Source organism: Actinoplanes sp. NPDC024001, from assembly GCF_040638955.1.
Lineage (GTDB): Bacteria > Actinomycetota > Actinomycetes > Mycobacteriales > Micromonosporaceae > Actinoplanes.
In genome coordinates, this window is record NZ_JBEZZB010000076.1 from 1 (window position 1) to 47,622 (window position 47,622).

At 70.5% G+C, this 47,622-nt stretch carries 50 protein-coding genes; 24 read left to right on the forward strand and 26 right to left on the reverse strand.

All coding sequences use genetic code 11. The features are described 5' to 3' along the window. Together AB0F81_RS27405 and AB0F81_RS27410 are read right to left on the reverse strand one after the other, a co-directional pair. Positions 1-964, reverse strand: a 964-nt coding sequence (locus AB0F81_RS27405; protein WP_360201721.1) for an alpha/beta fold hydrolase, incomplete at its 3' end; no start/stop codon positions are given. A 199-nt stretch (positions 965-1,163) separates the two neighbouring features. Beyond that, positions 1,164-2,387 (reverse strand): cysteine desulfurase-like protein, encoded by a 1,224-nt coding sequence (locus AB0F81_RS27410; RefSeq protein ID WP_360201723.1) that lies wholly within the window; start codon positions 2,385-2,387, stop codon positions 1,164-1,166. 37 nt (positions 2,388-2,424) lie between these two features. Here AB0F81_RS27410 and AB0F81_RS27415 point away from each other — a divergent pair, with 37 nt between their 5' ends. After that, complete coding sequence (locus AB0F81_RS27415) at positions 2,425-2,859, forward strand: OsmC family protein (protein WP_360201725.1); 435 nt, start codon at positions 2,425-2,427, stop codon at positions 2,857-2,859. 71 nt (positions 2,860-2,930) lie between these two features. Then, complete coding sequence (locus tag AB0F81_RS27420; protein WP_360201727.1) at positions 2,931-4,145, forward strand: WD40 repeat domain-containing protein; 1,215 nt, start codon at positions 2,931-2,933, stop codon at positions 4,143-4,145. 179 nt (positions 4,146-4,324) lie between these two features. Here the strand turns inward: AB0F81_RS27420 and AB0F81_RS27425 are convergent, their stop codons facing one another. Continuing rightward, positions 4,325-4,762: a hypothetical protein gene (locus AB0F81_RS27425; RefSeq protein WP_360201728.1), complete on the reverse strand. Its 438-nt coding sequence runs from the start codon at positions 4,760-4,762 to the stop codon at positions 4,325-4,327. Positions 4,763-4,833: 71 nt separating this feature from the next. Between AB0F81_RS27425 and coaD the strand changes: the two genes are divergently transcribed. Next, the gene (gene coaD / locus AB0F81_RS27430; protein WP_360201729.1) at positions 4,834-5,271 is read left to right on the forward strand and encodes a pantetheine-phosphate adenylyltransferase; all 438 of its coding nucleotides are present in this window, start codon (positions 4,834-4,836) and stop codon (positions 5,269-5,271) included. Here the strand turns inward: coaD and AB0F81_RS27435 are convergent. Together AB0F81_RS27435 and AB0F81_RS27440 are read right to left on the reverse strand one after the other, a co-directional pair. Then, the gene (locus AB0F81_RS27435) at positions 5,268-6,056 is read right to left on the reverse strand and encodes a GNAT family N-acetyltransferase (protein ID WP_360201731.1); all 789 of its coding nucleotides are present in this window, start codon (positions 6,054-6,056) and stop codon (positions 5,268-5,270) included. The two genes, coaD and AB0F81_RS27435, sit on opposite strands and share 4 nt — an antisense overlap. A gap of 16 nt (positions 6,057-6,072) precedes the next feature. Beyond that, entirely contained in the window at positions 6,073-6,402 is a 330-nt protein-coding gene (locus tag AB0F81_RS27440; RefSeq protein ID WP_360201733.1) for a hypothetical protein, read from the reverse strand. Between the two features lie 151 nt (positions 6,403-6,553). Here AB0F81_RS27440 and AB0F81_RS27445 point away from each other — a divergent pair, with 151 nt between their 5' ends. Next, positions 6,554-8,128 (forward strand): RICIN domain-containing protein, encoded by a 1,575-nt coding sequence (locus tag AB0F81_RS27445; protein WP_360201734.1) that lies wholly within the window; start codon positions 6,554-6,556, stop codon positions 8,126-8,128. On the opposite strand, the gene AB0F81_RS27450 is transcribed toward AB0F81_RS27445, so the two are convergent. The 3 genes from AB0F81_RS27450 to AB0F81_RS27460 all read right to left on the reverse strand — a co-directional run bounded on the left by AB0F81_RS27450 (position 8,116) and on the right by AB0F81_RS27460 (position 12,007). Beyond that, positions 8,116-8,817, reverse strand: coding sequence for a DUF998 domain-containing protein (locus tag AB0F81_RS27450; protein WP_360201736.1), 702 nt, complete (start codon positions 8,815-8,817; stop codon positions 8,116-8,118). The two genes, AB0F81_RS27445 and AB0F81_RS27450, sit on opposite strands and share 13 nt — an antisense overlap. Positions 8,818-8,883: 66 nt before the next feature. After that, entirely contained in the window at positions 8,884-9,357 is a 474-nt protein-coding gene (locus tag AB0F81_RS27455) for a GNAT family N-acetyltransferase (RefSeq protein WP_360201737.1), read from the reverse strand. Between the two features lie 28 nt (positions 9,358-9,385). Continuing rightward, complete coding sequence (locus tag AB0F81_RS27460) at positions 9,386-12,007, reverse strand: LuxR C-terminal-related transcriptional regulator (protein ID WP_360201739.1); 2,622 nt, start codon at positions 12,005-12,007, stop codon at positions 9,386-9,388. Between the two features lie 344 nt (positions 12,008-12,351). On the opposite strand from AB0F81_RS27460, the gene AB0F81_RS27465 reads away from it, so the two are divergent. After that, entirely contained in the window at positions 12,352-13,500 is a 1,149-nt protein-coding gene (locus tag AB0F81_RS27465; RefSeq protein WP_360201741.1) for an MFS transporter, read from the forward strand. Here AB0F81_RS27465 and AB0F81_RS27470 read toward each other — a convergent pair. Then, positions 13,484-14,419 (reverse strand): NADP-dependent oxidoreductase, encoded by a 936-nt coding sequence (locus AB0F81_RS27470; protein WP_360201742.1) that lies wholly within the window; start codon positions 14,417-14,419, stop codon positions 13,484-13,486. The two genes, AB0F81_RS27465 and AB0F81_RS27470, sit on opposite strands and share 17 nt — an antisense overlap. Positions 14,420-14,672: 253 nt before the next feature. After that, positions 14,673-18,359 (reverse strand): hypothetical protein, encoded by a 3,687-nt coding sequence (locus tag AB0F81_RS27475; RefSeq protein ID WP_360201744.1) that lies wholly within the window; start codon positions 18,357-18,359, stop codon positions 14,673-14,675. 281 nt (positions 18,360-18,640) lie between these two features. Between AB0F81_RS27475 and AB0F81_RS27480 the strand changes: the two genes are divergently transcribed. Both AB0F81_RS27480 and AB0F81_RS27485 read left to right on the forward strand, forming a co-directional pair. Further along, complete coding sequence (locus AB0F81_RS27480) at positions 18,641-18,931, forward strand: hypothetical protein (RefSeq protein WP_360201746.1); 291 nt, start codon at positions 18,641-18,643, stop codon at positions 18,929-18,931. Positions 18,932-19,008: 77 nt separating this feature from the next. Next, positions 19,009-19,524: an ester cyclase gene (locus AB0F81_RS27485; protein WP_360201748.1), complete on the forward strand. Its 516-nt coding sequence runs from the start codon at positions 19,009-19,011 to the stop codon at positions 19,522-19,524. A 9-nt stretch (positions 19,525-19,533) separates the two neighbouring features. Here AB0F81_RS27485 and AB0F81_RS27490 read toward each other — a convergent pair whose 3' ends face one another. Beyond that, positions 19,534-20,817: a serine hydrolase domain-containing protein gene (locus AB0F81_RS27490; RefSeq protein WP_360201749.1), complete on the reverse strand. Its 1,284-nt coding sequence runs from the start codon at positions 20,815-20,817 to the stop codon at positions 19,534-19,536. 96 nt (positions 20,818-20,913) lie between these two features. Between AB0F81_RS27490 and AB0F81_RS27495 the strand changes: the two genes are divergently transcribed. Then, positions 20,914-22,539, forward strand: a complete 1,626-nt coding sequence (locus AB0F81_RS27495; protein ID WP_360201751.1) for a DUF885 domain-containing protein — start codon at positions 20,914-20,916, stop codon at positions 22,537-22,539. Here the strand turns inward: AB0F81_RS27495 and AB0F81_RS27500 are convergent. Then, the gene (locus tag AB0F81_RS27500) at positions 22,488-23,273 is read right to left on the reverse strand and encodes a GNAT family N-acetyltransferase (protein WP_360201752.1); all 786 of its coding nucleotides are present in this window, start codon (positions 23,271-23,273) and stop codon (positions 22,488-22,490) included. The genes AB0F81_RS27495 and AB0F81_RS27500 overlap by 52 nt on opposite strands. Positions 23,274-23,505: 232 nt before the next feature. On the opposite strand from AB0F81_RS27500, the gene AB0F81_RS27505 reads away from it, so the two are divergent. Together AB0F81_RS27505 and AB0F81_RS27510 are read left to right on the forward strand one after the other, a co-directional pair. Further along, on the forward strand, positions 23,506-24,348 hold the full coding sequence (locus AB0F81_RS27505) for an EamA family transporter (RefSeq protein ID WP_360201754.1): 843 nt from the start codon (positions 23,506-23,508) through the stop codon (positions 24,346-24,348). Between the two features lie 24 nt (positions 24,349-24,372). Then, positions 24,373-24,792: an ester cyclase gene (locus AB0F81_RS27510; RefSeq protein ID WP_360201756.1), complete on the forward strand. Its 420-nt coding sequence runs from the start codon at positions 24,373-24,375 to the stop codon at positions 24,790-24,792. Between the two features lie 42 nt (positions 24,793-24,834). On the opposite strand, the gene AB0F81_RS27515 is transcribed toward AB0F81_RS27510, so the two are convergent. Further along, a complete protein-coding gene (locus AB0F81_RS27515) occupies positions 24,835-25,413 on the reverse strand; it encodes a TetR family transcriptional regulator C-terminal domain-containing protein (protein ID WP_360201758.1) in 579 nt (192 codons plus the stop codon). Between the two features lie 79 nt (positions 25,414-25,492). Between AB0F81_RS27515 and AB0F81_RS27520 the strand changes: the two genes are divergently transcribed. The 5 genes from AB0F81_RS27520 (at position 25,493) to AB0F81_RS27540 (ending at position 30,136) form a co-directional block, all read left to right on the forward strand. After that, on the forward strand, positions 25,493-25,771 hold the full coding sequence (locus tag AB0F81_RS27520) for a multidrug efflux SMR transporter (protein ID WP_360201759.1): 279 nt from the start codon (positions 25,493-25,495) through the stop codon (positions 25,769-25,771). A 34-nt stretch (positions 25,772-25,805) separates the two neighbouring features. Continuing rightward, complete coding sequence (locus AB0F81_RS27525; RefSeq protein WP_360201761.1) at positions 25,806-26,174, forward strand: multidrug efflux SMR transporter; 369 nt, start codon at positions 25,806-25,808, stop codon at positions 26,172-26,174. Positions 26,175-27,567: 1,393 nt separating this feature from the next. Next, complete coding sequence (locus AB0F81_RS27530; protein WP_360201762.1) at positions 27,568-27,846, forward strand: hypothetical protein; 279 nt, start codon at positions 27,568-27,570, stop codon at positions 27,844-27,846. A 1,345-nt stretch (positions 27,847-29,191) separates the two neighbouring features. After that, a complete protein-coding gene (locus tag AB0F81_RS27535) occupies positions 29,192-29,641 on the forward strand; it encodes a hypothetical protein (RefSeq protein WP_360201764.1) in 450 nt (149 codons plus the stop codon). A gap of 189 nt (positions 29,642-29,830) precedes the next feature. Next, positions 29,831-30,136, forward strand: coding sequence for a hypothetical protein (locus AB0F81_RS27540; protein ID WP_360201765.1), 306 nt, complete (start codon positions 29,831-29,833; stop codon positions 30,134-30,136). Positions 30,137-30,186: 50 nt separating this feature from the next. On the opposite strand, the gene AB0F81_RS27545 is transcribed toward AB0F81_RS27540, so the two are convergent. Continuing rightward, on the reverse strand, positions 30,187-31,077 hold the full coding sequence (locus AB0F81_RS27545) for a hypothetical protein (RefSeq protein WP_360201767.1): 891 nt from the start codon (positions 31,075-31,077) through the stop codon (positions 30,187-30,189). 159 nt (positions 31,078-31,236) lie between these two features. Here AB0F81_RS27545 and AB0F81_RS27550 point away from each other — a divergent pair, with 159 nt between their 5' ends. Further along, complete coding sequence (locus AB0F81_RS27550) at positions 31,237-31,389, forward strand: hypothetical protein (RefSeq protein WP_360201769.1); 153 nt, start codon at positions 31,237-31,239, stop codon at positions 31,387-31,389. A gap of 100 nt (positions 31,390-31,489) precedes the next feature. Here AB0F81_RS27550 and AB0F81_RS27555 read toward each other — a convergent pair whose 3' ends face one another. After that, positions 31,490-32,443 carry a serine hydrolase domain-containing protein gene (locus AB0F81_RS27555; protein ID WP_360201770.1) on the reverse strand — a complete coding sequence of 318 codons (954 nt, stop codon included), beginning with the start codon at positions 32,441-32,443 and terminating at the stop codon, positions 31,490-31,492. A 31-nt stretch (positions 32,444-32,474) separates the two neighbouring features. On the opposite strand from AB0F81_RS27555, the gene AB0F81_RS27560 reads away from it, so the two are divergent. Then, positions 32,475-33,329, forward strand: coding sequence for a DUF4253 domain-containing protein (locus tag AB0F81_RS27560; RefSeq protein WP_360201772.1), 855 nt, complete (start codon positions 32,475-32,477; stop codon positions 33,327-33,329). A gap of 15 nt (positions 33,330-33,344) precedes the next feature. Here the strand turns inward: AB0F81_RS27560 and AB0F81_RS27565 are convergent, their stop codons facing one another. The 3 genes from AB0F81_RS27565 to AB0F81_RS27575 form a co-directional block, all read right to left on the reverse strand. After that, complete coding sequence (locus AB0F81_RS27565; protein ID WP_360201774.1) at positions 33,345-33,710, reverse strand: VOC family protein; 366 nt, start codon at positions 33,708-33,710, stop codon at positions 33,345-33,347. 86 nt (positions 33,711-33,796) lie between these two features. Further along, the gene (locus tag AB0F81_RS27570; protein ID WP_360201776.1) at positions 33,797-34,528 is read right to left on the reverse strand and encodes a phosphotransferase; all 732 of its coding nucleotides are present in this window, start codon (positions 34,526-34,528) and stop codon (positions 33,797-33,799) included. A gap of 21 nt (positions 34,529-34,549) precedes the next feature. Next, positions 34,550-35,203, reverse strand: coding sequence for a Crp/Fnr family transcriptional regulator (locus AB0F81_RS27575; RefSeq protein WP_360201778.1), 654 nt, complete (start codon positions 35,201-35,203; stop codon positions 34,550-34,552). 49 nt (positions 35,204-35,252) lie between these two features. Between AB0F81_RS27575 and AB0F81_RS27580 the strand changes: the two genes are divergently transcribed. The 3 genes from AB0F81_RS27580 (at position 35,253) to AB0F81_RS27590 (ending at position 38,608) form a co-directional block, all read left to right on the forward strand. Continuing rightward, the gene (locus AB0F81_RS27580) at positions 35,253-35,513 is read left to right on the forward strand and encodes a YciI family protein (protein ID WP_360201780.1); all 261 of its coding nucleotides are present in this window, start codon (positions 35,253-35,255) and stop codon (positions 35,511-35,513) included. A gap of 69 nt (positions 35,514-35,582) precedes the next feature. Then, entirely contained in the window at positions 35,583-36,125 is a 543-nt protein-coding gene (locus AB0F81_RS27585) for an STAS domain-containing protein (RefSeq protein ID WP_360201781.1), read from the forward strand. Between the two features lie 233 nt (positions 36,126-36,358). Further along, positions 36,359-38,608 (forward strand): LuxR C-terminal-related transcriptional regulator, encoded by a 2,250-nt coding sequence (locus AB0F81_RS27590; RefSeq protein WP_360201782.1) that lies wholly within the window; start codon positions 36,359-36,361, stop codon positions 38,606-38,608. A gap of 122 nt (positions 38,609-38,730) precedes the next feature. Here the strand turns inward: AB0F81_RS27590 and AB0F81_RS27595 are convergent, their stop codons facing one another. From AB0F81_RS27595 to AB0F81_RS27605, 3 genes are read right to left on the reverse strand one after another with little or no spacing between them, the layout of a single operon-like run. Continuing rightward, positions 38,731-39,195: a hypothetical protein gene (locus AB0F81_RS27595; protein WP_360201802.1), complete on the reverse strand. Its 465-nt coding sequence runs from the start codon at positions 39,193-39,195 to the stop codon at positions 38,731-38,733. Further along, positions 39,196-39,882, reverse strand: a complete 687-nt coding sequence (locus AB0F81_RS27600; protein ID WP_360201784.1) for a hypothetical protein — start codon at positions 39,880-39,882, stop codon at positions 39,196-39,198. A gap of 46 nt (positions 39,883-39,928) precedes the next feature. Next, positions 39,929-40,816: a hypothetical protein gene (locus AB0F81_RS27605; protein WP_360201785.1), complete on the reverse strand. Its 888-nt coding sequence runs from the start codon at positions 40,814-40,816 to the stop codon at positions 39,929-39,931. 109 nt (positions 40,817-40,925) lie between these two features. On the opposite strand from AB0F81_RS27605, the gene AB0F81_RS27610 reads away from it, so the two are divergent. Further along, the gene (locus AB0F81_RS27610) at positions 40,926-41,636 is read left to right on the forward strand and encodes a GDSL-type esterase/lipase family protein (RefSeq protein WP_360201787.1); all 711 of its coding nucleotides are present in this window, start codon (positions 40,926-40,928) and stop codon (positions 41,634-41,636) included. A 38-nt stretch (positions 41,637-41,674) separates the two neighbouring features. Next, positions 41,675-42,265 (forward strand): DUF6461 domain-containing protein, encoded by a 591-nt coding sequence (locus AB0F81_RS27615; RefSeq protein ID WP_360201789.1) that lies wholly within the window; start codon positions 41,675-41,677, stop codon positions 42,263-42,265. A 47-nt stretch (positions 42,266-42,312) separates the two neighbouring features. Here AB0F81_RS27615 and AB0F81_RS27620 read toward each other — a convergent pair whose 3' ends face one another. Further along, positions 42,313-42,660 carry a hypothetical protein gene (locus AB0F81_RS27620; RefSeq protein WP_360201791.1) on the reverse strand — a complete coding sequence of 116 codons (348 nt, stop codon included), beginning with the start codon at positions 42,658-42,660 and terminating at the stop codon, positions 42,313-42,315. Positions 42,661-42,767: 107 nt separating this feature from the next. Between AB0F81_RS27620 and AB0F81_RS27625 the strand changes: the two genes are divergently transcribed. Beyond that, on the forward strand, positions 42,768-43,730 hold the full coding sequence (locus tag AB0F81_RS27625) for a pyridoxal-phosphate dependent enzyme (RefSeq protein WP_360201793.1): 963 nt from the start codon (positions 42,768-42,770) through the stop codon (positions 43,728-43,730). A gap of 51 nt (positions 43,731-43,781) precedes the next feature. Here AB0F81_RS27625 and AB0F81_RS27630 read toward each other — a convergent pair whose 3' ends face one another. From AB0F81_RS27630 to AB0F81_RS27645, 4 genes are all read right to left on the reverse strand, one after another. Further along, a complete protein-coding gene (locus AB0F81_RS27630) occupies positions 43,782-44,102 on the reverse strand; it encodes an antibiotic biosynthesis monooxygenase (RefSeq protein ID WP_360201795.1) in 321 nt (106 codons plus the stop codon). A 53-nt stretch (positions 44,103-44,155) separates the two neighbouring features. Continuing rightward, positions 44,156-44,776, reverse strand: coding sequence for a hypothetical protein (locus AB0F81_RS27635; protein WP_360201796.1), 621 nt, complete (start codon positions 44,774-44,776; stop codon positions 44,156-44,158). An 88-nt stretch (positions 44,777-44,864) separates the two neighbouring features. Beyond that, positions 44,865-46,481, reverse strand: a complete 1,617-nt coding sequence (locus AB0F81_RS27640; RefSeq protein ID WP_360201797.1) for a cellulase family glycosylhydrolase — start codon at positions 46,479-46,481, stop codon at positions 44,865-44,867. A 175-nt stretch (positions 46,482-46,656) separates the two neighbouring features. After that, positions 46,657-47,133 carry a GyrI-like domain-containing protein gene (locus AB0F81_RS27645; RefSeq protein WP_360201799.1) on the reverse strand — a complete coding sequence of 159 codons (477 nt, stop codon included), beginning with the start codon at positions 47,131-47,133 and terminating at the stop codon, positions 46,657-46,659. Between the two features lie 138 nt (positions 47,134-47,271). Here AB0F81_RS27645 and AB0F81_RS27650 point away from each other — a divergent pair. Further along, a partial coding sequence (locus AB0F81_RS27650) for a hypothetical protein (RefSeq protein ID WP_360201801.1) occupies positions 47,272-47,622 on the forward strand: 351 nt, incomplete at its 3' end.

Here is a 47,622-nt window from a genome sequence, read left to right on the forward strand (position 1 = left end):
CGGCGATCGCCAGCGGCAGGGCGGTCGTGGGCAGGAACCGGGCCGCCACCGCCCCGGCCACCGCGGCCACCGCCGTCACCGCGACGACCCGGGCCGTCCCCGCCCGCGGTAGCCGCTCCGGCCGGGCGAACCGCGGCCAGGGGTCGTTGCCCGGGCCGGCGAGCACGGCCGCGAGCGGATGGAAACCGAGCAGGAACGCCAGCACCAGCAGAGCCGCGCCGATCAGGCGCCGGCCGGGGAACGGGATCGCGCCGTCGTCGCGCGGCCCGCCGAACGCGCTGTCGAGCCACGCCACCGTCTCGCGGTGGGTCTCGGGGGAGTACAGGACGGAGATGTGCTCCACCCCGGGGACGACGCGCACGGCACGGTCGGCGCGGTCGGCGGCGGCGCTGGTGGCGGCCGCGTGGAAATCGGGGAACTCCAGAGCGCCCACCACGGTGAGCAACCGGGCGGGACCATCGCCGGAGGCGACACCCGCGTCCGGCAGCGAGATCGCCACGGTGGCGGTCACGTCGGGGCGGGCGGCGGCGTAGCGGGTGACGGCGCCGGCGCCCATCGAGTGCCCGACCAGCGCGATGCGGGAGGCGTCGACGTCCGGCAGCGAGCGCAGGTGCGCCACCGCCACGTCCAGGTCACGCTGCAGCGCCGCGGTGGAGCCCGGCGTGCCCGCGGCCTCGTCCGGCAACGGTCGCGGGTTGGCGCCGTGGCCGGTGAAGTCCAGCAGGACGACCACATAACCGCGGGCCGCCAGGGAGTCGCCGAACGAGGCCATCAGCTTCGCGGACCCGGAGAAGCCGTGCGCGACGACCACACCCGGGTGCGGCCCGTCCGCCGGCGGATGCACCTCCTCGAGTGGCACCCCGGCCGAGGTGACGTGCTCACGGCGCAGGTCGGGACCGGCCGCCAGGAGCAGCCAGCCACCACTGAGCACGAGGACGAGCAGGAGGAACAGCGTACGTCTCACGAACTCTCCCGTGGCTGATCCGGCGGCAGCCGGATCTTAACGAGCTAGCGATAGAAGCGGCGGCCGCGATCGTCTGCGGGCCGGTGATGTCGAGCCGCAGCACCGTGGCGCCGGTGACGAGAGCTGTTGCTCCGGAGGCCTGCATGCCGGAAACGGTAAAACCTGACGCTGACGTCAGAGGCAAGTGCTGTGGTGGCAGTCACGCCGGTCCGGGCGGCGTCGTGCTGAGGAAGGAGGTGAGACCGTCGAGGAACCGGTCCACCTCGTCGGCGGTGTTGTAGGGCGCCAGGCCGACCCGCAGGGCGGGGTCGGTCAACCGCAGGGCGGTGAACGGCTCGTAGGCGTAGAAGGACCCGGCGGGCGCCAGGACGTCGCGCGCGGCCAGGTGCAGCTGGGCCTGGCGGGCATCGCGGCCCTCCAGGCTCATCAGCAGCGTCGGGGTGCGGTCGGCCGCCTGGGAGTGCAGGGTGACGGTGTCACCGAGCGCCCGCAGACCGTCCTCCAGCCTCGCGCGCAGCGTCTTCTCGTGCTCATGCAGGGAACTCAGCGAGTGCGCCAGCCGCTCGCGGCGGCCGGGCTGCGGACCCGGATCCATCGCGGCGAGGAAGTCGACGGCGGCGGTGGCGCCCGCCAGCATCTCGTAGGGCAGGGTGCCGAACTCGAAGCGCTCCGGCACGGCGTTGGAGGAGGGGAGCAGCTTGTCCGGCTGGAGGGTCTCCAGCAGCTCCGGCGCGGCCGCGAGCACCCCGCAGTGCGGTCCGAGGAACTTGTAGGGCGAGCAGACGAACAGGTCCGCGCCCATCGCGGGCACGTCCACCAGCTCGTGCGCGGCGTAGTGCACGCCGTCCACGTACACCAGGGCGCCGCACTCGTGCGCCAGGTCGGCGATCCGGCGCACCGGCGGCTTGGTGCCCAGCACGTTCGACGCGGCGGTGACCGCCACCAGGCGGGTGCGAGCGGAGAGCACCCCCGCGTACGAATCAAGGTCCAGCTCGGTGGTCTTGCTGTCGATTTCGATCCACCGCACGGTGACGCCGGCCCGCTCGGCCGCCTGGATCCACGGGCGCACGTTGCAGTCGTGATCCAGGCGGCTGAGCACGATCTCGTCGCCGGGCCGCCAGCTCTTGGCCAGGTGGCGGGAGAAGTCGTAGGTCAGCTGGGTCGCGCTGCGGCCGTGGACGACGCCGGCGGCGGGCACGTTGAGCAGGTCGGCGTAGGCGGCCCGGAACCCGGTGACGGCGCGTTCCGCGTTGAGCTCGGAGGCGCTGACCGAACCCCGGTTGGAGAGCGGGCCGGTCAGCGTCGCGGCGATGGCTTCGGCAACCGGGCGCGGGGTCTGCGTCCCACCGGGGCCGTCGAAGAAGGCGAGGCCGTGATCGAGGGAGGGGAAGTGCGCCCGCAGGGCGGTCAGGTCGATGGCCATGAGCGCCAGACTAGGCCAGGCCGATAGGTTGATCATCATGAGCGATGACAACCTCCGTTCGGTGGCGATGGACCGCACCGGCACCGGTCAGTACGTCCTGCGCAACGCGCGCGGCGGGCAGATCACGCTGGGCTCGGGCGAGGACGACAGCTTCACCCCGGTGGAGCTGCTGCTGGCCGCGATCGGCGGCTGCACCGCCGTCGACGTCGACCTGGTCACCAGCCGGCGCGCCGAACCCACCGGGTTCACCGTCCGGGTCAGCGGCGAGAAGATCCGCGACGAGACCGGTGGCAACCGGATGCGCAACATCGTGGCCGAGTTCGCCGTCACCTTCCCGGAGGGCGCGGACGGCGACCGGGCGCGCGAGGCGCTGCCCCGGATCCTCCAGATGTCGCACGACCGGCTGTGCACCGTCTCCCGCACCGTCGAACTGGGCACCGCGGTGACCGTCGTGCAGGCGGAGGACCGGTAGAGGGCAACTCGGCAGGATGAACGGCCGCCGACCGGCCGAATACTGGAGATCAGGGTCGCTACGGTGCCCGTGTGACTACCGAGAGAGATCGTAAAGGCGCGTACAGTGACTCTCCGTTCGGCGTCCTGCGGCGCCGGGCCGGCCGCACCGTCGCCGTGGCCATGATCGGACTGCTGGCACCGACCGGCGTCACCACCGCCGCCCATGCCGACCCGCAACCCGCGCTCGGCGCGTTCGGCCAGGCCACGGCCGGTGCCGGCACCCGCAGCGTCCTGCCCGGCATGTCCGGGATCATCATGCTGCGCCCCGACGGGAAGGTGTTCGCCACCGCCAGCCACGGGACGGTCAAGCAGTGGAACACGGCGACCGGCCGCCGCATCGGAGCAACGCTCGACGCCGACGCCGGCACCATCAACTCCATCGGGTACAGCCCCGACGGCAAGCTGCTCGCCATCGCCGGCGACCGTGAAGTGGCGCTCTGGGACCCCGAGACCGGGCAGCGGTCCGGGCCGGCGTTCACCGGCCATGTCGGGCCGGTGCGCTCGGTGACCTTCAGCCCCGACGGGGACCTGGTCGCCACCGCCGGCGACGACGGCACGGTCCGGCTGTGGAATCCCGCCACCGGGAAGCTGGTGCGCACCCTGACCGGTCACCCCGGCGCCGTCCGGTCGGTCGTGTTCAGCCCGGACGGTGACCTGCTCGCCACCGCCGGCGCCGGCGACGACAACACCGTACGGGTGTGGCGGACCAGCACCGGCCGGCCGGTCGGTGAGGCGCTGACCGTGAGCCCCGGCCCGGTGCACGCGATGAGTTTCAGCCCCAACGGCAAGCTGCTGGCCGCTTCCGGCGGCGGCAATCTGGTACGGCTGTGGAACGCGGCCACCGGCGAACCCGCGGGTTCCCCGCTGACCAGCAGCACCGCGCCGGTGTTCGCCCTGACCTTCAGCTCCGACGGCAAGCTGCTGGCGACCTCGTCGGGTGGCGACAACACCGTCCAGCTGTGGGACACGGCGTCCCGCGAGCCGGCCACCGCGTCGCTGACGGGTCACACCGGGCCGGTGCGGGCCATGCGGTTCAGCCCGCACGGAAACCTGCTGGCCACCGGCAGCGACGACGGAACCGTCCGGCTGTGGGACACGACAACCGGAACCCTCGAAGGCGCGCCGCTGACCGGGCACGACGGCGCGGTGTGGGCGCTGCGGATCAGCCCGAACGGCAAACGCCTGATCACCGCCGGCGCCGACAACCAGGTTCGCCTGTGGCGTCTCTCCGGCCTGGACGACTGAGCTACACGGATTCAGCCGCCGGGCGCCTCACACACGAGGCGCCCGGCGCGCGGCCGTGAGATGAAGGCTCAGCTGCGAGGCCGGCCCACAGCTGTTGGGCGCGTTCCAGGAGAGGACCGTCGATCATGGTCTTCGCCGGCCGGTGTTGATGGACGCCGAGAGTGGCAATCCGTTGACGGTCAACCCCTGTCCCAGTCACGTAGTTCGAGGTCGATCTCACGTTGATCGGCGACTCGCTCATGCTCATCGGCGCCTCTCTCCCGCAGATCAGCGAGCCGTTCCCGCTCCTCAGCGACTGCCTCGCGTTCGTCCACGGCCACTTCCCGCTCGTCGGCGGCTTCCTCCCGACGGTCGGCGCTTTGCTCGCGCTCGTCGACGGACTGCTGACGCTCGTTGAGGAACTGTTCTCGTTTCACCGCGAGGGTGGCGCGGTTGCGCGCTGCCGCATCGCGGAGGTCAGCCTCGGTGCACCGCTGCTCCAGTTCAACCTCGCGCTGTTCGGCCAGGGAGTCGCGGCGATCGGCGGCCTGCTCACGGTCGCGCACGAGCTCCTCTCGCTCCTCGATGCCTCGTTCCCGGGCGGCGAGGTCGAAATGGCGATCGTCGTCGCGGTTCACGCGTCTCATTTTAGGACTGCGACGTGGTCGGAGTCTCCACAACAACCCGTGCGCGGCCCTACTCTGGCCCGATGCCTGATGCGCCCGACGGCGGTCCCGGCCCGGCCCGAGCGGTCTATCCCGGAACTTTCGACCCCTTCACCCCGGGCCACGTCGACGTCGTCGACCGGTCGCGCCGCATGTTCGACCACGTCACCGTGCTGGTCGCCGTCAACCACGGCAAACGACCGTCCCGGACAACCGCTGCGCGCGCGACGGAGATCCAGCGCTCGCTGCCGGCCGACTGGGCGAACGTCTCGGTAGCCGCCTGGCACGGCCTGACCGTGGACTACTGCCGTCACCACGGATGCCGTGTGATCATCCGCGGCGTCCGCAACTCGGCCGACTTCCCGCACGAATACGAACTCGCCGCCATCAACGAAACGCTCGGGGTGACGACATTGTGGCTGCCGGCCCGCCCGGAGCTGGCATCGATGTCGTCCACCGCCGTCCGGGCCCTGCGAACCTAGGCCGGCGGCGTCCACTGATAGTGCGTCGAGGTGGTGACCTCGTGGAAGCCACACCGCCGCAGGATCGGCGCGCTGGCCGCCGACGCGTCGACGTGCAGCAGCCGGAAGCCGCGGGCGACCGCCTCCCGCGCCCGGGCAGCGATCATGGCGCGGTAGAGCCCACGTCCCCGCCAGCCCGGCAGCGTCGCGCCGCCGAGCAGCGCGACGAACTCGGTGCCCGGTTCGCGCACCGCGATGGCGGTGCACACGACCCGCTCACCGGCCTGCGCGACCAGGATGGTGATCTGGTCCGGATCAGCCGCCACCCGGGCGCCGAGGTCGTCCGCGACCCAGGAGCAGTCGACCCCCAGCGCCGCACTCGAGAGGTCGGCGACCCGGCGCAGGTCCTCGGCCTCGCTCACCCGCCGCAGCACGACACCGTCGGGCAGCACCGGCTCGGCGGCCACCTGCTCGGCGAAGCCGAGCAGCACCGTTGACGGCTCCTCCGCAACGAAACCCGCACCGACCAGGCGCTCGGGCAGATCCGCAGGCAGGTCGTGGGCCCGAAGCTTCCACTCGACGCCCTCGCCACGGGCCCGGAAGTAGTCCCGCTGGCGGGCGATCAGCCGGTCGAGCTCGGCGCCGGTCATGCCGACGTCGCGCGGTGCCCGGATCCGTCCCACGTGCCCGCCCACGATCCGCAGAACCGGACCGTCACGCTCGTAGGTCATGCCGGCCGGGACAGCACCGGACGGCATGCGCATCTGCGCGTCGTAGGCAGCCAGCAGAGCAGCGGTATCGACCATGGTCACATGGTGCCCGTCAGGCGACCCGTGGCTCGCGCACCACCGGAAGCGCCGCCCGGTTCACGTCACCCGTCTGGTCCGGCGACGGCGCCGACGGCTCGGCGACCGTGTCCTCCGCCACGCTGCCGGTCTGGCCGCCCGGCGTCTCCACGTGCGACAACAGCGCGACGAGCCGGGCGACATCGCCGGCGGCGAGCTGGAAGGTGCCCCGGCACACGGTGTCCGCCCACAGCGACACCACGACCGCGCCCCGGCTCTCGTGGTAGCTGACCCGCATCCTTCGGTCACCGCCGCGCATGTCGGTGAAGAGATCACCCACCGCCGGCATCGGAAAGATCTCACCCATTCCCGCAGCTTCCCCAATCGCCGATCGCAAGTAAAGTGCACCCCGGCAACGCAGTGGTTCCATAATCAGCCATGACGGCCAACCGCTCCGTAGCCTCGCACCCGAGGACGGGGTGGACAAACGGTGGAGAGCCGTTGATAGCTTCTCGTGAATGAAGATTGACGATCATGGACTGCGGTGCCGTGCGCTGCGGCTGCTCCGCGCCGTCGGTGCCGGGCTCCTCGCGGTGGCGGCCCTGTGTGTCGCCCCGGCCGGCGCCGCCCACGCCTCGACCACCATCGCCGCGACGAGCACCAGCGGGTTCAACCTGAGCCTGCAGGCGGACAACAGCGCCACGATCGCCGCGACGCTCAACGCCAGCCGGGTCGCGCTCACGCCCGCCATGGCCGAGCGGCCGGGCAAGGCCGGGCTGTGCTGGCCCACCCCGTTCAACCCGGGCGTCGGCGCCAACGGCTACTGCTGGGACTCCGCCGACGACACCGGCAGCAACGGCTGGAGCCCGCAGGGCTTCTCGGTGCCGCACGACGCGGCCGGTGACGGCCGGTGGAACTCCGTGCGCTGGGAGGTCACCTCCTGGCACAACAGCAACGACACGCAGATTCGGTTGCGGTTCACCAACCGCAACACCAGCCCGCCGACGTACGCCGACGTCGCGCTCGTCGTCTTCTCCGGCTCGGGCGTCGTGCAGCGCGCCGGCCACGCCGACGGTGTGACCTGGTACGGCGACAAGCTCTACATCGTCAGCGGGCGGGTACTCGACATCGTCGACCTCGGCGACCTCACCGCGTACCCGAACGTCTTCGCCGGCTTCGACTACGTGCTGCCGGTGCGCTACACGTACCGGACCACCAGCTCGCCGTGCGTGCCGGCCACCGGCACCACGCCCTGCCTGAACGGGGTGAGCTTCGACCGGTCCCGCGGCGCGCTGCTCACCAACGAGTACTACAACGCCGACGTGGCCGGCGGCCGCCTGATCAGCTGGCCGCTCAACCTGTCCACCGGCCTGCCGGCCGGCACCGCCCAGGCCGCCTGGACCTCCCCGGTGCACAAGATGCAGGGCGTGACGTACGACGGCGCGTCGTTCTTCATCAGCGGCCTGTGCCCGTCCACCTACAACAACAGCTACCGCCAGCCGGCCTGTGTGCACAAGGGCGCGGCCGGCGAGGCGACGAGCGTGCTCACCCAGGTGCCCGACATGACGCAGAACCTGGACTGGGACGCGTCCACCGGCCGGGTCCGCGGCATCAACGAGGTCCACCAGTCGACGGAGTTCCTCCCGCAGCGGCTGGTGTTCGACTTCGCCCCGACCGCGCGGGCCATCACGGTCGGCCGGTTCCGCAACGTCAACAGCAACATGTGTGTGCTGCCGTACGCCGCCAGCCTCAACGACGGCGCGTACATCGTGCAGGCCGCCTGCGACGGCAAGTCCGCGCAGAACTGGTACTGGAACGGCGCGGAGATGCGCAGCTTCGTCAGCGACCGCTGCATGACCGTCGAGGGTGCCAGCAACGCCGCCGGCGTCCACATCATCCAGGCGGCCTGCACCAACAGCGCCTATCAGCGCTGGACCCGGGTCACCGGCAACGGCGGTGCGATGCTCGTCAACGAGGGCAGCGGCAAGTGCCTGGTGCCGTACGCCGGAAGCAAGTCCTCCGGCGCCAACATCATGCAGGGCAACTGCGACGCCACCAGCCGCGCGTACGCCTGGATCGGCTACACCCCCTGAGCCTGCTCCGGCAGACCCCGGTCGTCCGGGGTCTGCCGGGATCGGTCCCTGCGTGCTGTCAGGTACAGGAAACAGCCGGCGTAGCAGGCCCACACGGGCAGCGGGAACACGGCGACCCGTTCCATGCCGCCGACACCCAGGCCCAGCCCCTGCTGGGCGATGAACAGGACGCTGCCCGCGAGCCCCAGCGCGCCGAGCGTCAGCGTGACCGGCCGCATCCGGCCCGGCAGCGTGCCCTTGCGGGCGGTTCCCGCGGCCAGCAGGCCCGCGTTCGCGCCCAGGAAGACCAACAGCGCGCCGAGCACGTGCAGGTTCTCGTTGCTGTCGGCCGGGAACGCCCCGGCCAGGCCCAGGCCGGCCGATCCGCCCAGCAGCAGCCATCGGGCCCACCGGACCCCTCGTCCCGGTCCCCACATCCGCCAGGTCAGCACCAGCCCGGCGATCAGCAGGACCGACGTCAGTACGAAGGCCACGTTCATGGCGTCGTGCCAGGGCGAGCACACGTACCGTGGCCGGGTCGTGTCCCAGACGCCGCAGGTGACGTTGCCCAGATCGCTGATGTTGTTGGTCGCCCAGCTGAAAGCCGGGTCGTCCCAGGCGAGTCCGACGATGACGTTCGCGGCGAGGAACAGCGGGGCGGCGGCGGCCCAGCAGAGGGCGCCGATCGTGGCCGCAACAGAAGATCGCATAGGCCTCAGTAGATCAACGGTGAGGCCCGCGAAGCACTGCGGCAGAACCCCGTAAACGCGGTAAGGCTAACCCCACCTCACCATCGTGTCGGACCCTCCGTTGCGCCCGGCCACCGTGAAGCCCGCGCTCTCATAGAGGCGGCGGGCGGCGTTGCCGTCCTCGACACTGAGGCTCAGGCCCCGGATGCCGCGTTGCTCAGCGGCGCCGATGACGGCGGCCATCAGACGCGATCCCACGCCACGCCCCCGCGCTTGCGGGACGACGCCCAGCGTCAGCTCGGGAATGTCCGGCGCCACGAACCCGTATCCGGCCCGGTCGGCCGGCAGCGCCCGGCCCCACACCGCACCCACCGGCGCGTCGTCGATCAGGGCCACCAGGCCCAGGTCACCGTCGCCGGGAAACCCGTCGAGGTAGCGGCGCGCCATCTCGTCGCCGCGCAGCCAGTCGAGGGTGAACCGCTGCTCCGACCAGTTGTAGGCCTCCAGCAGGATCCGCTCCAGGAAGGGCAGGTCCCGGGCGTCCGCGTCGCGTATCTGCACCGGCCCAACCTATCCAGCGCCGACCAGGTCAGAGGATTCCGGCCTCGCGTGCGCGTGCCACGGCGTCGCTGCGCCGTTCGGCGCCCAGCTTCCGGTAGATGGATCTCAAGTGAGCCCGGACGGTGTTCACGGACACCCCGAGTTCGGCGGCGATCTGAGCCGCGGTCAACATGGTGGGCAGGTAACGCACGACCTCGGCTTCGCGCTCGCTGAGGTTCTCCGCGGCCAGCGCGGCTTCGGTCGGTCGGCCGGCCGGCCGCAGGCCGTCGATGATGTCGGCGCTGCTCGGGCCGAGCAGCCGCATCCGGTCGAAGAGGGCGGTCAATCGATTGCTGGACAGGGTGACGAAGGGCCGGCGGATTCCCTCGTCGACAGCCAGGCGAACGGCGCCGGCGAGGAGATCCACGGCTCGAGTCGCGTGACCGCGCGAGTCGGCCACCAGGGCGCCGACGATGCCGGCCTCGACGGTGGCGACGGTCTCCCCGGAAGTGGCCGGTTCGGCAGTGAGCAGTTGCTCGGCCCGGCGCGGATTGCCCTGGGCCAAGGCGGCCCGGGCGAGGCGGACGCGGTGCGCCAGACCGGGGAGTTCGTCGTCGGAAGTGCCCCGGTAGTGCTGCTCGGCCCGGTCGGGCTGCCCGCCGGCGAGGTCGACGTCAGCGTCGAGCAGCGTCAACCACTGGTCGAGGGCGGGAACGTACGTCCGTGTGTTGCGGTCGCGGCGCGCCTGGGCGAGGAAGGAACGTGCTCGGCCCAGCTGGCCGTTGGCGAGCGCCAGCCGCGCCTGGACGCCGAACATGACGAGCCGCTGAGCGGCCTCCGGCTCGCTCTCGTGAGCGCGGACACCGTGCTGCAGGACCTCCTGCGCGGCGACCGGGTCGACTCGCTCCAGGTGCACGAGGGCTTGCGCGAAATGCGCCGCGACGGCCTGCACGGTGTAGCGCCACGCGCGACGTTCGGCGAGGTCCCGGGCACTATAGGCGAGCCGGGCGGCCTCGCTGACCGAGCCGTGCAGCATCTCGAGCAGAGCCAGGTGGCCGGTGGCGTTGATCTGCGCCAGCTCGACGCCGATCGCCTCGGCGGCGGCGGCGGACGCGCGTAGGTCACGGGCGCCGCGGACCACGTCGCCGGTCCACATCAGGGCGAGACCCTTGCTGTTCAGCGCAATCGCACGGTACTGGGCCGCCGCGGCGCCGTCGAGGTACGGGGATCGGGCCAGCAGCGCGAGCTGTTCGGTCTCCACGTCGACGACAGCCGGCATGTCACCGAGTGCCCGGTCCCCGGCCACCTGCAGTGCCATGAGCAGGACCTCGGCCGGGTCACGGGTGGCGGCCGGCCGCTTGCGCAACAGCTGCCGGATGCGGGCGACGCGCGCCGGGATGGCGTCGTAGTCACCGATGTGGAACAGCAGGAGGGCGTCGCACACCATCAGTTCCGGCGTCGAGGTCAGTTGCTGCCGGGGCACCTGACGAAGAATCCTGACCAATGCCGCCCGCTGGGTGGAGAGGATCAACGGCCCGGCTTGCGCGGTGACCAGATGCCCGACATACGTCCAGTCCTCGCCGCGGACCGCGTGGCTCAGGGCCTCGATCACCGAGTTGTTCCTCGCGTACCAGCGGGCTGCCCGGTGGTGCAGGCCGGGCACCATCGCCGGCATCTCCAGGTGCAGCCGGTGCCGCAGCACGTCGCGGAGCAGGTGATGGTAGCGGAACCAGACGGGCTTGGGTCCCAGCCGCGTGACGAAGTCGTTGTCGAGCTCCAGGTCCTCGAGCATCCGCTGCCCGTCGCTCTCGCCGGTGATGGCGTTGACCAGCCCGGCGCACATCTGCTCGCTGATGCTGGTCTCCAGCAGGAACCGGCGTTGCCGCGGCGATCGCCCGGCCAGGACCTCGTCGGTCAGATAGCCGTCGACGCCACGAATGTCGCCGGTGAAGTCAGCGATCGATCGGCTGCCTGCCTCGCCGGCGAGGAACGTCGCGCCGAGGCGCAGGCCGGCAACCCAGCCGTCGGTCCGATCCAGCAGCATGGTCACGTCGCCGGAATCGAGATCGAGGCCGTGGTCGCTGAGCAGCGTCGTGGCCTCGTCGGTCGTGAAGGCCAGGTCGTCGGCGCGGACCTCGCCGACACGGTCGGCCGCCCGCAACCGGTGCAACGGCAGCTCGGGCTCGGTCCGGGTGATCACGACCAGCCGCAGCGACGGCAGCGGATGCCGAAGCAGGACGCCCACCTCGTCGAGGACCTGCCGGTCGTCGATGACATGGAAATCGTCGAGCACCAGCACGGTCGGGTCGGGGAGCCGGCTGATCCCAGCGATCATCCGCTGGGCGCGTTCCCGCTCGTCGCGGGGCACCGATCTCATCTCGACCAGCGGATTTTCCGCTGTCAGCGCACCGGCGCCGCTCAGCGCCGCCACCACGTACGCCCAGAACGTCTGCGGATCGTTGTCGTAGGTGTCCAGACTGAGCCAGGCCACCGAGGTGGCTCGGCTGTGCGTCCACGCCGAGACCAGGACGGTCTTGCCCCAGCCGGCGCCGGCACGGACGAGGGTCAACGGCTTGCGTGTGGTGCGGTCGAGCAGGTGAAGAAGGCGCGGGCGGTCGATGCCGCCACGCACCAGCAACGGCCGGGCGGTCTTGGCGACGACCAGGGGCATCGGGGAATCGGAATCCACGGGGGATTCGTCGGCGTGGTCATGGCTGTTCGTCACGACGTCCGGCATCGCGGCCACCACCTCACCCCGGTGTTGTGACCTTGACGGTCACATCTGCCGGCCCCCCGACCCGCGCCGTCATCGGCGTGGTCAGCCTGGCGTCAGCGAAGCATGAAAGGTGGCGGCCAGCAACCATCCACTATGTGATCTTCGCCCGCCGTTCTCGGCGATCCGGCCACCGGAATGGTGTTGATCCTGCGGCGGGCGCGGACAACGATGCCGGAGGGGGGAACGCCATGCGATCGGGTCGAACGCTGGACACACCAGCCGGGCAACGAGCTCGGTCGATGCTGGCCGTCGCCACCTTCGGGTACCTGCTGAGCGCGTGGGCGTGGGCGCTGCTGGCGCCGCTGGTGCCGCTGCTCCGCGACACTCTGGGGCTGACCGCTGTCCAACAGGCGATGATCGTGTCGATACCGGTGGTCGTCGGCTCCCTGGCGCGAGTCCCGGTCGGGGCGCTGACCGACCGGCTCGGTGCCCGCGTCACCTTCCTCCTGGTGACAGCGGCTACGGTGGCGGCCCTGCTGGTGCTGACGGTGGTCGTGGATCGCTCCGCCGCGGGCCTGCTGGCCGGCGCCGGCCTCCTCGGCGTCGCGGGCACGATGTTCGCCGTCGCCGTCCCGTTCGTCAGTGTCAGATTCGCCGGCGCACGCCGCGGACTGGCCCTCGGCGTGCTGGGCACGGGTCTGTGCGGAGGCGCGATCGGCGGGCTCACCACGGTCCGCCTGGTCGAGGCGTACGGCATCGCCGCCCCGTTCGTCGTGGCCTCCGTCGCGGTGGGCCTGTTCGGCGTGCTCGTCGTCATGACGGTGCGCGACGGCCCACGCCGCACGGCACCCGGCGAGAAACCGGACGGCCGGCTCGGGACCGCCCTGCGGTTGCCGATCACCCGACGAGGCGCTCTCTGGAACGCGGTCACGTCCGCGCTCTTCGTGACGTTCTCGACATACCTGCCCGTCTACCTGACGAACGCCTATGGTCTGCCGCTCGACCGCACGGGCTACGCGATGGCCGGGTTCATCGTCCTGGCCGTGCTCATGCGACCGGTCGGCGGATGGTTGGCGGATCGCCTCGAGCCCCGGCGGCCGCTGACCGCTGCCCTGGCCGTCCTCGCCGTCGCCGCCGGGGCGCAGGCGTACACGCCGCCGCTGCCGTTGGTGATGACCATTCTGCTGCCGGCGCTCGCCGTGGCGCTCGGCATCGCGAGCGGCGCCATTCTCGCCCAGGTCGCCGCCGTGGCACCACCCGCGATGATCGGCCGGGTGAGCGGGGTGGTCACCGGCGTGGCGGGCCTGGCCGGATTCGCCAGCCCGCTGCTGATGGCCTCCTCGCTCAACCGGAACGGCGGCTACGGTCCGGCTCTCGCCGTCCTCGCGGTGGCCGCTGCCGTCGCCGCGCTCAGCGCTTCGACAGGCGCCGTCAATGATCGACGGTGAGCACCACCTTGCCGCGTACGTGTCCCTGCTCCAGCAGGCGCTGCGCCTGCGCCGCCTCGGCCAGCGGGAACTCGCGGGCCACCTCCACGCGCAACCGGCCCGCGTCCGCCAGCGCGCCGAGCGACTCCAGCTGCGCGCCGTTCGGGCGCACGAAGACGTAGCGGCCGCCCTGCTCCTTGACCTGCGGATCGACAACGGACGCGTGGCGGGCCGCCGCACGCACCATCGCCGGGGACTGACTCAACGCCGTGCCGCCGACGAAGTCCAGTGCCGCGTCGACCCGGCCGTCGCCGCCCACCAGCTTCGCCAGCCGGTCCGGCAGGTCGTCGCCGTACTCGATCGGTTCGCAGCCGAGCCCGCGCAGGAAGTCGTGGTTGGCGCTGGAGGCCGTGCCGATCACGCGTGCCGCGCCCAGCGCCCGCGCCAGCTGCACCGCCAGGTGCCCGACCCCGCCGGCGGCGGCGTGCACCAGGACCACGTCGCCGGGCCCCACGTCGACCGCGGTCAGCGCCTGAAACGCGGTCAAGCCGGCCAGCGGCAGGCCGCCGGCCCGCACGAAATCCAGCGATGCGGGCTTGGCGGCCACCGCCGGCTCGGCCACACCGACCAACTCCGCGTACGTCCCGTGCTGCACCGAATCCTTCCGGGCGTACGCCATGACCTCGTCGCCCACCGCGAACCGGGTCACCGCCGGGCCGACCGCGTCCACCACGCCCGCCACGTCCCATCCCGGGATCAGCGGCGTGTGGTGCGGAAACGCCCCCTGCAGATAGCCCTGCCGGATCTTGTAGTCGACCGGGTTGATCCCGGCCGCCCGGACCCGGATCCGGACGACGTCCGGACCGACCGCCGGGTCCGGCAGGTCACGAAGGCGCAGCACGTCAGCGTCGCCGTATTCGTCCAGTGCGATAGCTTTCATGTCTGGCCCATTGCCCATCCGCAGCCCGGGTAATCTGCCCCGGCCGTCCTGCGGTGGGCGCGCCCGGCGCAGGCAGGGGCGCTCTTGGCCCTCGGCGAAGCCCGGACGTCGGTTGGGTTCCCGGCTCGCACCGGAATCCACCCCCGGACAGACCGGGGAGGCAGCTGCTTTGTCGAGCTGGATCCCTCGGATGCCGGACGCACCCGCGACAAAGGATAGAAGTCGTGCTCACGGACGTCCCGCGCCGTCACGGCTAAGGGCGTAGGTATTTCGCGCGTTCCTGCGGGGTGAAGTCACGGGTCATACGCTGCTGGGCCAGGGCGAGCACCTCGTCGACCGGCCCGCACACCTCACAGGGCGTGAACCGGATGGTCGCCCCGTACACCGTGATGAGCTGTCTGCCGTCGGCGCTGAAGGCGAGTTGCCGGGCGGTGCTGGGATGGTCGAACGTGAGGGGTTCACCCGTGCCGTCGGTGTTCCACAGGCGCACGACGTCGTCGGTGCCGACCGCGGCGATCAACCTGCGGTCCGGGCGGAAGCTGATCGCCGCGATGTCCCCGACGGTGCCGGTGAGCACGGCCGGGTCGTCGTCGCCGGCGACGGCCCAGACCCGGATCGTCTCGTCGTCTCCGGCGACGGCCAGCAGCTGCCCGTCCGGGCTGAACCGGATGTGACCAGCCGGCCCGCCCTGCCCGGGCAGCGTCCGCACGACCCGGTTGGCGACCGGGTCCCACAGCACGACGTCAGTCGATTCCGAAGAGATGGCGACCAGGCTGCCGTCCCGGTTGATCGCGATCGGCCCGACGCCGTCGATACGGGCGGCGGCCTGCAGTTCGCCGGCCCGCCACACCCGGATCTCGCCGTCGCCGCAGTCGACGGCGAGCACGTTGCCGTCGTCGCTGAGGGCGGTCTGGTTCCCGGTCATCATGTCGGCTCCGTGCGCGCAACTGAGCACTGCTGGTTTGTCGCCTGTCGCCGTCTGCCACCAGTGAATCTGCTCGCTGTCAGAGCTCGTGGCGGCGACGCCTCGACCGTCCGCGCTGAGGGTGAGGGACGGCACCTGGACCGGGGCGAGGCGCAGCGTTCTCGCCTTCTGCGGGGCGCGGGTAGGGAAGACGGAGATGGTGCCGGGTTCGCCGGCAACGGCGGTCACACCGCCGTCAGCGCTGAGCTGCGCCAGATTTTCGCCGGTCACGGGGATGGTGATCATGGTGGCGTTCGCCGCGGCGGTGGTGTCCCACACACGCACGGTGGTGTCGTCACTGCCGGAAACAAGCCTGCGGCCGTCTGAGCTGAATGCCAGCTGACGGACAGCACCGCGGTGGCCGCGCAGCGTCAGGCCGCGAGTGCGGTCGGTGGCATCCCAGATCCGGATGGTCCGCTCGTGACTGCCCGCAGCGAGGCGGCGGCCATCCGGGCTGAACGCCACGCTGGTGTACATGAACTCCGGGCCGCGGTAGATCTCCGGTCCGGTGCGCCCGTCGGTGGACCAGACCGTGACCTGCTCGTTGCCGCCGACAGCGATCCGGCGGCCGTCCGGACTGATCGCGACAGAGGTGGGAAAGGCCGGGCCCGGCTGCCGAAACACTGCGGGCGGCGTCGTCGCGGCAACGTTCCAGATCCGGACGGTGCCATCGTCCGAGACGACGGCGAGCCGCCCGTCCGGGCCGAAGGCGAGGTCGTGGGGAAGACCGGTCTGGGGCAGCGACGTCCGCGACCCCTTTCGCCGGGTGTCCCAGACGTAGACGCGCGCATCGGCGCCGATGGCGGCGACCCAGCGACCGTCCGGGCTGTAGTCCACATCCTGCAGGAGTGCGGGCGTCGGCAGATCCACCGACAGTGCGTTGTCCCCGTCCACCATGTGCCACACCTTGACCTGGCTGCGGCCGGTGCCCGGGTCGTAGGCCGCCACCGCCAGACTGCCGTCCGAGGCGACATCGACAAGTGGGCCGGAGAACGGCGCAGTAAGCGGCAGTGACCGGCCGTGCAGATCCCACAAGGTGATCACGCCATCGGTCTGCGCACTGACGACCCGGGAACCGTGAACCGCGATCGAGCTGATTCCCATGCCGTGCCCCTCCATGACGAACGTCGAGCGAGCGTCGGTCGCGGCCTGCCGCAACACCGACTCGGTCTCGCGGTCCGGATGGAGGCGGTACGCCCGTGAAGCGAGCAGCAGAGCCAGCTCGGGATCGGTCATCCGCGCGGCCCGCGCACCCGCCGCCAGCTCCCGCGCCACGGCACGATCGCGCTCGGCGGCGGCGACCCGCGCGGACACGACGGCGCCGACCGCGAGCACACAGACGACGGCCATCACAGCGGCGAGCCCGGCGAACAACCGGCGGGTGCGACGCTGACGCAGCCGACTCTCGCGGTCGCGCAACGCGCGGCCGGCCTGCAGAAACTCTCGTTCCGCGCTGGTCAGGTCAATGATTTTCGCGTCCGCCGCCTCCGTGCCGGCCGACAGCTGCAGCCCGCGATACAGAGCCCCCTCGTCACGGCCCAGCGACTCCCAGACGGCGGTCGCCTCGGTGAGCTGGCGGTGCAGCCGCAGCCCGGCGCGGCTCTCCTCGACCCAGCCGCTCAGCCGCGGCCAGGCCCGGATCAGCGCCTCGTGCGCGATCTCCACCGTGTCCCGGTCGGTGCTGACCAGCCGGGCCGCCGCGAACGCCTCGATCACGGCCGGCGCGGCTTCGATCGTGCCCAGCTCGGCACGGTCCAGGCGCCGGCGGGTGATCAGCCCGTCCGGCCCGACGTCGACCATCCTGATCAGCACCTGCCGGGCAACGTCGCGTTCGCGCTCCGACAGCCCGTCGAAGGTCTGCTCCGCGGTGTGCGCCACCGCACCGGCCACACCGCCGGCCGCAAGGTAGCCGGCCAGCGTCACCATCGCACCCTGCCGGCGCCGCCACGCCTCGCGCAGCGCGTGCGCCGCCAGCGGCAACGCGCCGGGGGAGTCGCTCATCTCCGCCACGATCGTCGCGACCAGCGCGCCCTCCACCCGGGCACCGCGCAGCTCGGCCGGTTTCGTCACCGCCTCGCGCAGCTCCGCCGGGCTCATCCCGCCGATCAGCACCTGCGCGTCCGTCAGGGCGGCCAGCAACGGCGGATGCTCGGCGAACCGGGCGTAGTGGTCGGCGCGCACGGCCAGCACCACCCGGGCCCGGCTGTCCGGCGTGTGGCACATCGCCAGCAGCGCCGCGATGAACCGCGCCCGCTCGGCCGGATCCGCGCAGGCCGCGAAGGTCTCCTCGAACTGATCCACCACGACCAGAAGATCACCGCACCGGGGGCCGTCGGGCAGGCCCTGCCGCACCAGCAGATGCGCCCGCTCCGGATCCTTGCGCAACTCGTCCAGCAGCCCACCGGCCGGCACCCCGGCGTGCCGCCCGAGGTGTACCGCCAGCTCAGCCATCGGGTGCGCGCCCGGCGTCAGCACCATCGCCGGCCCGGCGACGGCCGGGACCAGCCCGGCCCGCACCACCGACGACTTGCCGGCGCCCGACGGGCCGAACACCGCCAGGAACCGCCGCTGTTCGAGCCGGCGCACCAGCTCGTCGACCAGAGCGCTGCGACCGAAGAACAGCTCCGCGTCCTCCGGCTGGAACATCGCCAGACCCGGGTACGGCGACGGAAGGTGCCCGTTGTCCTCGCCCGGGCCCTCGGCGGGCGTCATCGTGAGGCGCTCGGTCTCCCGCCAGCGCTGCTCCCACTCGGCAAGATCACCGTCGCAGGCGGCCGCGTACGCGAGGGTCACCTCCAGCGTCGGCAGCCGCCGGCCCGACGCCGCCGCGGACAGCGTCGCCACCGAGTAGTTCACCCGCGCGGCCATCTGCCGGTATCCGGGCCTGCCCGCCTTCTCCCGCAGCCGGCGCAGCTCGGCTGCCAGCTGCTCGACCGGCCCACCCTGCCCGTCCAGGGGCCGTTCCGGCCTCGGCATCCCCGACCTCCCGCTGCGCCGCGACATCCATCGCCCATTGTCACTGCGTTGTCCAGCGTTGTTTGTCTGACCGCTGCGGGCAGGCCCCAGACAACCGGCGCGCCGCTAGAAACAGATCTCGTCAGCCAGGGGAGCCGCGGCGAAGAGATCGGGGGCGCCGCCGTCTTCGTCCGTGGCTGATTGCCGGCCGGCACCCCGCAACGACCGTTCGCACCTGTCGAGGGAAGGGCCTTGTCGATGCACACAGCAGTGAGACGGCTCCGCAGGACCGGAGGCACGCTTTGAGCTCCAGGCGTTACGTGGTGGCGTCGACGATCGTCGTACTGGTCCTGGGAGCGGACATCGTCGTCCGGCTGGCCGACAGCGACACCCCGGCAGGGGTGGTCGCACCCGCCGTCGCCGACCCGCCGGGCGTGCCGGCCCCGGACGGGCAGCGACCCGTCACCGGGACGCCGGATGACCGGCCGCTCCGGCCCGCGGACCCGGTGCCGCGGGGCGTCACCAGACAGCTGGAGGTCTTCTCGGGAGCGAGCACCGCGAGAACGACCAGGACGAGCCCGGTGCTGTCGTAACCGCGACGACGCGTTGAGCGCCGACCTGCCGGAATCGATACTGCTCAGGGGGCAGCAGACATCCCGGGGGAGGCAGCATGCCCAGCACCGACACCGACGCCTGCGTCCGCTCCATGATCATCATGGCCTCCGGCGACCTCGACGAGCTGGCCCGGGTCGTCCACCCGCAGGCGGTCAACCGGGAAGCCCGGAGCGAGCCACCGGCCTGCCGGGGCACGGGGCCGGCCGCGTTCGCGGCCACCGCACGCTGGCTGCGAGCCGCCTTCACCGACCTGACGTTCGACATCCACGAGGCGGTCGCCGACGGCGACCTGATCGCCGTGCACTGCACGATGTCCGGGCGCCAGGTCGGCCCGTTCGTGTCCTACGACGAGCACGGCGAGGTCGCCCAGGCGTTTCCGCCGACCGGCCGCCGGTTCGCGATCACCCACAGCCACTGGTTCCGGACGAGGGATGGGCAGGTCGTCGAGCACTGGGCCAACCGTGACGACCTGGGCCTGGCCACCCAGCTCGGCTGGATCCCGCCCACCCCGGCGTTCCTGTGGCGGATGGCCCGCGCGAGACGGCACGCCCGCCGGAACCCGGACACCTAGGCCGCCGGGCTACCCCTTGACCGCGGCGGCGGCCAGGCGCTGGAACTCGTCCCGGGCGCCGTTGAACAGGAAGTCGACGGTCTGGGTCAACGCGATCGCGGTCAGCTCCCGGTGCGGGTCGGTGAACCAGGTCGTGCCGTAACCACCGTCCCAGCCGTAGCGGCCCGGCCCGGAGACCTCGTCCGGGGTGACGCTGACCGACATGCCGTAACCCCAGCCGTGCCCGGCCAGCGGGAACGGGCCCGCGTCGGCGATCTGCTGGGCGGTCAGATGGTTGGTGGTCAGCAGCCGGACCGACTCGGCGGACAGCAGCCGCCGGCCACGGTGCACGCCGTCGTTGAGCAGCAACCGGCTGAAGGTGAAGTAGTCGTCGAGGGTGGAGGCCAACCCGGCGGCGCCGGACGGGAACGCGGGCGGCCGGGTCCACTCCTCGGGCCTCGACCCGGGTTGCAGCTCCAGCTGTCCGGTCTCGGGGTTCACCGCGTACAGGCCGGGCAGGCGTGCGGCCTCGGCGCGCGGCAGCTCGAACCCGGTGTGCCACATGCCGAGCGGCCCGAACAGCCGCCGGCGCAGGAACTCCGCCAGCGGCCGGCCGGCGGCCCGTTCGAGCAGCACGCCGAGCACCAGCGAACCGGTGTTGTACTGCCAGCGCTGTCCGGGCTGGTACATCAGCGGCAGCGTCGCGAACCGCCGGATCCACTCGTCCGGGCGGTGCGGCGTGCGCGGGTCCGGCTGCGCCATCGCCAACTGCAGCCGGTCGGCCTCGGTGATGATCGGGTACGGCGGCTGGAAGCTCGGCTCGAAGACGAGGCCGTGCCCCATCCGGAAGGTCAGCAGGTCCTCGACCGTGATCGGCCGGGCCGCCGGGACGGTCTGGTCGAGCGGCCCGTCGACACGGGTGAGCACCCGCCGGCCGGCCAGCTCCGGCAGCAGCCGGTCGACCGGCTCGTCCAGCGCCAGCCGACCGTCCTCCACCAGCATCATCGTGGCGGCGGCGATCACCGGCTTGGTCAGCGACGCCAGCCGGAACGGCGTACCCCGGCGCATCGGCCTCGCGCCGCCCAGCGTGAGCGTGCCGATCGTGTCGACGTGCACCCGTCCGCGGTGCGCGACCAGGTAGACGATCCCGACCAGCTCACCTCGCTCGACACGGGCCGCCATCGCCGCGCGCAACGCGGCGAGCCCGGCCCGCCACGGCCCACCGGCCACCGCCGGCCCGCCCGCCACGACACCGGTCGTCAGCGCCGCCACACCCGACGCCCCGGCGCCGGCCAACAGTGTTCGCCTTCGCATCGCAGGTCTCCCTCTGTCTTGTCGGCTCATGACAGTGCAGACCACCGCGGCGGCGCGAACTCATCGGTCCCGGCGAGCGTGGTTAGCATCGTTTTCGTGATCGAGGACTTCGCCGGCCGGCTCCTGGACGACATGGCCCGACTCGACCCCTGCACGGCGGTCGTCGACGCCGGTGAGCAGGAGGCCGACGGGCTCACCGACTACAGCCCGGACGGCCACCAGGCCCGCGCCGACCTCGCCGCCCGCGCCCTGCGCGAGCTCGAGACCCTGCCCGCGACCGGCCCGCTGCACGCGCACCTCGCCGAACGGCTCCGCACCCGCATCGCCTTCCACGACGCCGGCGAGGACCTGCGCGAACTGCACGCGGCGGCCACCGGCCCGCTGCAGCTCATCCGCCAGGCCGTCGAGGCCGCGGTGCCCGGCCGCGACACCGAGGGCGCGGCCTACGAGCGGGGCTGGGCCCGCGTCAGCGCGCGCCAGGCCGCGATTCCCCAGGCCCTGGCGGGGTACGCCGGCAGCCTGCTGCTCGCCGCCGAACGCGGTCACCTCCCGACGCGCCGTCAGGTGGAGATCGTCACGCGGCGGTGCCGCAACTGGATCGACGACGACCTCGCCCTGGTGCGGCGCTACGGCGACGGACCCCAGCAGGCGTCGTTGCGGGCGGCGGCGTACGACGCGAGCCAGGCGTACCGAAGAATGGCCGCGACGTTGACCGACGAGCTGGCGCCGCAGGCGCGCAGCGAGGAGGCTTTCGGGCCGCAGCGGTACGTGCTGTGGGTGCGCACCTTCCTGGCCGGCGAACCTGATCTGCGCGAGCTGTACGACTGGGGCTGGCACGAGTTCACCACGATCGAGGCGGACCTGGCCGCCGAGGCGAGAACCCTCGGCGGCAGTGTGCCCGAGGTGCTCGACCGGCTGGACCGGCCCGACGCGCCGGGCACCCTGCACAGCCGCGACGCGTTCGCCGGGTGGCTGCAGGAGCTGCTGGAGGCCACCACCGAACGGCTGCACGGCGCGCACTTCGACATCCCCGCGCCGCTGCGCCGCATCGAGTCCCGGGTGACCGTGTCCGGCGGCACCGCCTACACCGGGCCGTCGCAGGACCTGACCCGGCCCGGCCGGGTCTGGTGGCTGCTTCCCGAAGGCCAGACGAGTTTTCCCACGTGGCGGGCGTACAGCACCGCGTACCACGAGGGTGTCCCCGGCCATCACCTGCAGATCGGCGCCGAGGCCTGCCGGGGCGGCCTCGGGCAGCGGCTCAATCTGCTCGGCGGGCTCTCCGGCTGCCAGGAGGGCTGGGCGCTGTACGCCGAACGGTTCATGGACGAACTCGGCCTCTACGAGCAGCCGGGCGCCCGCCTCGGATACCTGTTCTCGCAGCTGCTGCGGGCCGCGCGTGTCGTGCTCGACATCGGCCTGCACCTGCGGCTGCCGGTCCCGTCCGGCGGCGGGGCGGTGTGGACGCCGGAGGCCGCGCTGGAGCTGCTGCGGGACCGCTGCCATCAGGGCCCCTACGCGTCCAGGGAACTCGCGCGCTATCTGGGCCGGCCCGGGCAGGCGCTGGCCTACAAGGTGGGGGAGCGGGTGTGGCTGGACGGGCGCGCGTCCTTCGGCGGCGACCGGCGCGCGTTCCACCGGCGGGCGCTGGAACTCGGCTCGCTGGGCCTGGATCAGCTGACCGAAGGGCTTTCCGGACCGCTGTTCGAGAACGAGACGACCTGACCGACCGCGCGCATGCCCAGACCCTCGTAGAGCCTGCGCGGCACCGGATAGGCGTCATCGCCGCGCGGACCGACGACCGCCTGCGTGGCACCCAAATCATGGGCCACGCGCAGCATCTCGGCGCACAGAGCCCGCGCAACGCCACGAGACGCGTGCGACGGCGCGGTGCCGACCGGCTCGAACAACACCGACCCCGACCGCGGGTCGAGCCACCCCAACCCGAAGCCGACGAATGATCCGTCAGCGGCTTCCGCGACCAGATCGAGTTCTTCCCGGTAGGGCGGCGTGCCGATGACCGCTCGATGCTTGTCCGCCGAATAGCGGGAACCGCTCTCGTCGCCGGTCACCGGCAGGCCGAGCAGCCGCTTGATGTGGGCCGGCGCCCAGCAGCGACGATGGATCTCCACTCGCTGCGCCAACTCGTCCCGGCGAACCCCGCGAATGCGGACGCCCTCGGGTACGCGATGCGCCCGCAGATCCGACAGGTCGGTGAGGCTGCGCCACATCCGCGCGAACCACGGCCCGTCAGTGCGGCGGAAACCGCGCGCCGTCAGCGCCCGGACGAGTTCCACCTGCTGCACGGACACCTCCACCGTGGCCTGCGGCGCCACCTGCAGAATCTCGGCCACGCAGGCCCGCACCCGCCGCGCGGGCATCTCGCTGCCCAGATGCACCGACACGGTGGACGGCAGCCAGACGTCGGCGAAGCCTTCCAGCGGGTCACCCCACGTCAAGACCCGATCGGGTACGGGGCTGCCGTCGCCCTGCGCGAAGGCCCAGGCGACGTCGCCGATGTGCAGCCGCTGCTGTGGTGTCCACCCGCGAGCGACACACTCCAGCCGCAGATCCAGATCAGTGCGGTTCACCCCGGCAGTCCGCCAGAAAGATCCGGCCCGGTCAAGCTCATTCGCGCCCCTGGTGCGGGGATGTACCAGCCGGCGCGGCGGCACGCTTACGGTCGCGGCGATGAAGACGACGTCCCCGCTGCTCGTGCTCGTGTCGGTGATGTGCGCGCAGGCCGGCGGGGCCGTCGCGCGTACGTTGTTCGACGATGCCGGGCCGGCCGGCGTGCTCCTCCTGCGCCTCGCCGTCGCAGCCGCGGTGTTCGCCGTCGCCGTACGCCCCCGGGTGTCGACCTGGACGGCCGCAGCGTGGCGGGCCACCGCCCTGCTGGGCGTCTTCGCCGCCGGCCTGAACCTGCTGTCCTACCTGGCCCTGAACATCGCACCCCAGGGCGTCGTGGTCACCGCGTCGTTCGCCGGCCCGCTCCTGCTGTCCCTGGCGCAGACCCGGCGCCCGGCAGACCTGCTGTGGGCGCTGATGGCCGCGACCGGCGTGGCGCTGCTCGGTCTGCGCGCCGGCGTCGACATCCCCCCAGCGGGCCTGTTGCTGGCCCTCGCCGCCGGCGCCTGCGGCGCCGGATACATCGTGTTCGGCGCCCGCGTCGCAACGGCGGTGCCCGGTCTCGGCGGCCTGGCGGTCTCGTTCGCCGTCGGTGCGCTGATCGTCCTGCCGTTCGGCGCCGCGGGCGCCGGCGAGGCGCTGCGCCGTCCCGGCCTGATCCCCGGCCTGCTGGCGGTCGCCGTGCTCTCCTCGATCGTGCCGTACGCCCTCGAACTGATCGTCCTGCGCGACCTGCCGACCCGCGTCTTCGGTGTCCTCATGAGCCTGCAGCCCACGGCCGCCGCGCTCGCCGGCCTGCTGATCCTGCACCAGCACCTCGGACCGGCCGCCATCGCCGCGCTCGCCCTGGTCACCACAGCCAGCCTCGGCGTGACCCGGCGCCCCCCGCTGCCGGCCACGCGGTGACCCGCACCATGGCAGGATCGGCTGATGGACGGGCTTGATCGCCGCCGGGAGCTCGAAGTGTTCTACCGGCGTTACAACGAGCGATGCAACCAGCACCAGTTCGACTCGCTCGGCGAGTTCGTCGCCGATGACGTGGCGGTCAACGGCGAAGTGCAGGGACTGCCCGATTACATCGCGGGCCTGAAGCGGGTCGTGCGCGCGTTCCCCGACTACCGGTGGCATCTGCGTCACCTGCTCATCGACGGCCAGTGGCTCTCGGCGCATTTCCTCGACACCGGCACCCATCAGGGGACGTTCCTCGGCGTGCCGCCGACGGGCACCGCTGTCACGATCCAGGAGTTCGCGGTCTACCGTCTCGCCGACGGCAAGATCGCTGAGGTGTGGGTGACGGCGGACAACCACCAGCTGTTCCAGCAAATCCACCAAGTGGCTGTCTGCCCGTAGTTTCCAGACCGAACAACGGCAAGCAGTTGATCTAGGGCCGTGTCACAGGCGGCGGGCGGCGAGGGATCTGAGCTCGCGGTCGACGACGTGTTGCGCCCAGTCGTGTCCTCGGGTGCGGTCACGGACGAGAAGGTGGAAGGCGAGACCGTCGATCAGGGCGTGAAGGCGATCGACCTGGACGGCTGTGGGTTCGCCGCCGGCTGCCGTGATGGCCTTGGTGCAGACGTCGCGCACCACGGTGTCGGCCTGCTGCCACAGCGGCTGGAGGCTGTCGTCGGTCAAGGCGGCCATGCCGAGGGCGAGGAAGACCTCCATCTCCAGGCTGCGCTGCTGGTCGAGTGGTAGAAGCTCGAGGAGGGCGGCACGAGCCCATGCTTGCGCGGTGAGGTCGGCGGGTAGCGCGGCGATGCGCTGGCTCAAGCGCTGCGAGACCGCGGTGATCGCCTTCTCGCGCACCGCCGCCTGGGTGGGGAAGGTGTAGCGCAGCGAGCTGGGCGCGAGGCCGGCCTGCGCGGCGACGCGGCGCACGGTCAGAGCGGTGATGCCTTCGCGGGCGATCACGTGCCAGGCGGCTTGGATGACGGCCGCGTCACGCGCTGCGGTGTCCAGAACTCGGGGCATGAACAGATAGTCGCACAGTCGTACGGAAACGTGCTATACCTGTAGTCGTACAGTCGTGCGGAAACGAGATGAGGTTGTGATGGCCTGGACAGTGCTCGTCGTGTCCGGACTGCTCGAAGCGGTCTGGGCAACAGCGCTCGGCGCGTCCGAAGGGCTGAAGAAACCGAAGCCGACGGCGCTGTTCGCCGTCACGCTCGTGCTCAGCATGGTGGGGCTCGCCTATGCGATGCGCACCCTGCCGACCGGAACCGCCTACGCCGTCTGGGTCGGCATCGGCGCCGTCCTGACCGTCGTAATCGCCGTCGTGCGTAAGAAGGAACGACTCACCCCAGCCAGGCGGCCCTGCTGGCCGTGCTGATCGGATGTGTCGTCGGACTGAAGGCGGTCAGCTGATGCCCTGGATCTCACTTCTCGTCAGTGCCGTGCTCGAAGCCGTGTGGGCAACCGCCCTCGGCCGTAGCGAAGGCTTCAGCCGCCCGGCGCCGACCGTGATCTTCGCGATCGGTCTGCTGCTGAGCATGGTCACCCTCGGCTACGCGGCCAAGCACATCCCCATCAGCACCGCCTACGCCATCTGGACCGGCACCGGCGCCGCCCTGACCGTCGCCTACGCCATGGCGACCGGCCACGAGCCCGTCACCGTCATCAAAGTGGTCATGCTGGCCGGCATCGTCGGTGCCGTGATCGGACTCAAACTCGTCAAGGCGCCTGCTGAGGCTCACCCGACGGCCACCGAAGGCGCTCAGCGCGCAGCGGCCTGACGACCGGGCATCGCCGCGGCGGCTTCTGCGCCGAGCGCCGAGCCGCGCCGCTCGGCTGCCGGACCTGCGACAACCAGCCCGGGCACCACGCTTCGCGCCTACCCGGCACCGGATGACGCCCTCTCACAGCCACCCGGGCCGAAAGCGGCCCTTTGAGCGCACGGATCTGGCGAGTTGAGTGCGTTCGCAAAAGGCGTGCGATCCACCTCGACACCGATACCGTGGAAGGATGTCCTCGCCCGAAGACGATCCACTTGTGCCGTCCTGGGGGCCCTCGGATGTTAGCTACCGCAAAATACTTGCATGGCTCGCTGGGATTCTCGTAGCGATTATAGTGATCTGCGGATGCAGCTTCATGGGTGTCAACATGTGGATTGGCCACGGGATAGAGCAGAGCCGCGAAACAAGTCGTTAGCGCGCCGCTACGTCGGCAGTTGAGGGACGATCACTCATGCCGATGAGAGGGCGATGCGAACGGGTGGCCGACGCAGCTGCCAGGACATAGAAATCGAAGCTTGGCTTTCTACCAAATGTGGGCAACTACCTCATGAATCTGGTTATCCCAGCCGAAAACCCGCACCTTGAAGGGCATGGAGTCATACGGTGTCAAGCTGAGGTCGACAAGCCATTCATCTGTTCCGTGGGGCTGAGACACGGAACGGACGAAGTATCCACGAGGGTCTTCTGGGAACCCACAACCGAAGCGGAATATGGACAGAGCGAAGGCGGCCGCGAAGGCCGCCTCATGTGGGGTCAAATACGCCACTATTGATTCACGGCGATTCCGTCGCCGCATAGCTGCAGACTTGAGGGTGGCGTATAGAAAATTTCCGAGAACTCCAGATCCTGCAGCATTGGCGAGCCAAATGAGCAATTCCTTTGCGTACTCCGGGACTCCAGCGTCACCCGAACCTCCGCCGCCGCCGGGGTAAGCATCCCCGAAGTCCACCATTCTGCCGAAATAGGCAGCGGGGCCAAAAGGATAGTTACGCGCAATGATGACCATGTCGTAGTACCAACGATCATCAACAGTCTCACGCCTTGAAATATAACTGTCGCCTGGGTACAACTCGCCCTCCGGACTACGCGAACCGGACTAGCAATCCTTGACGGGCTCCGTAGCAAAGGGTATCGGCCAGACGTTCAACTTCGGCAATACGTCCGACATTCTGCAAGATCAATATCGCGGCGTGGAGGGCTGCATTCTCCCGCTCGGTTCTGGTTATCGTTCTTCGGAGCTGGTCTGTCCGATGCACGCTTTCTGCCGCCGATCGTGCGCGCTGCCGCTGAGGCCGGTCGTGCATCGAATACTCGTCAAGGCGGGGATCCGACGCTGGCCAGATCGCCCACGGGTGGGCCGCAATGCTGGGGGGCCAGGCTACCGTTGGGCGCTATGACGACCTACTCCGGTCCGGCGAGGCTGACCCTCGCTGGCGGCACCCAAGTGTCCGGCATGGCTTCGCTCAGCACCAATCAGCGCGGAGGTCTCGTGGGCTGGGGCGGCACATTTCGTCCGGACCAAACCAGCGCAGACATCCGCAGCGCCGGCGAGGGGCTTTCCTTGGAACTGCCGTACGACCAGATCGGGTCGGTGTCTGTCACCGGCGTCCGGAAGCTGCTCGCGACGCAGATCCTGGTGACACTCACCGGTAGCGGCCCCGCACCGTTCTGATTCGATTCCAGCTCCACTCCGAACCAAGATCAGCTGCGCTCATCTGGTCTCATACGCTGGTCCTCCCTCAGGCTGCCACGTCGTTGACGCCGATCAGGGAGGGCAAAGCTACTTTGAGCTGGGACAAACCTCTCTTGAGCCACTCCCCGGGCGGTAACCGGTGGGAGCATGCCAGATGAGAGTCACACCCATAGGATCCGAGTGGACAGCCGCAAAGCGAGCGATCCCACCGGCTACCTCGACCCAGCCTGGCCGGGCCAGGTCGTAGATCCAAGTAAAGAAGTAGCCGCTCTCCGCGCACCCCAGCGGACAACGGTGGCTGGGGTTGCGGGTTCGGCGGCGCGGAAAGATCTCTGCGGCGCAGCTCCGGCATCGGCGAGTCGTACGCGATGTCGTCGGGCCGCCAAGACCCCGCTTTCGTGTATACCGTGCCTCATTGCCGCGCGTCGGGTGCGTTGCCTCCTCTCGATCCGCAGTCGGTCACCGACTGGGGCGCCTGGGGCGATCCGGTCGTGCGGGGTGCTGTGCCGCTCGATCGGACGTCACGAGTCCAGCGCCCAAGGGCGTCACCCCGGCGTGACACCGCGGAACCGAACTGTCTGATCTTGATCGACATAGCGGCCGGGTATCGGGTCACCGGCGCGCGCCGCCTCCGTTCGCACGCAGGATTACTTTGACGTCCTCTACGCTTTGTCGATCTCGCTGCGCTCGTAGAGTTGGCTCTCCGCCTCGTCGAAGTCCTTGCGGAACGCCGCCAGCGACGGGAACTGCGTCTCGTCGGCGAGGAACCGCCCCACCCCCATCGGCGCGAACAGCTTGGCCGGCGGGTTCTCCGGCGCCTCCCCGACTACACGTCGACCGGATCGACGTCTGGCAGACCGACAACGAGTACACGCTGAGCCTCGCCGCTGCCGGCGTCCACGTCATGCTGATTCGACTACGCTACGACGGCTGGGTAGACGAGGTGATCAACGGCGCTGGCACGGTCGCGCCCGGTCCAGGCGCATTGACGCTCATCGGCCAGGAACTGTCTCTGGAACTCGGCCCACGGAGCGCCGCGTCCCTTGGCCTCCCACGCGACTTGTCGGCTGTATTTGGATGTCGACGCCGAAGCAATCCGGCTCGTCCGCGCCGCGCTCCTGGAGATCTCCCTCGCTCGATCCGGCATTCGGATCGCATCATGGCAAGGCCACAGAAGTCGGTCGCCCTGTGACGACGCGCAGCTATTCTCGTGCCGCACCCGGTGCGTGGAACGCCACCTTCAGTGCCGAGCAAGCATCAATGGCGCACGGGGTCCGGGTCGGTCGGCTGCACTCCCGGCTGAAGGCATTGAATGATGGCACCTATGGACATCGAGACGCGACGTGCGGTGGTGGAGGAACTGTCACGGCTGGCGGGTAGCGCGGACTACCGAGACCGAGCGGACGCCGGCCAGGCCATGGCAAGGTTCGTAGACATGCCCGAGGCCAGTCAGCCGCTGCAGGGACTCCTGCTCGACGCCGCCGACACGTTCGTCACTCATGCGACCGCAGAGGCTCTGCTGCGGCGGGAGGACGCAGAAGGCCTGACCACCGTGGTACGAGCACTGGCCAGCGCCGGTGCCAACCATGCTGACTGGATCTACTCCGCCGCCCACCATGTGTTCGAGATCTATGCGAACCAGCGCGACACCGCTGTGCAAATGTGCAATGCATTGATCGAAGAGGCTGATCCAGGACTCCGCCGGGGAGCCGCTCAACTGCGGGATGTCTTGATCCAGATCAAACCCGTCCTCCATCCCGCAGGCGGCAACTGAGCTGATCAAGACACGGTGACTACCCATCCGGATCTGCCGCTGAGAAAGCGCGATTGGCCCGGTCCCTGCCCGCGCCCGGCGGGTTGGCCGGCACTCGCTGTAGTCGCCGTCGACGACGCAGCGGGCTGCTCCGCCGTGGCGCCGTTGGGAGTCGAAGGTTGAACGACAAGTGAGGCGTACCGTGGCGGCATGCGACAGCCTGAGCTGGACGACAGCCGGCGCAGGGACAGTGCTCGCCTCCACGCCGTGCTCGACCACCTCGATGCCGGCGACTTCGCCGGCGGACACGCGCGGGCGCTGGCGAAGCTCCGCGAAATCAGCAGTGACCGCATCGTGCTGGGCGAGGTCCTCGGAGACTATCTGCACCGCGTGGTCGTCGGAACGCAGGCCGAGACGATCGCCTACTGGCCGGTGCTGGAACTGCTGCGAGCCGCGGGAGCCGACGAGGAGCGCGCCGCCGCGAAGGCCGCCTGGCTCCGCCAGCAGGAACGATAACGGCTCCGATCCGGATGTGGATCGGAGCCGTTATCGGCGATTGCTCGCGCCTACTCGGTGAGCACCTTCACGGAGTCGGCCAGCCCGTCGTTCCGGTTGACACCGACGAAGAATTCGCCGCCCACGTGGGTGATGTCCTCGATCTCGTCGGTCAGGTCGTTACCCGGAATGCCGATGTCGCTCTCCACATCGCCGCCGGACCAGTTGTACTGGTACACCCAGTTCCATCCGGTTGCGGGTGTCGACGTGTTGATCGACTTGGTGTTCCAGATGTAGTTCTCCGAGCAGTCGATGCCCTGGTCGGAACGGTTGTCGTGACTCGTCAGGTTGCTCTTCACCAGCGTCCACCCGCTCGTCAGCGCTCCGGAACCGGGGTGGGTCCACAGGCTGCCCAGCCGCCGGGCGGCATATTTGCCGGCTCCGCCGGCTGCCGTCGCGCTGTAGCAGAGGCCGCTGATGTTGCCGATCGGCAGTCGCACCTCGCTGGCCGTGCCCACCGTCCCGTCGGCGTTCAGGCGCACGACGGTCACCTTGTCGCTCAGGAACGCGGACTGGCTTCCCTGGGTGGCGATCAGGGCCGGGCCCTGGCCGAGATAGTTCGCGTTGTAGGCGAGGTCGTTGCCGTGACCGAGGGTCGGGATGGAGGTCGGCGCACCCGCGCAGGTCCAGCTGGCGCCGTCCCAGGTCGTGCCGTCGCGCAACCACCGGGACAGGACCGGCTCCGCGCCGGCCGCCTTCGTGAAGATGATGTAGAGCTGGCCGCCCGGCCCCGCCACCATGCCCTGCATGACCGTGCGGCCGGCCTTGCACGCGCTGCTGTTCGGGATGTTCAACCGTTCCGCGCCGCTCCTGTCGGTCGCGGCGTTGGCCGCCGCCGCCGGGGCGATAGCGATTCCGAACGAGAGCGCGAGCACGGACGCGACGCCTGATAGCTTCTTCAATTCGGTGTCTCTCTCCAGGGGGATAAGGCGGAGAGCAGCGTATCAATCAAGGTCAACTTGTTTTGGCGATATTTCTGTGGTAATGTCCGCCGCTCTGCAGTGGACTCGACCTCCACTGCACGGTAACGGGAAGCTGGTTGTTGCGCGGTCGACGGTGGCATGATCCCTATCGGGGGCTTCAATGCTCTTACCGATCAGGTGAGCATCCACACCGACCTCAATAGCGGCGAACGCATCTTCGTCCAATGGAAGAATATTGCGGTATTGCGCTTCAAGGACGCATCGGCGGCCGCGGATGACGAGGGCGTCTAGGTCGCAAGGCAGTTTCGAGCGCCGTAGCGGCCGCCAAAGCGGCATTCGTGGGAGCCCGGCACACGAATTGCGGACCCCTCGACTGCAGCGACAACCCTGTTCAGCCGAAGTGACGGGCGGCCAGTTCGCTGAGGGCTCGCAGCGTCTCGTGGCAGTCCTCGGCGTTCGTCATCACGGCGACCGCTGTCCCCGACGCCGGCCAGGCGAATGAGAAGCACCTGAAGCCCGTGTTCTGCCCGGTGTGCCCGAAACAGCCCTCACCCAGCTCGGTGCCCAGACCGAAACCGCCAGGCACCTGCGGCGTCAGCATCTGCGCGGCCAGACCCGGCGGCAGTAGCGCGGATTCGCCGACGGCGGCACGGCTGATCTCCTGCTCCAACCGCACCAGGTCGGCCGGGGTGCTCCACAGGCCCGCGCCGGCCCTCTCCGGCTGGGTGTGCCAGCCACCGGGCACGGGGACGCCACCGGCATGGCCGCGGGCGGCGCGTTCCTCGTGCTCGTAGGGAAACCGCTGATCGAAACTGCTGTCCACCATGCCGACCGGGTCCAGCACGAGCGCCGCCATCAGCGTGTCGAACGGCGTCCCGGTCACGTCGGTCAGCAACTGCTCGAGAACGGCGTAGTGGCTGCCGGAATAGCGGAACTGGCTGCCCGGCGGCAGCTCCCGCCGGACCGCGGGCGTGTTCGCCGGCGGCTCACCCCGCAGGATCTGCTGCAAGGTCGGCAACGGCTCTCCGACGGCGTACCCGGGGAACCAGTTCTTGGTCAGCCCCGCCGTGTGGGACAGCACCTGGCGTACGGTCACCGTGCCGCCGCCTGGCAACTGCCAGGCCGACAGATAGGCATTGACGTCGGCGTCGAGGTCGAGGGTCGCGTCAGCGACCAGCCGCAGCGTGCCGAACGCGGCGACGTGCTTGCTGATCGAGCACGCCGGAAACAGCAGGTCGTCGCCGGCGGTCCAGACCGCGCCGTCGCGGTCGCCGACCGCGACCCCGATGCTGGGAACGCGGTCTCTGCCCGGAACCAGGTCTCTCCACTCGTCCGCAAACCCCATGGCTCCCGAGTATGCGGGCATACTTTCCGCCGTGCGCTACCACCTCGACGAGATCAGCGCGGCATTCGCCGGCACGCCGCTGGCCGGCCTGCCGATCGGGTACGGCCCGGCGGGCACCGTCCTGATCGCCGGCGTCGAACCGGATCGCCTGCACGAGGCCTGGCAGGCTGCCGACGCGCTGGTCCCGGTCACCGGATACCAGCCCGTCATGGTCACCGACGATTTCGACGACACCGTGCGACTCCGGTCCGAGCCCGCGCCGGCGCCGCCGGAGTCGGAACTGCGCGCGTTCGCCGAAGCGGCCGAATCGTCCGAGCCCTGGCTCTCCTACCGTCACTACAGCGAGGACGAGCAGGTCGAGGAAGGCGAGGCCGACTACTACGCGTACGGCATGACCGGTGTCGACCTGACCGCCCTGGTGTCCGACGTGCCGCTGCCCACCTCGGTCCCGGCGCTGGAGCGAGCCGTCTACGACCGGCTGCTCCAGCACGCCGACCTGCACGCCCGCGTGCTCGACCGCGTACGGCTGGTGACCCAGACCGACTACTGGTTCACACCGGACAGCGTCCTGCTCATGTTGCTTCCCACCAGCGACGTGCGGAGCGCGGCGTACTGGGTCGACTTCAACGGCGCGCTCACCCGGGACTATCAGCAGAAGCTCGCCGAGGTGCTGGCGCAATGGCGGCGCCGATGGGACGCCCGCCTGGTCGCCTCCTGGGGCACCATGCTGCAGTTCCAGGTGGGCCGCCGCCCGGTGCCGGGCGACGACGCCTGGATCGCGGCCGGCCAGCTCAAGGCGCTGGCCCCGAACCTCGATCTGAGCCGCTGGGAGGTTGCCGTCGCCCTGCCCGCCGGTGACGCGTGGTTCGTCCACAACCGCCCCTGACGAACCCCGAAGGGATCATCCCGGCAGGGTCTGGGTCAGGTTGACCATGTTGCCGTCGGGGTCGTGAATGTGGGCCACCCGCTGACCCCACGGCATGTCGGTCGGCGGGCCCAGCAGCCGCCCGCCCGCTGCCTCCACCTGTCCCAGCAGCGCGTCGACGTCCTGGACCTCGACGCTCAGCAGGATCCGCGACGGTACCGACAGGTCGGTGTCGGCCTCGTCGACCAGCCCGAATTCGGAGTCGCCGAGTCGCAGACCGACGAAGAAGACCTGTCCGTCGGCAGGGAATCGGCTGGTCTGAACGGCGCCGAGCAGCCGCTCGTAGAAGGCGCGCTGACGCTCGACGTCCGGTGTGCTGATGATGGCCTGGACGGTGGGCATGGGTACTCCTCCGGGTCCGTGAAGGTGCGGTCCCCAGAGATACGTCGCAGCGGGCGCCAACTCATCGGTGCGGCGGAAAACAGGGCTCAGACCGGTCGAACCTCGGCGAGGCGTTTGACCGAATAATCGTCGTCCCAGCAGACGGCGGCCTCCCAGGCGGCCGACGCCTGAGCGGCGATGTCGTGCGCGTCGTCGTCGAGGCCGGCGGCGTTGCCGGGCAGCACGAGGTCGAGGTCGGGGACGTCGACGTGCGACTCGTCCCAGTCGATCAGCGCAACCCGGTCCGCGGTGATGCGGACGTTGCGAGGATTCGGGTCGCCGTGCACGACGCAGGTCCGGCGCCCGGACAACCGCGCCCACGCCGCCCGGCACCGGGCGACGCCCTCCGGCGGCATCGCGCCGAGGTTGATCCTCGTCCCCGTCTCGGCGTGCAGCAGATCGGTCGACGACCGCCAGCCCGGACGCTGCGGCCAGTCCCGCGTCAACCGATGCAGCTCGCGGAGCGTGGCGGCCACGCGACGCCAGTCGGCCTGCGTCTCGGGCGGTCCGCCCTCCAGATAGGTCATCACCACCAGACCGTCCGCGAACAGCCGGCCGTCCGTGGTCGGGATCGGCACCGGCACGGTCAGACCCGCACGGTCGAGGTGGACGAGCAGGCCGGTCTCCCACGCGAGGTCAGCGTCGCTCCTGGTGCCGGCCCGGCCCACCGCGAGGTGCCCGTTGACGCGCAGGCTCCACACGTCGTTGGCGACCCCACCGGCGAGCGGTTCGACGCGAACGACGTCGTCACCCCACTGCGCAAGCGCCTCCCAGCCCATTGACGAGATCTTACGGGCGGCTCACGACCCGCCCGTGAACGCGGCCAGCCGCGACCGGTCGACGATGACGATCCCGTGCCCGGTCAGCTCGATCGCGCCGTCCCGGGCAAGACGCGCCAGCGCGCGGTTCACGGTGACCCGGCTGAGCCCGAGCGTGTGGGCCAGGTGCTCCTGGGTTCCGCGCCACACGACCCGCTGACCTTCGGTCAGCTGGGTCAGCCAGACAGCCACCTGCGCCACGGCGGGCAGGGTGACGGCCTCAACCAGTCGCTGCCGGCCGGCCATGGCGTCGCGCGCCAGCTTCGCCAGCACGTGCGTACGCACGGAGTGCTCCCGTTCCAGCAGATCCAGGAAACCGGCGCGATCCAGCAGCCGCACGGAAACCGTGGTCAGCGCCGTCAAACCCGTCACGGGTACGCCACCGTCCAGCACCGCGGGCTTGTCCACGACGGCCGGGCCGGCCCACCGCTCAGGCCACACCTCGACGCCCGTGGACCCGACGTGGGTGGCAACGATCGTGCCGGACAGCAGGAACACCACCGAGCGGGCGACCTCACCGGCGGGCCGCAGCACGGTGCCCGCGGCGAAACGCGCAGCACGCGCCTGGCCCGCCAGAATGCCCAGCGCTGCGGGGCTGAGACCTCGCAGTGCCGGGATGGACGCCAATGAACTCATGTATCAACTGATACAGCGTCGAACGGCGGATCCTTCCTACCGTGCGGGCATGTGGATGATCGAACTCGGTTTCACCCCGACCCCGCAACGGCTGGCGGCACGTCCCGCCCACCGCAGCCGTCTGGTCGACCTGCACCACCAGGGCGTGGTCCGCATGGCCGGCCCGCTCGCCGACGACTCCGGCGCGGTGATCATCGTGGCGGCGCCCGATCGTGCCGCGGTCGATGCCCTCCTCGCCGCCGACCCCTACTTCTCGACGGCCGGGGTCGATCTCCTCGGCATTCGCGAGTGGCACCCGTTCGTACGATAGCGGTGCTGGCGAACGGGTCTGCGCACCCGCATCCGGCGAGCTCCTGCGGCGGGCCGTGGCGTCGCCGGCGTGCTCGGCGAGGAACCCGCTGCTGCGCCGTTCGATCGGGGCCATCAACCCGCGCCGGCACCTCGTGCCTGCCGGCCCGGCGCTGAAATCGGTTATGTGACCGATTCCGTGGAGCCGCGCGCCAGCGAGGATTCCTTTCGGGGCGACACGTACAGCGAATGCTGTGCCGATTGGCTTCAGGAGCGAGGCGCATCAATGACCGAAGACCGAATCAACCAGTCCTGGTTCCTGCAGATCGATGTAACCGCGACCGGACCCGCCGAAATGTGCCTCACTGTCGGCGGTGAACTCGACCTCGCCACCGTCGACCTGCTCCGTCGCCGGATCCGGGAAACGCTTGAGCTGCACGCACCGACGGCGATCACTCTGGATCTCGGACGGTTGCGTTTCATCGACCTGGCAGGGATCCGGGCATTGTGCGAGCTTCACGACATTGCCGCATCCGTCGGCTGTCGGCTCACGCTCGGTAACGTGCGGCAGCCGGCCCTGTGGCTGATATCGCGAACGCCGCCTCTGCGGCAGTCAATCAGCTCTCTGCACTAGAGCCGTTCTCCCGGGGCACACCCGGAACCCTCCTCGGCCGGGTGAATGCCGCGGCCGGCGCCGGACGACCGGTTATGCGGCGTAGCCGACTGGGCTAGGTCGTAGACGGCGAGGCTGACGTGGCGGGGCGAGAGCGGCGGCATCGGGGTAATCTGCCGGCTGAGCTGTCGAGCTTTGTGGGCCGTACTCGGGAGCGGACGGCACTCCGGCGTCTGCTGACGACCGCCCGGTTGGTGACGATCACTGGGGTGGGTGGGGTAGGTAAGACACGCACCGCGTTACGTCTGGCCGCCGAGCTGCAGCGGGCCTTCGAGGACGGCGTTTGGTTCGTTGACCTGTCGGCGTTGGCCGACGCCGACCTGGTGGCAGAGGCCGTCGCACAGGCGCTGGGCGTACCCGAGCAAACGTTGCGTCCGCAGGCGGAAGTGCTGGCGGATCACCTCGCGACGCGCCGGTTGTTGCTCATTCTGGACACCTGCGAGCACCTGACCGAGTCGTGTGCGGCACTGGCCGCCAGGCTGCTTCGCGCCGCGCCCGAGTTGCAGGTGCTGGCGACCAGCCGGCAGCCGCTCAGTGTGGAGGGCGAGCATGTCTTCCCGTTGCTGCCGCTACCGGTCGCGGACCCGGACCGGCAGGGCAACGGTGGCCCGGAGAACCGGGAACGGGATGCCGCGGTGCTGTTGTTCGTCGAGCGGGCGAGCGCGGCCGCGCCCGGATTCACTCTGACGCGGGACAATCACGGCGCCGTGGCCGAGCTGTGCCGGCGGTTGGATGGAATCCCGCTGGCGATCGAGCTGGCCGCGGTTCAGACGCGGGCGTTGCCCGTTCAGCAGATCGCCGATGTGATCGGGGAACGGTCCGCCGGCCGGTTCAGGCTGTTGAGCCGGGGCGGCGTGGGGGTGCCCGGCCGTCAGGAATCGCTGCGGACGGCGATCGCCTGGAGCCACGACCTGTGCACCCCGGACGAACGGTTGTTGTGGAGGCGAATGTCGGTGTTCGCCGGAGACTTCGACCTGGCGGCGGCGCAGGAAGTGTGCGCCGGTGACGAGCTTGCCGCCGAGGAGATGGTGGCGCTCGTAACCGGATTGGTCGAGAAGTCCATCTTGCTGTACGACCGGTCCCCGTTCGAGGCCAGATACCGCTTGCTGGACACCATCCGGGAGTACGGGCTCGACCTGCTGCGCGAGGCCGGTGAGCAGCAGACAGTGCAGCGCCGGCACCTCGACTACTACCTGCGGCTGGCCCGCCGCTTCGACGCCGAGTGGTGCGGTCCGGACCAGCTGGCATGGCACCGGCGGATGAGCGGGGAACTGCCCAATCTGCGCGCGGCGCTGGACTTCAGCCTGTCCGGTCCGGCCGAGCACGGTGCCGGGCTGGAGTTGGCGGCCGCGCTGCGCTACCTGTGGCTCGCCTGCGGGAACATGCGGGAGGGCAGGTACCACCTGGACCGCGTTCTGGAGCGGGATCTCGCCGCCGGGCCGGCGCTGACCACGGCGACGTGGGTGTGTAGCTGGCTCGCCATCGCGCAGGGCGACCTCGACGCGGGTGAGACCCGGCTCGCGCAGTGCCGGCGGCATGCCGAGGCGCAGGGCGACGTCGCCGCGCTGGGCTGGGCCGCCTACGTCGCCAGCGTGGCGGCGTCGTTCCAGGGCGACCAGGAACGGGCGCTGGCCATGGGCAGGAAGGCGGCGCAGCTGCATCGTCACGGTGGTGATCCAGGCACGGGCCTGCAACTCGCGCTGGCGGCGCAGTCACTGGCGCTGACGTTGACCGGCCAATGCGACCGTGCCGCCGCCGTCGCTGAGGAATGCCGCACGCTGTGTGACGGGCGAGGCGACGGCTGGATGCGCTCCTATGCCGACTGGCTGCGTGCCACGGCCGAACTGGGCCGCGACCAGCCGAGCGAGGCGATCACCTACGGCCGCGAAGCGCTGCGGTTCAAACGGCAGCTGGGCGACAGCATGGGCTGCCACCTCGTACTGAACCTGCTCGCCATGGCTACCGTGGCCGACGGCGACATGGAGACCGCAGCTCGCCTGCTGGGCGTCGTGGACCAGTCATGGCATGCCATGGGCATGGACAAGATGGGAGCGCCCGACCTGATGGCCGCCCGCGCCCACGCCCAACGGCAGGTCCGCGAGAAACTGGGCGACCGCCGCTTCGCCGTCGCGTTCGCCGAAGGCCAGAAGCTGGATCCCGATGCGGGAATGGCCTACGCCGCCGGTGATCCGCTCGCGTCCGTACCGGCGGATCCACCACCGCAGCAGACGACCTGGGCGCCGCTGACCCGTCGCGAACGCGAGGTCGCCGAACTGGTGGCGGCCGGAATGACCAATCAGCAGATCGCCGACCGCCTCATGATCGGCAGGAGCACTGCCAACACGCACGTCGAACACATTCTCACCAAACTCGACTTCACCTCGCGCGCCCAGATCGCCGCCTGGGTCGCCCAGCGTGACTATCCGCGGTCGCCCGGCCGGTAGCCGAGCAGACCGCGGATCCGGGCCCGGGAGTTCGAGCCCGGCTCGGGTAGTTCAACGGACTCCGGGGCGGTGGCCTCACCACATCCCCCGGAACCACCCGGTGAACGTCGGTGGACGACGCGCTAGCTGAGACGGTCCTTGCCGGGCCCGCCGTACAGCTTGTCCTTGCCCTTGCCGCCGGCCAGGCGGTCGTTGCCCTCGCCGCCGTAGAGCGTGTCGGCGCCCTTGCGACCGTAGAGCCGATCGTTGCCGGAACCGCCGACCAGACTGTCGTCGCCCCCGTTGCCGTAGAGCCGGTCCGCGCCGGAGCCGCCATGGATCAGGTCGCCGGCCGAGGCGCCGGTGATCGTGTCACTGCCGGAGCCGCCGCGGGCGATCAGCTTGAGCCGGGTCTCGTTGACGACGGTGTCGTTGCGGTCGTAGGTGTGGATCCGCAGGCGTTCCGTCAGCTCGCCGAGCCCGCAGGTGACCTTGGTGTTGTCGCCCGCGACGGGCTGACAGCCGGCGCCGGCGTGAATCGGATGCCGGTCGTCGATGGTGAGGTAGAGGGTGGGCCCGTAGAAGGCCGCCGCAAGCCGGGGAACCAGTCATTGATCAGGGAGAACGGAGCTGTCGGGGAGCCCGGCTGCCCGGCGCCAGCGTACGGTCTCTGTGTCGTGTGATCCGGCAGCCGTCGCCGCGGCGACGGCCGCCGGATCCGCGTTGCCGGCGAGCAGGGTCAGCGGCCAGGCCGGAACACCGCCCGCGCCGTCATATGCCGTCCAGGTCCACGGATCCTCGAAGCGCCAGGCGCGCCTGGCGGCGTCGGCGACGTCGTCGCCGGCCTCCAAGAAGGCGTACGGCCGGAAGCTGACGTCGATGGCGAACGGGATCCCGCCGCCGGGCTCGATGCTGATGCCCTGAAACTCCGCGCCGGGATCGAGGGCCACGCCGGCGGGCAGAACCACCAGACTCAGGTGGGGCCGGGGCAACCAGCCGGTCTGCTGCGGCGGATCATGATGATCCACCTCGATGACGTGAACGATCCGCGGTGCGATCCCGACCAGGCAGGAATCGCCAGGCTCGAGACAGCGGGCGGGTGGATCGGTCGTGAACAGCTCGTCCGGGTCGTCGCGGCCCACCGCGACCACGCCGTTCCAGCGGATGCCGTCCGCGTCCGGATCGATCTCCCACCACGGCCAGCGGACGCTCAGGTAGGCGTCGTTGACACCGGTGACGACAGCAGGCGTGAAAGGGCACGAGACGCGCAGCACGTCACCCACGCGGTAATCCACGCGCAGCAGGTTAGCCGGTACTGATCCTCGGCCGGGCCGGCGCGGGTCAGTCGCGCCGGCCGTCGACCAGATGTACCTGCTGCAGGCTGCCGTGCTGCGCTGCCGAGCGGCCCTCGTCAACCGCCACGTCGTAGGCGCCGCCGATCGGGTATTCGGCGAGAATCCCCGTGACGCGATGCTCAGCAGCCCAACGAAGGCCGGCGGCGAGGGTGGTGAACACACCGGAGGCGAAACGTGCGCCCGCACCGTGGAAGACCCAGACGGTTTCCCGGGGAAGACTCGGTGATCCATGCCCGGGTTTGCGCCGCGTGCCCGCCGGCGTGAAGGAGAAGGCATTTGCGAAACGACCACGCCGATGCCGCACGGCGAGAACCGTCGCACGCCCGTTCGGCGCTGCCGGCGAGAGGTCGGTTGCCACGTGGAAACAGACCAGGGCATCACCGCCGGCCGCGCCATAGGCGAGCGTTTTGGCATGCTCCGCACTCGTCGGTCCGATCCACACCGACGGACGGCCGAAGGTGCCGATCAGCTCGGACAGGGTCCGGTCGTGGGTCACCCATTCCTCGACGCCGGCGCTCAACCGCTGGAATTCCGCCGCCGACAACGCGCGGTCGAGTTCCAGCCAGCCGAGCCGGTGGGCGATCTCGGCGTACACGGAGGCCGTCGCATCGCGCGAGGCGATCGCCGGCACGATGTGGCGGTAGGCCCCCATGACGCCCGTCGCGGTGAACGCGCCGCGGTCGCGCAGCTCGTCGCACTCGGCCCACCACTGCTCCAGACGGCCGTCCACCGCGGCCATCGCCTCGAGCAGCAGACGTTCGGCCAGCTCGTCGCGCCCATACATGCCGGGGCGGCGCACCACGTCGTTGACCTTCGTGAGGTGGTGCCGCCGAACCTCATCAGTGGGCCGCTCAAGCTCGTCACTCGCGCTCATCGCGCTCGATCATGACATTCAGGGGTACGGGTCAGCGCCCGCCGTCGCGTCCCGTCCGGCCGGGCTATTCCGTTGGACTTCACGCCGGAGCCGCCCGACCATGGAGATCATGCAGCCGGTATACGTCGCCCTCGGTGACTCCATGTCCATCGACGTGTACGCCGGCGGCCCCGGTCGCGGCGCCGCCAGCCTGCTGCACCGCAACCGCGACGGCGACTTCCCCGACTGGGCCGGCCGGGACCTGCGGTCTCTCGGCTACGCCGCGCAGAACCTGACCCGCGACGGCGCGACCACCACCGAGGTGCTGCGCAGCCAACTCCCGCAGATCCAGGCCCGCCCGGACCTGGTGACGCTCAGCATGGGCGGCAACGACCTGATGGCCGCCTACGGCGACACCGCCGCCGCTCGCCTGGTGGTCACCGAGGTGGCCGAACGCACCGAACGGATCCTCGACACCCTGCGAGCCATGGCCGGGCCCGAAGCCGTCATCGTGGTGACCACCGTCTACGACCCGAGCGACGGCACGGGCGTGCTGCCGGCCGGAGGACTCCCGGCCTGGCCGGACGGTCCCGCCGTGCTCGCCGACCTCAACACCGTCCTGACCGAGGCAGCCCGCCGCCACGGCGCGCTCACCGCCGACGTGCACGCCCACTTCCACGGGCACGGCGCCGCAACCGGCGACCCGGCCCAACCGGACCCGCGCCCCGTCAACCGCGATCTGTGGTTCTGCGGCGTCATCGAACCGAACGCGTGGGGAGCCCACGAGATCCGCTCGGTCTGGTGGCGCACCTTGCGCGAGCACGACCAGTTTCCGCGTTGACGCAGCGCAGACCGCTGATCAGTCGCGAGGATCGGCTCATGGTCTCCACGGTCGACGACTACGCCTGGCTGTTCGAAGGCGACAACGGCGGGTTCCTCGCCGACAACTACTGCGCCACGCTGATTCGCCGGACAACCTCACGCGAGGCAGTACGCCGTATCGGCGCCACAGTCGTCCAAACGGCGACCTTCCCTCAGGTCACGACGCTGGAGGACCTCGAACAGGAAGCGGGAATGTCATATCTCGCCGTCGCCGACGTGGGCGGCAACGTGCTGATCCTGGAGGCGTTCAGCACCGTCGGATTCGAACGCCGTGAGGAGCTGTCCCGCGGCACCGCCGTCGCCTCACACTTCATGACGGTGAACCGCGCGACCCGATTCTCCTATGTACGCGACGGCGTAACCGTCCTGGATTTCGAGCCGTTCTACGGAGACTTCCGGGACGTCGCCGATCCCGAACTCGCCACAGCGATGCGGGAGGCCGGATTCCGCGGCCCGCAGAACGACGGGCCCACGGACCGCTATGCCGAGGCGGCGTTCGCTCTCGCGGACCGTCTGACAGGCGCAGGCCTGACCCGCGAGACGCTGGAACGCTCAACCTATCTCCACGCGAGCGTTCCCGAGCGTTAGCGCAAGCCCACCGCCGCTTCCCACACCGCACAGCGGGCACCGTGCTCTCAGCCAAGAGCGCAGGCGGCGGCTCCGATCGGCAGGTCCACCCGGCGGCCCGTGCCCATATCTGCTTGCTCGGTATGGGTGACCAGGGCGAACGCTCCAGCCGGCACGCCGTCGAGAGTCGCCACCCGAGAGCTTGCCGCCAGAAGACCTGCCTCGTCCGCTCCCGTCAGAAAGAACACGAAGTGCTCCCCGAACGAGGTTCCGGAGTCGTACGACTCGGCCGCGCCCTCCTCCTCCAGGTCCACCAGGAAGTCCTCCACCTGCTCGATCCAGGGCAGGGGATAGGCCTCTGGCGGGAGGTTCGGGGTTGGTGTCAGCGGAACATGAATCTCAACGAGCAGCGCCACCACAAGATCGTCTTACGCGTGGACTCATGGATCAAGCGGGGTGAGGGGGCGCCCACCGTGATCCGCACGGGCGGCGGCGATGCGGTACCCGGGTAGATTGACTGGCCGTGCTGCGAACTCGGCTTGATCTTGATCGGATCCGCGCGGCCCGCGAGGTGGTCGACCCGGTCTTTCTGGCCTCGCCGCTGTACCGGTGTGACGCTCTGGGGAGCCGACTCGGCTGCACCGTCAGCATCAAGCTGGAGACCGCGAACCCGGTGCGCAGCTTCAAGGGCCGCGGCACCGAACTGGTCGCGAGTCGCTTGGCCGAGCAGGGCGCCGCGGCGGTGGTGTGCGCCAGCGCCGGCAACCTCGGGCAGGCGCTGGGGTGGTCGGGACGTCGCCGGGGCCTGGACGTGACGGTGGTGGCGCGGCGCCTGGCGCCGGCCGTCAAGCTCGACCGGATTCGTTCGTTCGGGGCGCGCCTGGAGCTGGTGGACGGCGACTTCGAGGTGGCGCGCGAGCGGGCGGTGACCATCGCGCGTGAGCGGGGCGTCCGGCTGGTCGAGGACAGCCTGAACATCGAGACTTGCGAGGGCGCGGCGACCATCGGTCTGGAGCTGGTGGGCGCGGTCTCCGCCGGCGACGCCGTCCTGATCGCCCTCGGGGGCGGCGCCATGGCCACGGGTGTCGGCCATGTGGTGAGGGCGCTGGCGCCAGGGGTCGAGGTGATCTGCGTTCAGCCGCTCGGCGCGCCCGCGCTGACGCTGTCCTGGCGCGAGCGCAGGGTCGTCACGACCGAGTCGATGGACACCATCGCCGACGGTGTGGCGGGCCGGTTTCCCATTCCCGAGGTCCTGGACGATCTCCTTCAGGTGGCTGACGACGCGGTCCTCGTGAGTGAGGCGTCGATCGTCACGGGGATGCGGATGCTGCTGGAGCACGCGGGCCTGGTCGTCGAACCGTCAGCCGCGCTGGGCGTCGCGGCGGTCCTGGAAGATCCCGGCCGCTTCGCCGGCCGCCACGTGGTGACGATCATCTGCGGCAGCAACGTCGACCTGGACGCCTACCACCGATGGGTCGGCCGGTAGGCGCAATGGCAGACTGCGCGGCACTGGCCGGACAGCGAGGCTGACGCCCGGTCAGGCGCCGGCCGGCGGGAGGGCCACGGCGACCTCGTCATGGGTCACGCGCTCGTCCCAGCGTGTCAGAGCCCGGCGGGCGGCCGGTTCCACGACGGCTCGCTCCGGATCCTCGCCGGCGAACGCACGGACGTCGTCCATGCTCGCGAAGAACGTGACGGAGGTGAACAGCACCTCGTCGCCGTCGTGACGGCGCAGCAGGTGCGCACCGCGGAATCCCGGAACCCGCCTGAGGTGCTCGGCGACAGCGGTGTCGTAATGGTGCTGGTAGTCGTCGGCTGTCGAGGTCGTGGCCCAGCCTCGCCACGTTCTTGCGATCATGCGGTGCCTGCCTTCCGCGAGTCGCGCGTCCCCCGTCGCAGTGTGCCCGTCGTTCAGGACGGGGTGGGCTCGTCGAACGGGACAGCGTCGACGTACCCGGACGGGCGAGGTGCGGGGGTCGCCGGGCAATGGGGCCGGGCCAGGCGGCCCAGTGCGTCCTCCGGCGGGGCGGAGTGGCCGCACGCCAGGCCGCCGAACTCGATCGTCGTCCAGGAGGTGAAGGCGCCGGTCACCGGCGTGGCGCAGGAGACGGTGAATTCGGCCGACACGCTCGTCACGCCCTCGTAGAACAGGGGCTGCGGGATGCTGGGATCGTCCGCCACCGCCATCGGGAAGCCGATGTCGCCGTCCGGCAGCACGGCCGGGCCGGTTTCGACCTTGATGCCGGTCTCGTCGCTGAGTGAGGTGGCGAGCATGGCGGTCCAGTCGGCCGGCGCGGTCACGCCGGTGATGGACGGGGCGAACGGCTCGTCCATCACGACGCGGCCGGTCAGGTCGCCGTCGCCCTGCTTGAGCGTGACGTGGGTCAGGCGTGGCTCCTTCACCGGCGCCGACCAGCGCACCTCCGTGGCAGCGCAGCCGGACGGAACGGTGGCCGGGGTCGTCCCGGGGGCGGCGCAGGCAGCCGTCGACAGCATCGCGAGGACGGCGGCGCCGGCCCGGTAGTTGATCACTGCAAGATCATGACGGGTGGCGTACCGGGCGTCCGATCGGGGCCCGACGGGCCGGGCCGCTGGAGGCGGCGCGGCCCGTCGGGGTGGGTCAGCTGCAGGTGGCGCCGTTGAGGGTGAAGCCGGTGGGTGCGCCGGCGTTGCCCGTGTGGCTGGCCTGGTAGCCGATGGTGGTCGAACCGCCCGGCGCGAGGGCGCCGTTGTAGCTGGCGTTGGTCGCGGTCACCCGCCCGCTGGTGGGGGAGTAGCCGGCACTCCAGCCGGAGACGATGCTCTGCCCGGCGGCCAGGGTGAAGGCCAGGCTCCAGCCGTTGATGGCGGTGGTGCCGGTGTTGGTGATCGTGATGCTGTTGGTCAGGCCGGTGTTCCAGGCGTTGACCGCGCTGCTGACCCGGCAGCTGCCGGTGCCGCCCGGGCTGTTGCTCGGCGATGCCGAGGCGGACGGGCTGGCCGACGGCGAGCTGGACGGGCTGGTCGACGGCGAGGCAGGCGGGCTGCTCGGCTGGCTGCCGCCGACGGCGCTCATGATCGCGTCAATGATGCCCTGCTGGGTCACCGCGCCGGAGCTGCGGTTGAACAGGCCGAAGCCGTGCTGGCCGTTGTAGCCGTTGTCCCAGTAGGCGGTGGCTGCCCCGTACTTCTTCGCGGTGGCCACCAGGGTGCGCGCGTAGTCGGCGCGGTACCTGTTGTTCGCGGAGTCGTACGCCGTCTTGTCGATCGAGCCGTACTCACCGACGAAGACCGGGTACCCGCGGGTGACGAAGGTGTCGCGCATCTTCTTCAGCTGGCCGTCCATGAAGTCTTCCTGACCCCACACCGACTTCTTCGCCGGGTTCGTCGCGGCCGCACCCCACTGCGTGATGGTGCCGTCCTCCTGGCCGGCGAAGTCCCACGGGTCGTAGTAGTGCACCGAGATCATCAGGCGCTGCTCGGCGGCCGGGATGGTGGCGGACCGGTACTGGTCGGTCGGGATCACGAAACCGCCGCCCACGGTGTGGTCGATGTTGGTGTTCCAGCCGGGCACCAGCAGCCAGCGGGAGGCGTTGGTCCCGCCGGTGCGGCGTACGGTGTCCACGAAGATCTGGTTGTAGGCGTTGATGTTCGAGTAGCACGGCTGGGTCGGGTTGCCGTACTGGCCGTCGAAGTTCTCGTTCATCGACTCGAAGATCAGGTGGTCGTTGTAGCTCTGGAACCGGGTCGCCACCTGCTGCCAGACCCTCTGGTACTTCGCCCGGATCGTGGTCTGATCGGCCGCGTCACAGATCAGCCAGGACCCGGCGACGCTCTTGTAACCGTCGCCGTGCATGTTGATCAGCACGTACAGACCCCGGTTGTAGGCGTAGTCGACGACCTCCTGGATCCGGGTCAGCCACGCCGCGTCGACGGTGTAGTTCGGCCCGGCGCCGATGTGGTTCAGATAGGCGACCGGGATCCGGATCGTCTTGAACCCCGCGGCCCTGACCCGGTCGATGAAGGCCTGCGTCACGGTCGGGTTTCCCCAGGCCGTCTCGCTGGGGACGCCGTTGATGCTGGCCTCGAGTGTGTTGCCGAGGTTCCAGCCGGCGCCCATGTCGGCGACCAGTTGCGGGCCGCTCAGCTGGGCGGTGACGTCGGCCGATGCCGGCCTCGTCACGCCGTAGACGGCGCCGGCGAAGGCCAGGGTGGCGGCCATGATGGCGAGCCCGGCCTTCCTTGCTCGTGAACTCATCGATGTTCCCTCTCGTCGGTCTCGATCGGTGGAACCGGCCGAGCTCGGGGGTCGCCGATCGGGTCGATCAAGCGGGAGAGGGCCGGCCATCGGGGGCGGATAGGGGCAATTGGGAGCGCTCCCATCATGGCAAATGATCTATGTCTTGTCACCCTCGCCGCGAGGGGCGGTCGGGTCAGGAGTCGAGACGGATGCCCAGCTGCGTCTGCCAGCGCGTCTTCATCCGCTCCGTCCGCGGGTCGGTACGGTAGAGCTCGTAACGGCACCCGAAGCGGTCACCTGCCGGGTTCTCCACGCAGTCCATCGCGAGGCCGTGGCCGCGGATCCACTCCAGCAGCGTCCCGTTGGCGCGCCGCCCGTGCCCGATGAAGGTCATCGTGGCGTAGTCGCCCGCCGGCAGGACGCCGGGGCGCACCGGTCCGTCCGGAGCCACGGCGGCGTCGGTGACCACCCCGACCTCGACGTCCATCTCGCCGGCCATGTCGATGACGTGCAGCCGGAAGAAGGTGTCGCCCCGCTCGAACCGGGCGTGGAGATCCTTCATCAGCCGGTCCCGGACCTGGAACATGCCCTTGAACGGCGTGACCGTCCGGATGCCCGCGTAGTGCCGTTCGGGCAGGGTGACAACCTGCGGCGGCTCAATGATCTCCATCGCTGCATTGTGCCGCAGGGGGCCGGCGCGAGCCGCAGCTGTGGCAGCGGCGGGTTCAGTGGGTCTTCGGACTGGAATACGGTGGCCGGAGAGGCCGCTCCACGCGGGAGTGACCCCGCGAGGAAGGCAGAGCCGATGATGGCCCCTACATCTGCCGATCCCGGTGCCTGGAGCGGTGCGCTGGCCGGTGTCAGCTTCGTCGGCGGCGTGGCGTCCGCCCTGGCGCTGGCCGACTCGCCCTACCCGCGTCCCGGCGCCGACGTCGCCGCTGTGCAGAGCTACTTCCGGGGCAGCCGCGGCGCGGCCCGGGTCAGCGTGGCCGGCCAGCTGGTCTCCGCGGTCGCGCTCGGGCGGTTCACCGCCTCGGTGGCGCGCCTGGCCGAACGGTCCGGCCGCCGGTCGCGGGCGCTGCCCGGTGACCTGCTCGCCCTCACCGAGCAGGTGGAGCGCTACCGGACTCCTTACGGCTCCACGGTGAAACTGGTCAAC

Bases quoted from the DNA above. Each gene is read 5' to 3' on its own strand.
- AB0F81_RS27410 (WP_360201723.1), bottom strand. From the start codon at position 2,387: ATGGCCATCGACCTGACCGCCCTGCGGGCGCACTTCCCCTCCCTCGAT.
- AB0F81_RS27415 (WP_360201725.1), top strand. From the start codon at position 2,425: ATGAGCGATGACAACCTCCGTTCGGTGGCGATGGACCGCACCGGCACC.
- coaD (WP_360201729.1), top strand. From the start codon at position 4,834: ATGCCTGATGCGCCCGACGGCGGTCCCGGCCCGGCCCGAGCGGTCTAT.
- AB0F81_RS27435 (WP_360201731.1), bottom strand. From the start codon at position 6,056: ATGGTCGATACCGCTGCTCTGCTGGCTGCCTACGACGCGCAGATGCGC.
- AB0F81_RS27440 (WP_360201733.1), bottom strand. From the start codon at position 6,402: ATGGGTGAGATCTTTCCGATGCCGGCGGTGGGTGATCTCTTCACCGAC.
- AB0F81_RS27445 (WP_360201734.1), top strand. From the start codon at position 6,554: ATGAAGATTGACGATCATGGACTGCGGTGCCGTGCGCTGCGGCTGCTC.
- AB0F81_RS27450 (WP_360201736.1), bottom strand. From the start codon at position 8,817: ATGCGATCTTCTGTTGCGGCCACGATCGGCGCCCTCTGCTGGGCCGCC.
- AB0F81_RS27460 (WP_360201739.1), bottom strand. From the start codon at position 12,007: ATGCCCCTGGTCGTCGCCAAGACCGCCCGGCCGTTGCTGGTGCGTGGC.
- AB0F81_RS27465 (WP_360201741.1), top strand. From the start codon at position 12,352: ATGCTGGCCGTCGCCACCTTCGGGTACCTGCTGAGCGCGTGGGCGTGG.
- AB0F81_RS27470 (WP_360201742.1), bottom strand. From the start codon at position 14,419: ATGAAAGCTATCGCACTGGACGAATACGGCGACGCTGACGTGCTGCGC.
- AB0F81_RS27475 (WP_360201744.1), bottom strand. From the start codon at position 18,359: ATGCCGAGGCCGGAACGGCCCCTGGACGGGCAGGGTGGGCCGGTCGAG.
- AB0F81_RS27485 (WP_360201748.1), top strand. From the start codon at position 19,009: ATGCCCAGCACCGACACCGACGCCTGCGTCCGCTCCATGATCATCATG.
- AB0F81_RS27490 (WP_360201749.1), bottom strand. From the start codon at position 20,817: ATGCGAAGGCGAACACTGTTGGCCGGCGCCGGGGCGTCGGGTGTGGCG.
- AB0F81_RS27505 (WP_360201754.1), top strand. From the start codon at position 23,506: ATGAAGACGACGTCCCCGCTGCTCGTGCTCGTGTCGGTGATGTGCGCG.
- AB0F81_RS27510 (WP_360201756.1), top strand. From the start codon at position 24,373: ATGGACGGGCTTGATCGCCGCCGGGAGCTCGAAGTGTTCTACCGGCGT.
- AB0F81_RS27515 (WP_360201758.1), bottom strand. From the start codon at position 25,413: ATGCCCCGAGTTCTGGACACCGCAGCGCGTGACGCGGCCGTCATCCAA.
- AB0F81_RS27520 (WP_360201759.1), top strand. From the start codon at position 25,493: ATGGCCTGGACAGTGCTCGTCGTGTCCGGACTGCTCGAAGCGGTCTGG.
- AB0F81_RS27525 (WP_360201761.1), top strand. From the start codon at position 25,806: ATGCCCTGGATCTCACTTCTCGTCAGTGCCGTGCTCGAAGCCGTGTGG.
- AB0F81_RS27530 (WP_360201762.1), top strand. From the start codon at position 27,568: ATGACGACCTACTCCGGTCCGGCGAGGCTGACCCTCGCTGGCGGCACC.
- AB0F81_RS27535 (WP_360201764.1), top strand. From the start codon at position 29,192: ATGGACATCGAGACGCGACGTGCGGTGGTGGAGGAACTGTCACGGCTG.
- AB0F81_RS27540 (WP_360201765.1), top strand. From the start codon at position 29,831: ATGCGACAGCCTGAGCTGGACGACAGCCGGCGCAGGGACAGTGCTCGC.
- AB0F81_RS27550 (WP_360201769.1), top strand. From the start codon at position 31,237: ATGATCCCTATCGGGGGCTTCAATGCTCTTACCGATCAGGTGAGCATC.
- AB0F81_RS27555 (WP_360201770.1), bottom strand. From the start codon at position 32,443: ATGGGGTTTGCGGACGAGTGGAGAGACCTGGTTCCGGGCAGAGACCGC.
- AB0F81_RS27565 (WP_360201774.1), bottom strand. From the start codon at position 33,710: ATGCCCACCGTCCAGGCCATCATCAGCACACCGGACGTCGAGCGTCAG.
- AB0F81_RS27570 (WP_360201776.1), bottom strand. From the start codon at position 34,528: ATGGGCTGGGAGGCGCTTGCGCAGTGGGGTGACGACGTCGTTCGCGTC.
- AB0F81_RS27575 (WP_360201778.1), bottom strand. From the start codon at position 35,203: ATGAGTTCATTGGCGTCCATCCCGGCACTGCGAGGTCTCAGCCCCGCA.
- AB0F81_RS27580 (WP_360201780.1), top strand. From the start codon at position 35,253: ATGTGGATGATCGAACTCGGTTTCACCCCGACCCCGCAACGGCTGGCG.
- AB0F81_RS27605 (WP_360201785.1), bottom strand. From the start codon at position 40,816: ATGAGCGCGAGTGACGAGCTTGAGCGGCCCACTGATGAGGTTCGGCGG.
- AB0F81_RS27610 (WP_360201787.1), top strand. From the start codon at position 40,926: ATGCAGCCGGTATACGTCGCCCTCGGTGACTCCATGTCCATCGACGTG.
- AB0F81_RS27615 (WP_360201789.1), top strand. From the start codon at position 41,675: ATGGTCTCCACGGTCGACGACTACGCCTGGCTGTTCGAAGGCGACAAC.
- AB0F81_RS27630 (WP_360201795.1), bottom strand. From the start codon at position 44,102: ATGATCGCAAGAACGTGGCGAGGCTGGGCCACGACCTCGACAGCCGAC.
- AB0F81_RS27640 (WP_360201797.1), bottom strand. From the start codon at position 46,481: ATGAGTTCACGAGCAAGGAAGGCCGGGCTCGCCATCATGGCCGCCACC.
- AB0F81_RS27645 (WP_360201799.1), bottom strand. From the start codon at position 47,133: ATGGAGATCATTGAGCCGCCGCAGGTTGTCACCCTGCCCGAACGGCAC.